Raw genomic sequence first — 56,929 nt, 5'->3', positions numbered from 1 at the left:
CGTCATGGCGAATGGAAGGCACGCGTAAGTTCATAGGGCTGGCAGTCTAGTGACGCTCCGAAAACACCGCAAGAGCAATATCAAAAAGTTTTGATATTGCTCGATAGATGGCACTTCTCCGCAAGCGGTTCACTCTACAAACCAATAGCGGAAAGGTTTCACCTGCTGAAACCGCCGTTATCCATGGGAAAAACGCCCGCAGATGACTTTCTGTCATTGCCCCAAGGCGTCCGGGTGAGGGAAAATGCTCGCCTTTTTTCCGTTCCGATTTTTCAGTCCGGTTTCACAATCCCCAGGAGATCAGCGATGCCTAGCCGTCGTGAGCGTGCCAACGCCATTCGTGCCCTCAGCATGGATGCCGTGCAAAAAGCCAACAGCGGCCATCCCGGTGCACCTATGGGTATGGCAGATATCGCCGAAGTGCTTTGGCGCGACTACCTCAAGCACAACCCGAGCAATCCATCGTTCGCCGACCGTGACCGCTTCGTGCTGTCCAACGGCCACGGCTCGATGTTGATCTACTCGCTGCTGCACCTGACCGGTTACGACCTGTCGATCGACGACCTCAAGCAGTTCCGTCAACTGCACAGCCGAACCCCGGGCCACCCGGAATTCGGCTACACCCCGGGCGTCGAGACCACCACTGGCCCACTGGGGCAGGGTCTGGCCAACGCCGTGGGTTTTGCACTGGCGGAAAAAGTCATGGGCGCGCAATTCAATCGCCCTGGCCACAACATCGTCGATCACCACACCTACGTGTTCCTGGGTGATGGCTGCATGATGGAAGGCATTTCCCACGAAGTCGCTTCCCTGGCCGGCACTTTGGGCCTGGGCAAGCTGATCGCCTTCTATGATGACAACGGCATCTCCATCGACGGTGAAGTCGAAGGCTGGTTCACCGATGACACGCCGAAGCGTTTCGAAGCCTACAACTGGCAAGTGATCCGCAACGTCGACGGTCATGACCCGGAAGAAATCAAGACCGCCATCGACACCGCGCGCAAGAGCGAGCAGCCGACCCTGATCTGCTGCAAGACCACCATCGGTTTCGGTTCGCCAAACAAGCAGGGCAAGGAAGATTGCCACGGCGCGCCACTGGGCGACGCGGAAATCGCACTGACCCGCCAGGCACTGAACTGGAACCACGGCCCGTTCGAAATCCCGGCCGACATCTACGCCGAATGGGATGCCAAGGAAGCCGGCAAAGCCGCCGAAGCCGAGTGGGATCAGCGTTTCGCTGCTTACTCCGCTGCCTTCCCGACCGAAGCCAACGAATTCATCCGTCGCATGAGCGGCGAGTTGCCGGCTGACTTCTCGGAAAAAGCCTCGGCCTACATCGCCGAAGTCGCCGAGAAGGGCGAAACCATCGCCAGCCGTAAAGCCAGCCAGAACACCCTCAACGCCTTCGGCCCGCTGTTGCCGGAAGTGCTGGGTGGTTCGGCTGACCTGGCCGGTTCCAACCTGACCCTGTGGAAAGGTTGCAAAGGTGTCAGCGCTGAAGACGCCAGCGGCAACTACATGTACTACGGCGTGCGTGAATTCGGCATGACCGCCATCATGAACGGCGTGTCCCTGCACGGCGGCCTGGTGCCTTACGGCGCGACCTTCCTGATGTTCATGGAGTACGCCCGTAACGCGGTGCGCATGTCGGCGCTGATGAAGAAGCGTGTGATCCATGTCTACACCCACGACTCCATCGGTCTGGGCGAAGACGGCCCGACGCACCAGCCGATCGAGCAACTGACCAGCCTGCGCAGCACGCCGAACCTCGACACTTGGCGTCCAGCCGATGCCGTTGAATCGGCCGTGGCCTGGAAAAACGCTTTGGAGCGCAAGGACGGCCCTTCGGCGCTGATCTTCTCGCGTCAGAACCTGCAGCACCAAACCCGTGATGCCGGCCAGATCGCCGACATCAGCCGTGGTGGTTATGTGCTGAAAGACTGCGCGGGCGAGCCCGAGCTGATTCTGATCGCGACCGGTTCGGAAGTGGGGCTGGCGGTTCAAGCCTTCGACAAACTGACCGAGCAGGGCCGCAAGGTGCGCGTGGTTTCGATGCCTTGCACCAGCCTGTTCGACGCACAGGACGCTGGTTACAAGCAAGCCGTTCTGCCGTTGCAGGTCAGCGCCCGAATCGCCATCGAAGCGGCCCACGCCGATTTCTGGTTCAAGTACGTGGGTCTGGAAGGTCGCGTGATCGGCATGACCACCTACGGCGAATCGGCTCCGGCTTCTGCGTTGTTCGAAGAGTTTGGCTTCACCCTGGAAAACATCCTGGGTCAGGCTGAAGAACTGCTGGAAGACTAAGTCGCAACGCGGTGATCTAGCGGTCACCGCAATTCCCTGTGGGAGCTGGCTTGCCAGCGATAGCGTCCGTTCAGTCAGCATTTATGCTGAAGCGGATGGCCCTATCGCTGGCAAGCCAGCTCCCACAAGGGATGTGCCGCAAATAAGCATTGTGTCTGCCTGCGCATTATCGAGAACCCCATGCCTCAACAGCGTCCTTACAAAGTTGCACTCAACGGCTACGGTCGTATCGGTCGTTGCGTCTTGCGTGCGTTGTTCGAGCGAGGGGCGAAAGCCGGGTTTGAAATTGTCGCGATCAACGATCTGGCCGACATGGCCAGCATCGAATACCTGACACGCTTCGACTCCACTCACGGGCGTTTTCCCGGCGAAGTGAAGGTCGACGGCGATTGTCTCTATATCAATGGCGATTGCGTGAAGGTGCTGCGCAGTGCCACCCCCGAAGGCATTGATTGGGCGTCGCTGGACGTCGATCTGGTGCTCGAATGCTCCGGCGCCTACAACACCCGTGAAGACGGCCAGCGGTTTCTCGACGCCGGCGCGCCGCGCGTGTTGTTCTCGCAGCCGATGGCCAGCGAGGCGGATGTTGACGCCACCATCGTCTACGGCGTCAATCAGGATTGCCTGACCGGCGACGAGCTGCTGGTGTCCAATGCCTCCTGCACCACCAATTGCGGTGTGCCGCTGTTGCGTTTGCTGGATCAGGCCGTCGGTCTGGATTACGTGTCGATCACCACGATTCACTCGGCGATGAACGACCAGCCGGTGATCGACGCCTACCACCACGAAGACCTGCGACGCACGCGTTCGGCGTTCCAGTCGGTGATTCCGGTGTCCACCGGTCTGGCACGCGGCATCGAGCGGCTGCTGCCGGAACTTGCCGGGCGAATTCAGGCCAAAGCCGTGCGGGTGCCGACGGTCAACGTGTCCTGCCTCGACATCACGATGCAGACCGCGAGCGATACCGACGCCACCGAGGTCAACCGTATCCTGCGTGAAGCCGCCACCAGTGGCCCGCTCAAAGGTTTGTTGGCCTACACCGAGCTACCCCATGCAAGCTGTGATTTCAACCATGACCCACATTCGGCCATCGTCGATGCCAGTCAGACCCGTGTTTCCGGCCCCCGGCTGGTGAACATCCTGGCCTGGTTCGACAACGAATGGGGCTTTGCCAACCGAATGCTGGACGTTGCAGACCACTATCTGCAAACAGCGACTTCAAAAAAACAGTAGGAAGTGCGACCCATGACCGTGTTGAAGATGTCCGACCTCGATCTGCAAGGTAAGCGCGTATTGATCCGCGAAGACCTCAACGTCCCAGTCAAGGACGGTGTTGTCACCAGCGATGCGCGAATCCTGGCTTCGCTGCCGACCATCAAGCTGGCCCTGGAAAAAGGCGCGGCCGTGATGGTCTGCTCGCACCTTGGCCGTCCGACCGAAGGCGAGTTTTCCGCCGAGAACAGCCTCAAGCCTGTCGCCGACTACCTGAGCAAGGCCCTGGGCCGCGACGTGCCGCTGGTGGCTGATTACCTGGGCGGCGTCGACGTCAAGGCCGGCGACATCGTGCTGTTCGAGAACGTGCGCTTCAACAAGGGCGAGAAAAAGAACGCTGACGAACTGGCCCAGCAATACGCCGCCCTGTGCGACGTGTTCGTAATGGACGCCTTTGGCACCGCGCACCGCGCCGAAGGTTCGACCCACGGCGTGGCCAAGTTCGCCAAAGTCGCCGCTGCTGGCCCCTTGCTGGCCGCTGAATTGGACGCACTGGGCAAAGCCCTCGGCGCGCCCGCGCAACCGATGGCCGCCATCGTGGCCGGTTCCAAGGTCTCGACCAAACTCGACGTACTGAACAGCCTGAGCCAGATTTGCGATCAACTGATCGTCGGCGGCGGCATCGCCAACACCTTCCTCGCCGCTGCCGGTCACCCGGTCGGCAAGTCGCTGTACGAGCCGGATCTGCTGGATACCGCGCGCGCCATCGCCGCCAAGGTCAGCGTGCCGCTGCCGGTGGACGTGGTGGTTGCCAAGGAATTTGCCGAGAGCGCCACCGCCACCGTCAAGTTGATTGCCGACGTTGCCGCCGACGACATGATTCTGGACATCGGCCCGCAAACCGCGGCCAACTTCGCCGAGCTGTTGAAGTCGTCGAAAACCATTCTGTGGAACGGCCCGGTCGGCGTGTTTGAATTCGACCAGTTCGGCAACGGCACCAAGGTGTTGGCCAGGGCCATCGCCGACAGCGCCGCATTCTCGATTGCCGGCGGTGGCGACACCCTCGCGGCCATCGACAAATATGGCGTGGCCGAGCAGATCTCCTACATTTCCACCGGTGGCGGCGCGTTCCTCGAATTCGTCGAAGGCAAAGTGCTGCCGGCCGTTGAAGTCCTTGAAAGCCGGGCCAAGGCCTGAGGCCGCCCGTTTGACCAGGCAAAGGAGTGTTCACATGGTCAAGTCGTTAGCACTGTTGCTGCTGACCGCTACGTTGGCAGCCTGCGGGAGTAATCCCAAGGCTGTCCCGGAACCGGCACCCAGCGAACAGCAAAAAGGCTGCTACCAGGCCGATTGGCAAGCTGAAACCAACCCGGTGCTGAACAAGCGCTCGGGGCCGGACGGTCTGGAGAAATACGAGACGCAAACCCCGGCCAAGGAACATGGTTGTCCTTGACGGGTCTGACTCTTTAACTCAGGGCCGGCGGCAGACGCCTTCGGCCGAGGAACACGGATGAAAGGCTTGATCGCCGTTACGGCGCTGGCAGTGTTGAGCGGATGTGCGCAGTTGAACCTGTTTCAGTCCTCCGACACCCCGGATGGCTGGACAACCTGGACGTGCGACAGCCAGGCGAAAGTGCTTTGGCGCTACGCCGATGCCAGCCAAAAGGAAGTCGATGTCCGGTTGGGCGGCGCCGATCAGGTCTATCGCCTGAAAGAAGAACCGGGCGCCTCGGGTTCGCTGTACAGCGATGACATGCTGGCGTTTCACGTCAAGGGTGAGGAAGGCCTGGTGTACTGGGTCGCCACCAATGATTTGATTGGCCGTGGCTGCAAAGCCGAGTAACACGATTGAATTGACGTCACAGATCCAATAGGTGGGAGCGGGCTTGCTCGCGAAGGTGTTGTATCAGCTTGCATTGATGTTGGATGTTAAACCGAATTCGCGAGCAAGCCCGCTCCCACAGGGTTCTTTGTCGTTCAGAAGATTTTCCAACACCGAATCATCAGACCGGGCTTCGACCCCCGATCTGCAATCACTTGAATAGCCGCCGCCGCTCCGGCAGGCTGGCACGATTAACGACCCTCAACCGGGAGAGAGACACACAATGGCACTTATCAGCATGCGCCAGATGTTGGACCACGCAGCCGAGTTCGGCTATGGCGTTCCAGCCTTCAACGTCAACAACCTTGAGCAGATGCGCGCCATCATGGAAGCCGCTGACAAGACTGACTCCCCGGTGATCGTCCAGGCTTCGGCCGGCGCTCGCAAATACGCCGGTGCACCGTTCCTGCGTCACCTGATCCTGGCGGCAATCGAAGAATTCCCGCACATCCCGGTGTGCATGCACCAGGATCACGGCACCAGCCCTGACGTCTGCCAGCGTTCGATCCAGCTGGGCTTCAGCTCGGTGATGATGGACGGTTCCCTGGGCGAAGACGGCAAGACCCCGACCGACTATGACTACAACGTGCGCGTCACCCAGCAGACCGTGGCCATGGCCCACGCCTGCGGTGTTTCGGTAGAAGGCGAACTGGGCTGCCTGGGTTCGCTGGAAACCGGCATGGCCGGTGAAGAAGACGGCATCGGCGCCGAAGGCGTTCTGGATCACAGCCAGATGCTGACCGACCCGGAAGAAGCCGCTGACTTCGTAAAACGCACTCAGGTTGATGCCTTGGCCATTGCCATCGGCACCAGCCACGGCGCTTACAAGTTCACCAAGCCGCCTACCGGCGACGTGCTGGCAATCGACCGCATCAAGGAAATCCACAAGCGCATTCCGAACACTCACCTGGTGATGCACGGTTCGTCTTCGGTTCCGCAAGAGTGGCTGGCGATCATCAACCAGTACGGCGGCGACATCAAGGAAACCTACGGCGTACCGGTTGAAGAAATCGTCGAAGGCATCAAGCATGGCGTGCGCAAGGTCAACATCGACACCGACCTGCGCCTGGCATCCACTGGCGCCATGCGTCGCCTGATGGCCACCAACCCGAGCGAATTCGACCCACGTAAATTCTTCGGCGCCACCGTCACCGCGATGCGTGACGTGTGTATCGCTCGCTACGAGGCGTTCGGCACCGCCGGTAACGCTTCGAAGATCAAGCCGATCTCGCTGGAAGCGATGTATCAGCGTTACCTGAAGGGTGAGTTGAACGCTAAGGTCAACTGAGCCTTGCGTTGAACTGTGCTGAATAAAGAAAACCCGCCGAGAGGCGGGTTTTTTTTTGAGTATTCCCCAGTTTATTTCAAGCTGGATGCTCTTAAGGGAGATTAATTTTGTTGGAACGTAATGTCATAGGTTTTGCCTACATTCGGCCCTCCGCGTGCTACGGAAACTTTTCCGTCCAGCTTATTACAATTATTATCAGAAGGTTTTAAATTGATGTTAAGCAGGCTGTCTCCGTCTGTCGCTTCGGCTTGAAGTTTAAGAGAGAAAACGGTTTTTAGAGTAAAAGTCCCGGTGACCTTGAAGTTGAGTCCGTAATAAATCATTTTAGCGTTCGTAATGATCCCATTCTGTAAATCTGAGTCAGTGATCGTAAGGGTCGCAGCATTGCTTTCACCTGCATCATAAACGCAGCCGATGTAAGTACCATTTGGGTTTCCTTGACTCATTATGTTTTCACCTTTAGATAGGATGTGCGATATCGGGATGCCGATTTTGCTCCCCATGAGCTAATCCAAAGTTAATCTATTGGTTGTCGACTGCCACCTGTTAGATATGCCAGTTTTTTATGTGTATTGGGAATAAGATTTTTTCGCTTGATAGTGCTTTTATAGACCGCTAGAAAAATAATGAATGCGATCCTTTTAAAAAACCCGCTTTTGATTTTGATTCTGCTATGAATTTTAAACAGCAAAAAACCAATCTGCGCCAACTTCAGAAGATTTTGCATCGAGTTAATTCCAAATGCATATAAAAAACTGTCAGACATGACAGTGGTCTCGATCGCGCTATTCGCTCATCCTCTGGTTTTAGCTTGATATGAGGATAAGGCACTAGAAAGAACAAGGCAGTGTGAGCGTATGTAGTTGGCGAATGGTTTATCTTGAGTTAATCAACTTGCAGGGTGAAAAAGATGAGTACTAAAGAAGTTCCTGAGACATGGGGTGTCATTAACTTAACCTTCACTCGTCCGGGGCAGGAGGAAAAGATAAGAAAAACCGTAGAAGGTTACGATCTCATACGTTACTTCGACGATTACTTTAGCTTTTCGGTAAACACAAAAGTTGACGGTAATAGCTATTATGTTGCCACAAAGGTTGTTTATGATTTAAACGTTGGCGAGACCTATATATTAACCGGTGCTGATAAACCTGTCTGGGCGCAGCTGGAATACAATAATATCGAGGTGGATAAAAATGCGGACGGCAAGTTTATTCTAACGAGAGGCGGGCGGTATCCGAAAGGAGAATTTTATTTTATTGAGGAAGAAGCCTTCGAAGTCACGGGGTACTTTGATTTTGAGAGTTTTACGAAGAAAAATCCCTGAGTATGTTATCGGTCACAGGGTGGTTGGCTAACATCATAGTCAGACACAAAAGTCCGAAAGCGACGCTAGTTAATGTGGGAGCAGCCTTCGGCAGCTCCTACAGGGGGATTCGATGGTTTATTTATCGTGGTCGATATCGAGTTTAGTGAAGGTCACTTGGCCTCCTTCACTCGTATAACCCGTGTTGTCCTGCACATACACCCCAGCCTTGAAATACAACGGCTTGTCACGCCACGTCGCGCTGATGTTTGAATCCCACTGATAACCCGCCGCACTCACGCCTAACGCACCGCCGGGGCTCAAGTGAATGAGGTAGTTGAACTCACGATCCAGCTTGACGCCGGTAGCGAGGGTAATCACGCGGCTTTCCTTGTCGTCCGGGCGCATGCGCACTTTAATCACGAGGTTGCCGGTCGCGGTTTTCTCCTTGTACTGGTACTCGAGCTTGACCATCGGCCGCTGGCTTTCGTAAGCGTGAATCTGGCCGATGACGATCTTGCCGGAGCTGGGCACCTTGTTGACTGCCAGCGTGGCGCGCAGCAAGTTGTCGGCGTCCGGGTAAAACCAGTTGCGCAGCGTGCCGTTGCTGTAGGTTTCGCGCAGTTCAGTGCGGGGGTAGATTGCATTTTCGGTTTTGGCGCCGGTGACCGGTGACCAGAAAAACAGCGTTCCCGTGTCGGAATGGAAGTACTGATCCTTGAAGCCATCCACCAGTTTTTTGGTTTCGACGGTGTACGGCGGACTGCCGACGGGGACGCTGAGGTTCCAGGTTGTGAGATCGATCATGACGTTTCTTCCACTCTGCTCATCCTGCACGCGGGTGCCAGAAGCTCTAGCCCGCGCCTTTTGGGGCGGCCTTTATAAGCGTAGCGGCGAATTTTGTTAACCTCCTTCTGGCAGATAATTGGCGTCAAAGTCCTGTCTAAATGCCATCTCGCCCGGTTTTAGCGGGCTTCAGCGGTGACCGTTAGTCGGCAAATGAACCCGTTGGTTAAATGATGGCCCGATGACAGCTTCTGCTTTTGCCAATCCCGGACTAGAGTTACAGCGCAATACCTGTGCGGTTTTCACAAGAGACCGGCCTGACGTCCCCGAAAAGAGAAGTAGCATGGAATGCGCTCAACCCCAGCCAGGTGAAGGCAGCTCGATCCTCCTGATCGTCGATGATTACCCCGAAAACCTGATCAGCATGCGGGCGCTATTGCAACGCCAGGACTGGCATGTCATCACCGCCGCTTCGGGTTTCGAGGCGCTCAACCTTTTGCTCGAACATGACGTCGATCTGGTGCTCCTGGACGTGCAAATGCCGGGCATGGACGGCTTTGAAGTGGCACGTTTGATGCGCGGCAGCCAGCGCACGCGCCTGACGCCGATCATTTTCCTCACCGCCAACGAACAATCCCAGGACGCCGTGATCAAGGGTTACGCCAGCGGCGCGGTGGATTATCTGTTTAAACCCTTCGATCCGCAGATTCTCAAGCCCAAGGTTCAGGCGTTGTTGGAGCACCAACGTAATCGCCGGGCCTTGCAGCGGCTCAGTCATGATCTGGAAGTCGCCCGGGCGTTTAATGCGTCGGTACTGGACAATGCCGCCGAGGGCATTCTGGTGGTGGGCGAGGACGGCTTGATCCGCTTCGCCAATCCGGCCATTTCGCGGTTGCTCAATGCACCGGTGCAGGAGCTGGAAGGCAGGGAGTTTCTCGACTTTTTGCAGAAACCACACATTCCGGTGTGGGCTGATTCCGAGTTTTATACCGGATATCTCCGCGGCGAAACCTTGCGTCTGCACGACGCGTTGTTGCGCACCCTGCCAGGCCAGCAGGTGCCGGTGGCGCTGTCCTGCGCGCCGCTGCCGACGGAACAGCATGCGATGGTGGTGACGATGCTGGACATGTCGGTGGTGCGCCACCTTCATCAGCAACTCGAATTCCAGGCCGTGACCGATCCGCTGACCGGGCTGCTCAACCGTCGCGGATTCTACCAGACCGTCGAAAATCTGCTGCTGCGCGGCGAGCGTACCGACAGCAGTTGGGTGTTGATGTATCTGGACCTCGACGGCTTCAAACGGGTCAACGATTCCCTCGGCCATGATGCCGGTGACCGCGTGTTGCGCTGGGTTTCCGAACAACTGAAGGCGTGCTTGCGGCCCTTCGACATACTGGCGCGAATGGGCGGCGATGAATTCACCGCGCTGCTCGATCTCGAGTTTCCCGAACAAGCGGCCAAAATTGCTGAAAAACTCATCGAGCGGGTCTCGATCTGTCAGCAGATCGAGGGCCTGGACATCGCCCTCGGCGCCAGTATTGGAATCGCCACCTATCCCGATTGCGGCAATAACCTCGATGGCTTGCTGCGCGCCTCGGACATCGCCATGTACGAGGCGAAACGGGCCGGCCGTCAGCAATATCGCTTCTATGATCACGAGATGAACGGTCGCGCCCGCTCGCGTCTGATGCTGGAGGAGAGCGTGCGCAGCGCCATTGAAAACCGCGACTTCAATCTGGTGTATCAGCCACAAGTGGCGATTAACGACGGACACATTCGCGGCTTCGAAGCGCTGCTGCGCTGGCAGCATCCAAGCGTCGGCGACGTGCCGCCGGGTCTGTTTTTACCATTGCTGGAAGAGGCGCAACTGATCAGCCGTCTCGGCAGCTGGATTTACCATCGCGGGGCCGGGCAACGTAAGGCCTGGGAGGTGCAGTTCGCTGACGATCTGGTGCTCGGCATCAGCCTGAGCAACACGCAGTTCGGCATGCCCAATCTGGTTACCGAGTTGCGTCAGGTGCTGGAGCGCAACAGGTTGCAACCCCGGCAACTGGAGGTCGAAGTCACCGAAGAAGCGCTGATGCTTAGCCCTGAAGAAACCCGCAAGCAACTGCGGTTGTTACGCAATCTCGGGGTGCGCGTGGCGCTGGACGATTTTGGCTCCGGTGCTTGCTCGCTGGCGCATTTGCGCGACCTGGAACTGGACACGCTCAAGCTCGATCGTCATTTGATCGCGCGATTGCCCGGCTCGTCCCGGGACGCGGCGTTGGTGCGTAGCGTGATCGCCCTGTGCAAGGAGTACGGCTTGCTGGTCATCGCTGAGGGCGTGGAAACGGCCGCCCAATACGAGTGGCTGCGAACCCACGGCTGCGAGTACGTGCAGGGCTTCCTTGTAGCACGGCCGATGATGGCTGAAGAGACCGGCCGTTTCGCCCAGGTCTTCGACTGGAGCGCGTTGCCCGGTTGAATTCGCTACACTGGCGACCTTTTCCTGACTTGTGCTGCCGCGCCATGACCGCGTTGAAATACCTCCAGGCCTATCCCGCGCAACTTCAGGATCAGGTGCGTCAACTGATCGCCGAAGGGCGCCTCGGCGATTACCTGAGCCAGCGTTACCCGGGCCGGCACGATGTGCAGAGCGACAAGGCGCTGTACACGTTCGCGCTGGATTTGAAGCAGGAATACCTGCGCAATGCGCCAGCGATCGACAAAGTGCTGTTCGACAACCGCCTCGACCTCACCCACCGCGCGCTCGGCCTGCACACCAAGGTCTCGCGGGTGCAGGGCGGCAAGCTCAAGGCCAAGAAGGAGATCCGCATCGCCTCGTTGTTCAAGGAAGCCGCGCCGGACTTTCTGAAAATGATCGTCGTGCACGAACTGGCGCACTTCAAGGAATCGGACCACAACAAGGCGTTCTACAAATTGTGTGAACACATGCTGCCGGGGTATCACCAGATCGAGTTTGATCTGCGGGTGTACCTGACGTGGCGCGACATGCAATAAACATCAAAAATCGAAGCCCCCTGTAGGAGCTGCCGCAGGCTGCGATCTCTTGACCTTAAAACGGAGCCGTTGAATGGACGTCAGCAAGACCAAAAGCAGTTTTTACCGTCGCCTCTATGTGGCCTACCTGATCGACAGTGGCCTGGCCAGCAGCGTACCGTCGCTGACGGAAGTCACCGGTATGCCACGGCGCACGGCGCAGGACACGATTGCGGCGCTGGCGGATCTGGATATTGTTTGCGACTTCGAGCAGGAAGAAGGCGCGCGCAATCATGCGGGGCGGTATCGAATTCGCGATTGGGGAGCGATTGATCGGGGGTGGATCGAGCGCAATCTGCGGCAGATAAAAGCGGTGCTTGCGTATCCCTGAGAGCTTTGTCGATCGTGCTGACGCCATCGCTGGCAAGCCAGCTCCCACAGGGATCTTCGGTGAACAGAAAATCTGTGAACGGCAGATAAACCTGTGGGAGCTGGCTTGCCAGCGATGAGGCCCTCAAATCCGGCGCATACCGATATGCGGAATGTCATCCTCCAGGTATTCCTCACCCGCTACGACAAATCCGTAACGGGCGTAGTACCCCTGCAAATGCGCTTGGGCTGACAGATAAATCGGCACTTCGGGCCAGTGATGCTCGGCCTGCTCCAAGGCTTGCTCCATCATCACGTGCCCCAGCCCTTTGCCGCGCTCTTCGGGTGCCGTGAGCACGCGACCGATCACCACGTCGCCGCCCTGGGATTCGGGATCCAGCAGGCGCAGATAAGCCACCAGTCGTCCATCATCCCAACCCATCAGGTGGCAGGTGTCGCCCGCCAGATCCTGTCCGTCCGGATCCTGATAAGCGCATTTCTGCTCGACGACGAACACTTCGGCTCGCAGTTTCAAAATGGCGTACAGCTGTTCTTTACCCAGATCGCTGTGATGTTTGCAGATCCACTCGATGGTCATTTTCCGATTCCTTGAACGACGTCGTCCGATACTAAGCGCACCGGTCGAAGATGTCTCGATGGCGGACGAATCTGTAACAAATGCCAAAATGCCATCATTGCGGGTGCGCAGCGTGCCGATGTTTGTGTAATCTGCGTGCAAGCCCTGTGCTTTGGCCTGGATCGGCTAACGTTTAGGGTCTGGGTTTTGCCGGTAAGGAGCCTTGGGGTTTTCGCTGAAAAAGATATCGGGCCCCCGCTCGTTAAGGACTTTCAAGCATGCCGCGATTGCATCAAGCCTTGGCATTGGTCGGGTTGCTCCTGTTGGCGCAGAACGCCACGGCGCAAAGATTGCGTCTGGTCGCCGACGCCTGGCCACCCTTTACCGATTCGACATTGGCCAATGGCGGGCTGGCCACGGATATCGTCAGCACCGCGCTGGCCCGGGCCGGTTATCTCACTGGCTTTGAGCAAGTGCCATGGGCGCGGGCGTTACTTGGTATTGGTGAAGGGCGTTATGACGTGCTGATCAACGCCTGGTACAACGATGAACGCACGCAGCTGGGGCAGTTTTCCGGTGAGTATCTGGTCAACCGCGTGCGTTTTCTCAAGCGCAAAGATGCGCCTATCGAATTCAACAACCTGCAGCAACTGCACGCCTACCCCATCGCGGTGGTGCGTGGTTATGCCTATTCGGCGGCGTTCGATGGCGACACGGCACTGCAGAAAATCCCGGTGCACAGCTTCGCCATGGCTGTGCGCATGCTCGCGGCGGATCGGGTCAAGCTGACGCTGGAGGATGAATATGTCGCGCGGTATTACCTCGCGCGCGAGCCGGCCAATGTGCGAAATGCGGTGGAGTTTTTGCCCAAGCCGCTGAGTGAGAACAGTCTGCACATTCTGGTGAGCCTGAAGCATCCGCAGCATCAACAAATCGTCGCGGGGTTTGATCGGGCGATTGCGGCGATGAAAGCGGATGGCAGTTACGAGAAGTTATTAAGGCAGCATGGGATGTAAATGCTGATCAGGGATTTGCTGTGTCGCTGATGACTTCGTCGCTGGCAAGCCAGACTCCCACAGGATCCAGCTATGCCGCGAGACCTGTGGGAGCTGGCTTGCCAGCGATGAGGCCAGTTCGGCCACTTCAAACCTCAGCGGTGTCCTTGATCAAATGCGCCGCCAGGGTTCTCAGCGGCCCCAGTTGACGACAGATCAGCGCCAGTTGCGTCTGCACCAATCGCTGTCCTTCATCGATTTCGTCCGGCATTTGTTCCAGTTCGTTGGCCAAGGCTTCTTCTTCGTCGCTCTGGATTGCGATCGGCTGTTTGCTCGCCAGTCCTTGGGCGATTTCGTCGATGCTGGTGGCCAGTTTTACCCCGGCGCCGTCGATCAGCTGTTCGCGCACATCTGCCGGCAAGCGGGTCTCACGGTGGGCGCCGAGGCCCGAGAGATAACTGAGCAGGGTGTGCGACAACACCAGGAAGCGGAAGCCTACGTCGGCTTCCTTGCGAAAGTGCCCCGGCTCCATGAGCATGTTCGCCAGCGTCGTCGACAGCGCTGCGTCGGCGTTGTGCGCGTTACGCCGGGCCAGTCGATAGGCAAGGTCGTCGCTCTTGCCGGCGGCGTATTGCTGCATGATCTGGCGCAGGTAAATGCTGTTGCAGGTCAGCGTGTTCGCCAGCACTTTGTTCAAGCGTCGGCCCTGCCAGTCTGGCAGGAACAGGAAAACCGCGAGGCCGGCGATCAGGCTGCCGAGCAGCGTATCGAAGAGTCGCGGCAGGAACAGACCATAACCGTCACCGACCTGATTGAAGCAGAACAGCACCATGATGGTGATCGCGGCAGTCGCCAGGGTGTAGCGCGTGGTGCGGTTGGTAAAGAACACCACTCCGGCGGCAATGGCAAAGCACGATTGCACCAGCGGGTTCGGGAACAGATCAAACAGCGCCCAGGCGATGGTCAGGCCGATGGCGGTGCCGAGAATCCGCTGACCGAGTTTGCGCCGGGTGGCGCCGTAATTCGGCTGGCAGACAAACAACGTGGTGAGGATGATCCAGTAGCCTTGCGACGGGTGAATCAAATGCACCATGCCATAGCCGATCACCAGTGCCAGCGGCAGGCGCAGGGCATGGCGGAACAGTAGCGATGTCGGCGTCAATTGAGTACGCAGGCGAACCCACACGTCTTTGAGGTTGCGCGGCGATCGGTCGAGCAAACTGCTGTCTGTCGCGTCCGCCAGGGCATCGGGATTACTGGCGTCGCTGAGCAAACGGTCGAGGGTGCCAAGGTTGGCCGCCAGTGCGCGCAGGGATCGCAGCAGTCCGCGCCAGGCCGGGTTGCTCTGGATGCGCAGGTGTTCGAGGGACGCATCCAGGTCGCCGAGGGCTTCGGCGAAACTGGCGTCGTAGATGAACGGTTGGCGCATCTGGATCGATTCGGCCAGCGCCCGGCAAGCCTTGCCTTGCTGGCGAAGCAGGCGCTGGCAGCGGAACAACACGTCGCTGTGGAAAAACGCTTCGGCCAGTGCGTTGTAGGGGTAATGCGAAGAGCTGGCGCGTTCGTGGATGTCTTGCGCCAGAAAATACAGCTTCAGGTAACGGCTGACTTTCGAGCCGGGGCGGCCGTTGCCGACCCGGTGCAGGATGATTTCCTTGGCGCTGTTGAGCGCCGCGACGACACGACCGTTCTGCTGCGCCAGTTCCAGGCGCCGAGCTTCGACGTCCATCTGCCGGATCGGCTCAAATAGCGACGATTTCAGCTTCAGGTAGAAACCCAATTCGCGAAACAGTCGCGCCAGGCTCTGCTGCACCGGCTGGTTGGAAAACATCGCCTGCCACAGCACCGACAGCAACCCGTACCACGCGGCACCGGCCACGAGCAGCATCGGCTCGTGCCAGAAATCCGTGACCGCGCCGCCGCGCTGGTCGACGCCAATCATGGTGTACACGGAAAGAATCAGCGTCGCCGAGGCAATCGCGCCATAACGCTCGCCGAGCGCGCCGAGCATGGTCAGGCCGAAACTGGCGAGCGCCAGGGCGATGACAAAAACGATGGGGTAGGGGAACAGCAATTCCACCGACAGCGCGGCGACGCTGAAACACACCAGCGTCACGGCGAGCGAATTGAGGCGGCCCTGCCAACTGTCGTCGGTTTCGGCCAGGGCGCTGGCAATGATCCCCAGGAACAATGGAATCAGCAGTCCCATTTCATCCTGATACCAACACAGCGCCATGCTGCCGGTCAGGGCGATGAACACCCGCACGCTGTAGCTGAATTTATCCAGCGCCCACAGGCGCCGCAAAGACTGACGAAACGAGGTCGATGACATGAAGTGCGAAGGCCTTCCGAGGCGATGCCGCTAAATTGAGCCAGTAATGGCGCCGACGCAATGGCGTCGACGTCATCTGACAGCAAAAAGTGTTCCTTACTGCTGCTCGCTCCTACAGGGATTTGAATTTTGCTTTGGATCAGGCGTATTGCGCGGCAGCGTAGCCGGAGGCCCAGGCCCATTGAAAGTTGAAGCCGCCCAGATGCCCGGTCACGTCGAGCACTTCGCCGATGAAATACAAGCCAGGGCTTTTCAGCGATTCCATGGTTTTGGACGAGACTTCGCGGGTGTCAACGCCGCCGAGGGTCACTTCAGCCGTGCGATAGCCTTCGGTGCCGGCCGGCACGACTTTCCAAGCGCCCAGCTTGTTGGCGATGTCCGCCAGTTCCGCGTGGGTGTACTGCTTCATCGGCTTGGAGACGAACCAATTGTCCGCCAACAGGTTGGCCATTTTCTTGGTGAAGATCTCGCCGAGCAGGGTTTTCAGTTCGCTGTTCGGGCGCTCGGCCAGTTGCTGTTGCAACCAGTCCGCCGCGTCGTGATCCGGCAGCAGATTGATCTCCACCGTGTCGCCCGGCTCCCAGAACGACGAGATCTGCAAAATCGCCGGGCCGCTGAGGCCGCGGTGAGTGAACAAAATGTTTTCGCGAAAGCTCTGATCGTTGCAGCTGACCAGGCAGTCCACCGAGGTGCCGGACAACTCCGCGCACAAATCCTTGAGCTGATCGGTGATGGTGAACGGCACCAGCCCGGCGCGGGTCGGCAGCAGTTCGTGACCGAACTGTCTGGCTACTTGGTAGCCGAAACCGGTGGCGCCCAGGGTTGGAATCGACAAACCGCCGGTGGCGATCACCAGCGACTGGCACTGGATCTGGCCGAGGGTGGTGTCGAGCAGGTAGCCGCTTTCAATCTTCTCGATGGTCTGGATCGAGGTGTCCAGGTGCAGGCTGACGCCGACCTGATCGCACTCGTCGAGGAGCATGCCGAGGATGTCGCTGGATTTGTTATCGCAGAACAGTTGGCCGAGTTTTTTCTCGTGGTACGGCACGCCGTGCTTGCCGACCATGCCGATGAAATCCCACTGCGTGTAACGCGCCAATGCGGATTTGCAAAAATGCGGATTCTGCGAGAGGAAATTGCCAGGTTCGGTGTACATGTTGGTGAAATTGCAGCGGCCACCGCCTGACATCAGGATTTTCTTGCCGGCTTTGTTGGCGTGGTCGAGCAACATGACCTGACGGCCACGCCCGGCGGCGGTCAGTGCGCACATCAACCCTGCGGCGCCAGCGCCAATGATCACGACTTCGGTAGAGCGCAAAACGGTGTCCTCACAATGTTCACCACAAAAAGAACTGTGGGATATACGCGACCCTTAGAGGATGCGAACGCGCAGCGAGCGGCCTTTGATTTTGCCGTCGTTCAGGCGCTGCAAGGCCTGCATGGCGACGGTACGTTCAACGGCCACAAAGGCCTGGAAATCGAAGATCGCAATCTTGCCTACCTGCGCACCCGGGATGCCGGCGTCGCCGGTCAGTGCACCGAGAATATCGCCCGGCCGCACTTTATCCTTGCGACCACCGCCGATGCACAGCGTGCTCATCGGCGGCTGCAGCGGGGCGCCGCCCTGGGATTTGAGGTTATCGACCTGATCCCAGTTCAGCGGGGCTTTCTGCAGTTGTTCGATGGCTTGGGCGCGGTGCGCCTCGGACGGTGCGACCAGGCTGATCGCGATGCCTTTTTCGCCGGCACGACCGGTACGGCCGACGCGGTGAATGTGGATTTCCGAGTCACGGGCCAATTCGACATTGATCACCATGTCCAGCGAATCGATGTCCAGGCCTCGGGCCGCGACGTCGGTCGCGACCAGTACCGAGGTGCTGCGGTTGGCGAACATCGCCAGCACCTGATCGCGGTCACGCTGTTCCAGGTCGCCATGCAGGCCGACGGCGGAAATGCCTTTGGACGTCAGGTGGTCGACGGTTTCCTGCACTTGCTGCTTGGTGAAGCAGAAGGCGACGCACGATGCGGGACGGAAATGGTGAAGGACTTTGGTCACCACGCCCATGCGCTCGTCCGGGGAAATCTCGTAGAAACGCTGTTCGATTTGCGTGTCATCGTGGAACGCTTCGGCTTTTACCGTCTGCGGATCACGCATGAACTTGGAGGCCAATTGCTTGATGCCCACCGGGTACGTCGCGGAGAAAAGCAAGGTCTGACGGCGCGCCGGGGTCTTCTCGATGATGTCTTCGATGGCGTCGTAAAAGCCCATGTCGAGCATGCGGTCGGCTTCATCGAGGATCAGCGTGTTCAGGCCATCGAGCACCAGCGAACCTTTGCGCAAGTGTTGCTGGATGCGACCCGGGGTGCCGACGATGATGTGCGCGCCGTGCTCCAGCGAAGCGATCTGCGGCCCGAAGGACACGCCGCCGCACAGGGTGAGAATCTTGATGTTGTCTTCGGCGCGGGCCAGTCGGCGGACTTCCTTGGCGACCTGGTCGGCCAGCTCACGGGTCGGGCAGATGACCAGAGCCTGGCAACCAAAGTAGCGCGGGTTGATCGGGTTCAGCAGACCGATGCCGAACGCGGCGGTCTTGCCGCTGCCGGTCTTGGCCTGCGCGATCAGATCCATCCCTTTCAGGATCACCGGCAAGCTCTGCGCCTGGATCGGCGTCATCTGGGCATAACCGAGCGATTCGAGGTTAGCCAGCATGGCGGCGGACAGCGGCAAAGTATTAAAAGCGGTGGCGATGGTGGTCACGGGACTGGCCTGCAAAACAAAATGTCGCGCAGTGTACCAGCCCGGTGGCCATTCGCCCTAAGACTCGATGTGTTCTTCCGGACGCCTGACGCGCCGTCCGTCTTCCTTTGACAGCTGCGAGAAAATCGTCGCGGCGAGCATGGCCATGATTCCGACCGTGACAAAAGTCAGCTGGAACGCGCCGAGAATGGTCTCCACGCCGTCATTGCCGACCTGGGCCGTAAAGCCGCCGAGCAACGCGCCGGCACACGCCACGCCCAGACTCAACGACAACTGCGCCACCACCGACAGCAAACTGTTGCCGCTGCTGGCGCTGGCATCGTCAAGGTCGATGAGGGTAACGGTGTTCATCGCAGTGAATTGCAGCGAGTTGATCGCGCCGAGCACCGCCAGATGCATCAGCAGCAGCCAGTACGGCGTCTGCTCGCTGACCAGACCCATGCTCGCCAGCATGATCCCCAGCGCCAGCGTGTTGGCGGTCAAAATGATCCGATAACCGAAACGCTCGATCAGCGGCCGCGCCACGGACTTGGCAACCATCGCTGCTGCGGCGAGCGGTAGCATGCTCATCCCGGCTTGCGACGGCGAATAACCCAACGCGACTTGCAGCAGCAACGGCACCAGAAACGGCAACGCACCGCTGCCCAGTCGCGCGAACAGATTGCCGAGAATGCCGACGGCAAAGGTGCGAGTCTTGAACAGCGACGGCGCGAACAGCGGATTGTCGATGTGACCGGCCCGCAGCCAATACGCCGCCAGGCACGCCATACCACCAAACAGCAGCAACATCACGCGCAAGTGCGGCAGGTGCAGTTCGCCGAGGCCTTCCATGGCGATGGTGATCAGCACCATCGCCGCGCCGAACAACAGGAAGCCGAGGCCATCGAAGCGTGTGCGCTCCGTGCCGCGCAGATCCGGGATGAACTTCCACACCGCGTAACAACCGATCAGGCCCACCGGCAGGTTGATCAAAAAGATCCAGTGCCACGTCAGGTATTCGACCATCCAGCCGCCCATGGTCGGGCCGATCAGCGGCCCAAGCAGGCCGGGAATGGTGATGAAGCCCATGATCCGCACCAGCTCGGATCGCGGGTAGGCGCGCAGCACCACGAGGCGTCCGACCGGCAGCATCAGCGCGCCGCCGAGACCCTGAATGATCCGCGCGCCGATGAGCATGCTCAGGGTGCTCGACAACGCGCAGAGCAGAGAACCGAAGCTGAACAGCAAAATCGCACCGAAGAAGATTTTCTTGGTGCCGAAGCGGTCGGCGATCCAGCCGGATGCCGGAATCAACAGGGCGACCGTGAGCATGTAGGCGATGATCACGCCCTGCATGCGCAACGGGTTTTCTGCCAGATCGCGGGCCATCGCTGGCAGCGCGGTGTTGAGGATCGTCCCGTCGAGGGACTGCATGAAGAACGCAATAGCAACGACCCACGGCAACCAGCGCGCGGTGATCGGGTCGAGAGGCGGGCGGTTGGGCATGAAACCTCGTTTTATTTAGACGATCAATCACAAATCCAATGTAGGAGCGAGCCTGCTCGCGAAGCGTTTACAGCGTCAGGGTCAGGCGGCTGACCAGCGCCCCCGGCAGCAACGCCGAGGAAGTGTTGCGCTGGCTGTACGTGCTGGCCGACAACAACATCTCCCGCTCGGCAGTCAGCGCTTCAAGCTGCGAACCCAGCAAGCTGTAGGCGCTGTCATCGAAACGCATGGTGCTGACCGGCGCCTGGATCTCGCCGTTTTCCACCCAGAACGTGGCGAAGCGTGTCATGCCGGTCAGGCGCGCCGCCGGTTGATCCGAGAAGTTCAGATACCACAAGTTGCTGATGTACAGCCCGGTGCCCAGCTGCTTGAGAATGTCGGACTGTGACAAATCCCCGGCCGCCATGTTCAGCGCACTTGGCGATTCCCCGCTGCTGGCGCCGTTGGCCGTCAGTCCGTATTCAGCGGCGCTGCGCGAGCCGACCAGTTGCGCGCCGGCCTGTCCTTCGATGATCAGGCGCAGATCGCTGCGCGGATAACCTTCGCCGGAAAACGCCGGACTCAACGAACCGCTGACCCGCTCGTCCAGCGATACCAGCGGGCTGAACGACTGATCCCCGGCGTAGAGCTTTTGCAGCGGACTGCTCTTGCTGGCAATCGACTGCGCCGAAAACCCGCCCCAGCACAGCATGCCCATGATTTCTTCCAGCGCCGCCGGTGCCAGATAGGCGCGATAGGATCCCGGCGCCAAGGTGCGCAGCGGTCGACCGAGAAACTCAAGCTGCTCGCGGGCCTGCTCGAACCGCGCGGCAAAGCCTTTGCTGCTCCAGTCATGACCGGCGTAACTGGCTTTTACCGCTTGGCCGTTGTCATGGAACAGGCTGAAATCGAAATTGAAGCTGTTGGCCTGATGCCAGCCAAAGGCCCCCGAAGAACTGGCAAAACCCCGGCTGATAGGCCCGGCGGCGTAAATGCCGACCAGATCCAGCCCTTCGGCCGCCTGGGCGATTTCCGCGACCACCTGCTCGGTGTCCGGCAGGGGATGCTCCTGGATGTTTTTGCTTTGCCAGCCATTGTGATTCAGCAGCAGGTACGGATCCTGCGGCAGCAATGGCAAGGTTTCACGCAATTGCGTCAAGCCTTCGGCGAGGCGTTGCAGATCCGTCGCCGGCTCACCGGACAAGGTGATTTGCAGGTCGGCGTGGCGCCCGTCGTTGATCAGTTTCAGTCCTACGTTGGCCTGCTGCACTTGTCCGGCCTGACGCACCTTGGCGTGATTGAAACGCACAAAGGCCGAGGATTCGGCGGCGTAGCTGAGGGTGAACTGTTCCGGCTCGCGCATCTGTTCGCGCAGCCAGTCCACCTGCGTCTTGAACGCCTCGGCCTGATTTTTTGACGTCGCCATCAAGCATCCCCCCCAAATACATCAACGTTGCTGAACACGCAGGCCGGCGAAGCGTGGCCGACGCGGATGACCTGATTCGGTTCGCCCTTGCCGCAGTTCGGTGTGCCGAGCACTTTGACGGTGTTGGCATCGCCGACGGCGCGCAGGCTCTTCCAGAAATGCGCGGAAATCGCCCGGTAGTTCGGATTTTTCACCACGCCCTTAAGTTCACCGTTTTCGATCAACTGACCCCATTCGCAGCCGAACTGGAATTTGTTGCGCGCATCGTCTATCGACCACGAACGGTTGGTGCTCATCAGAATGCCGTGTTCGATACCGCTGACCAATTGATCGAGCGACTGGTCGCCCGCTTCGATATTGAGGTTGGCCATGCGGTCGATGGGCGCACGGTTCCAGCCGCAGGCGCGGCTGTTGGCGACACCGTCGAGACCGGTGCGCAATTGCGACAGCGCGCCACCGAGCGGGCGCAACAACAAGCCCTCTCGAATCAAAAATTGTTTGCTGGCCATGCTGCCGTCGTCGTCATGGCCGTAGCTGGCGAGTTCTTCGGGAATGCCAGGATCGAACGTCACGTTGAGCAGATTCGAGCCGTATTGCAGGCTGCCGAAGTCTTTCTCTTTGACGAAACTGGTGCCGGCGTAATTGCGCTCGTCGCCGAGGATGCGATCCAGTTCCAGCGGGTGGCCGATGGATTCGTGGATCTGCAGCATCATCTGATCCGGCATCAGCAACAGGTCGCGCGGGCCTTGCGGGGTGTTCGGCGCGAGCAGCAGTTGCAGCGCCTGATCGGCGACTTGCGGGCCGGCGCCGACCAGGCCGCAACGGCTGATCACATCCGCGCCGCCCTGTTGGCCGAAGTTTTCGCGGCCAAGGCTGCGGGTCTGGCTGTCGTTGCCGTCGTAAGCGGTGACGTCGAGGCTCGGGTACACGAAGCGCTGGGCCTGGCGCAATTCGGCGCCGGCGCTGCTGAGGAAAATCTGCTCGACGTTGGTGATGCCGATGCTCACTTGCCAACTCACCAGGCGCTCATCCTTGGGCACCGAGGCGGATTCCTTGCCGAGCAGATCGTAGCAATCGCTCAGGGACGGGAAAGCCTGTTCGAAATTCGGAGAAAAATAATCAGCGCGGTCGCTGGAGAGCGTTTGATCGCTCAGATCCAGCAACGCATGAGGCTTGAGGCGCCGGGCTTGCTGTTCGGCGCGGTCGAGGGCGGCTTGCAGGCCTTGCTGCGACAGGTCGTTGGTGGCGGCGTAAGTCTCGACACCGTTGACCCGCACGGTGAGCATCGCCCCTTCGTCACGGCTGAAACTGGGCGGTTCGGCAACGTTCTTGCGCACCGACAGGTGCTGCCCGGATTCGCGCACATACCGCAGGGAAAAGAAATCAGCGCCCGTGCGCAAGGCAGCGAAGCGCCGCTTGAGCTGGGGGTGGAAATCGAACATTCGGAAACCTCCTTGTCATGGAGTAGCGGTGAGGCGATTCGGCGGGGAGGGGTGGAGCGGTGGCGCAAGGTCTAGAGTAGGCCTGCGAGGGGGGTAGGATCAAGGTTGGATCGGGTGTTGGGGGATTTACTTTGAATCTGCGAAAGCTGCGCTGAATGTGCAGGCCTCATCGCTGGCAACCCAGCGCCCACAGGTTTTTTTGGTGAACACATATTTGTGAACAATGCAAAACACTGTGGGGGCTGGCTTTCCAGCGATTAGCCGTGACGCGGTGTTACTGAGCCGCTGGCGTCACATCACGCATCGCCTTGCCTTTCACCGGCGCATCGCCCGCGACGTAGTAACGCGCGGTGCTGCGTGGCAGTGGCTGACGGCCACGGATCTTGTCGGCGATTTTCTCGGCGATCATGATCGTCGGCGCGTTCAGGTTGCCGGTGGTGATGATCGGCATGATCGACGCATCGACCACCCGCAGACCCTGCATGCCGTGCACGCGCCCTTCACCGTCAACCACCGCCATCTCGTCGGTGCCCATCTTGCACGAGCAAGACGGGTGGAACGCGGTTTCGGCGTGCTCGCGGATGAACGTGTCCAGTTGCTCGTCGGTTTGCACCTCGATACCCGGGCTGATCTCGCGACCCCGGTAAGCGTCGAGCGCAGGCTGTTGCATGATTTCCCGGGTCAGGCGGATGCCATCGCGGAATTCCTGCCAGTCCTGCTCGGTGGCCATGTAGTTGAACAGGATGCTCGGGTGCTGGCGCGGGTCTTTCGACTTGGCCTGGATGCGACCCCGGCTCGGCGAGCGCATGGAACCCATGTGCGCCTGGAAACCGTGCTCTTTCACACCGTTGCTGCCGTTGTAGTTAATCGCTACCGGCAGGAAGTGGTACTGAATGTTCGGCCACTCGAATTCCGGGCGGGAGCGAATGAAACCGCCGGCCTCGAACTGGTTGCTGGCGCCGATGCCGGTGCCGTTGAACAACCACTCGGCACCAATGGCCGGTTGATTGTGCAAGAGCAGCGACGGGTACAGCGAAACCGGCTGGGTGCAGGCGTATTGCAGGTACAGCTCAAGGTGATCCTGCAAATTCTCGCCAACGCCCGGCAAGTCGTGAACAACCGGGATATCGAGTTTGTTCAGCAGCTCGGCGGGGCCGACGCCGGAACGTTGCAGGATTTGCGGCGACGCGATGGCGCCGGAGCACAGCAAGACTTCCTTGCGCGCTTTGACTTCGACACGCTCTTCGGCGGAACCGACCAGGTAACGCACGCCGACCGCACGTTTGCCGTCAAACAGAATCTTGTCGGTCAGGGCGTGAGTGACGATGGTCAGTGTCGAGCGCTTTTTCGCAACGTCGAGGTAGCCACGGGCGGTGGAAGCACGACGACCTTTCGGCGTCACGGTGCGATCCATCGGGCCGAAGCCTTCCTGCTGGTAGCCGTTCAAGTCTTCGGTGCGCGGGTAACCGGCCTGCACGCCGGCTTCAACCATGGCGTGGAACAGCGGGTTGTTGCCGGCTTTTGGCGTGGTCACGCTGACCGGGCCTTCGCCGCCGTGATAATCGTTCGGGCCGATATCACGGGTTTCCGCTTTGCGGAAGTACGGCAGGCAGTCCAGGTACGACCAGTTTTCCAGGCCTGGCAATTTTGCCCAACCGTCGTAGTCCATCGCGTTGCCACGGATGTAGCACATGCCGTTGATCAACGAAGAACCGCCAAGGCCCTTGCCGCGACCGCATTCCATCCGGCGGTTGTTCATGTGCGGCTCAGGATCGGTTTCGTAGGCCCAGTTGTAGCGACGGCCCTGCAGCGGGAACGCCAGCGCAGCGGGCATCTGGGTACGGAAGTCGAGGCGGTAGTCCGGGCCCCCGGCTTCGAGCAGCAGAACGGTGACGCCTTCGTCTTCAGTCAGACGGGTCGCAAGTGTGTTACCTGCAGAGCCGGCCCCTATGATGATGTAGTCGTATTCTTGAGTCATAAATTCTCCTGAAGGAGCTACAAGCCGCAAGCTACGAGCTGCAAGAAAAAGCAGCGAGCTGTGGCTTTGGAATCGGGGAGGGCGGCAAACCCAGACTGCTTTTACATGCAGCTCGGAGCTTGCCGCTTGAAGCTGATCAGCTCATCAGAAAACTGAAACGTACTCACCCAGTTCGACTTGCACGGACTTGATGCGCGTGAAGTTATTGAGAGAACTGATCCCGTTCTCACGACCCACGCCCGACTGCTTGTAGCCGCCGACCGGCATTTTGGCGTCGGACTCGCCCCAGGCGTTGATCCAGCAGATACCGGCTTCCAGTTGATGAATCACGCGGTGGGCGCGGTTCAGATCTTTGGTGACGATACCGGCGGCCAGGCCGAAGTCGGTGTCGTTGGCGCGGCGGATCACTTCTTCTTCGGTTTCGTAGGAGAGGATCGCCATGACCGGGCCGAAGATTTCTTCACGGACGATGGTCATTTCGTCGGTGCAATCGGTGAACACGGTCGGTGCCACGAACGCGCCTTTGGCGAACTCGCCGTCGGTCATCCGGTCGCCGCCGCACAGCACGCGTGCGCCTTCCTCTTTACCTTTGGCGATGTAGCCCAACACGCTTTCCATGTGGGCGAAGCTGACCAGCGGGCCGAAGTTGGTGTTTTCGTCTTCCGGGTTGCCAATGCGAATGCGCGCAACGCGCTCGACGATCTTGGCTTCGAACGCGGCTTTCAGGTGGCTCGGCACGAACACGCGGGTGCCGTTGGTGCAGACCTGACCGGAGCTGTAGAAGTTGGCCATCATCGCGGTGTCGGCGGCGCGATCCAGATCGGCGTCGTCGCAGATGATCAGCGGGGATTTGCCGCCCAGTTCCATGGTCACGTCTTTAAGCGAGGATGCCGAAGCGCTGGCCATGACCTTCTTGCCGGTGTCGGTGCCGCCAGTGAACGAGATCTTCTCGATGCGCGGGTGCTCGGTCAGCCAGGTGCCGACTTCGCGGCCGCTGCCGGTGAGGACGTTGAACACACCGTTTGGCACGCCGGCTTCGGTGTAGATTTCGGCCAGTTTCAGGGTGGTCAGCGAGGTGACTTCGCTCGGTTTGAAAATCATCGCGTTACCGGCCGCCAGTGCCGGCGCGGATTTCCACAGGGCGATCTGAATCGGGTAGTTCCACGCGCCGATACCGGCGACAACGCCCAGCGGTTCGCGACGGGTGTAGACGAAAGATGTGTCACGCAGCGGGATCTGCTCGCCTTCGATGGCGGGCACCAGGCCTGCGTAGTATTCCAGCACGTCGGCGCCGGTGACGATGTCGACGTATTTGGTTTCGGAGAACGACTTGCCGGTGTCCAGGGTTTCCAGCGCGGCCAGCTCATCGTTGCGCTCGCGCAGGATGTCGACGGCACGACGCAAGATGCGTGAACGCTCCATGGCGGTCATCGCGGCCCAGATTTTCTGACCCTTTTCGGCGCTGACCACGGCGCGTTCGACGTCTTCTTTGGTCGCACGCTGAACCTGTGCGAGGACTTCACCGTTAGCCGGGTTGATGGCTTCGAAAGTGGCGTCGCTGCTGGCATCACTGTAAGTGCCATCGATGTAGAGTTTTTGCAGTTCGAAACGGGCCATAAAGTCCTCGCAAGTGCATAAGTGATTGGCTTCAGGGCCGAGCGTTTCTTCGTGCTCTAGCTCACCTGCTTGGCCAGTTGGAAATCCATGTATTCGAAAGCGATCTGTTGCGCCTGCACGGTGTCGAACGCGTCTCCTGACAGCGCTCCGCGCAACCACAATCCGTCAATGAGTGCTGCCAGGCCTCGGGCAGCGTTGCGTGCGTCTTCAAGCGGCAACACACGGCGGAACTCGCAGCTCAGGTTGGAATACAGGCGGTGATCGTTGATCCGCTGCAACCTGTGCAATGACGGCTGGTGCATGCTGGTGGCCCAGAAGGCCAGCCAGGTTTTCATTGCCGGGCCATTGACCTGGCTGGCGTCGAAGTTGCCTTCGATGATCACCTGCAGATGGGCCCGTGGGCTGTCATCTGCCAGCGCCTGACGGCGCGCGGTGACACTCTCGCTGAGGGCTGTCATCAGATACCGCATCGTGGCGGCAATCAGGCCGTTCTTGTCCTGAAAGTAATGACTGATGATGCCGTTCGAGACACCGGCCAAACGGGCGATCAGCGCAATGCTGGCGTCCCCCATTCCGACCTGATCGACCGCTTGCAATGTGGCTTCGATCAACTGTTGACGGCGGATGGGTTGCATACCGACCTTGGGCATCTTGCACATCTCCTTAGGCCTTCCGGCAGACATGAATCGGCTACCGGATTGAGGGCCAGTCTATTTTGTTTTGATTGAACGTTCAATCAACAAAGAATAAGCTCTGCGACAAATCGTCGCTGCTTGCGTGTTTTTCCTGCATGTAAATGGCGATAAACCGACACCTGAAACCGCTCGAAACCCTCGCGCCATGGCGCTCCGGGCTTCGGGCTTTTTTCGGGGTGTCTTTATATCACCCGCCGGTCGGCTGCCAACCCTCCGACTGGTCGGGTTTCCGTGTTGCCTTGTGTTCATCTCCCGCACTGCCTGGAGCATTTGTGCCATGAGTTCTGCTTCGCTGATAAAGACCCCGCCAGAGAAGGTGACGGTCAACGGTTGGGTGTTTTACACCTCTACCGCGCTGATTTTGTTGTTGACCGCCATTCTGATCGCAGCCCCCCAAGAGGCCGGCAGAGTGTTGAGTCTGGCCCAGGCCTGGTTGTCCCGCAGCTTCGGCTGGTACTACATGGTGGTGATCGCCGCCTATCTGGTATTCGTGGTCGGTCTGGCGTTTTCCTCGTACGGCAAACTCAAACTGGGCAGCAAGGACGATACCCCGGATTTCAGTTACGGTGCCTGGGCGGGGATGCTGTTCTCGTCAGGCATCGGTATTTCGCTGTTGTATTTCGGCGCCTCCGAACCCCTGGATCACTACTTCAATCCGCCGGAAGGCACAGCGGCCACCCACTTGGCGGCGCGTCAGGCAGTGCAACTGACGTTCCTGCATTGGGGTCTGCACGGCTGGGCGATCTACGCCTTGGTCGGTCTGGCCGTCGCGTACTTTGCTTACCGTCATAACCAGCCGCTGGCCCTGCGTTCGGCGCTGTATCCGCTGGTGGGCGAGCGTTGGGTCAAGGGCGCGGCCGGTCACGCGGTGGACGGCTTCGGCATGTTCGTGACGCTGCTGGGGCTGGTGACGAACCTGGGGATCGGTTCGCTGCAAGTGTCGTCGGGGCTGGAAAACCTGTTCGGCATGGAACACAGCAACACCAACCTGCTGATCGTGATCATCGTGATGAGCACCGTGGCGACCATCGCGGCCGTGTCCGGCGTGGAAAACGGCATCCGTCGTCTGTCCAACCTGAACATTGTGCTGTTCAGCGGCCTGCTGATTTTCGTGCTGCTGTTCGGCCCGACCCTGCACCTGCTCAACGGCTTCGTGCAGAACGTCGGTGATTATCTCAATGGCGTGGTGCTGAAGACGTTCGATCTGTACGTCTATGAAGGCGACGGCGACAAGTCCGACCGCTGGCTGGGCCTGTGGACGCTGTTCTACTGGGCGTGGTGGATATCCTGGGCGCCATTTGTCGGCATGTTCATCGCGCGTATTTCCCGTGGCCGCACGGTGCGTGAGCTGGTCGCTGGCGTGCTGTTGATTCCGCTGGGCTTCACCCTGGCCTGGCTGTCGATCTTCGGCAACTCGGCGCTGGATCTGGTGATGAACCATGGCGCGGTGGAGCTCGGCAAGACGGCGCTCGAGCAGCCGTCGATGGCGATCTATCAGTTGCTCGAGCATTACCCAGCGTCAAAAGTCGTGATCGGCGTGTCGATCTTCGTCGGCTTCGTCTTGTTCCTGACCCCGGCCGATTCGGGCGCGGTGATGATGGCGAATCTTTCGTGCAAGGGCGGCAACGTCGACGAAGACGCCCCTCACTGGCTGCGGATCTTCTGGTCGGCGGTGATCACGCTGGTGACCATCGGTCTGCTGTTCGCCGGTAACTTCGAAGCCATGCAAACCATGGTAGTGCTGGCCGGTTTGCCGTTTTCGGTGGTGTTGATCTGCTTCATGTTCGGCCTGCACAAGGCGATGCGCCAGGACGTGCAGATCGAACAGGAACAGGCGCAACTGGCCGAGCGCGGTCGTCGCGGATTCAGTGAACGCCTGACGCAGCTGGATCTGCAACCGAGCCAATCGGTGGTGCAGCGCTTCATGGACAAGCACGTCAGCCCGGCGCTGGAAGATGCGGCGGTGCAGATGCGTGCACAGGGACTGCAAGTGCAGACGCTTTTGGGCAAGTCCAAGCGTTGCATGGGCGTGCGCATTGAGATGGAAGAGGGCAACCCTTTTGTCTATGAAGTGAGCCTTGAGGGTTATCTGGCGACGCCGAGTGAATCGGTGGAGTCTGATGAGGCGCGTCAGCGGTTCTATCGCGCCGAGGTGTATCTGCACAACGGCAGCCAGGATTACGACCTGATGGGCTTTACCCAAGATCAAATCACGCGCGATGTGCTCGATCAGTTTGAAAGCCACCGGCAGCTGCTGGGTCGGGTGTATAGCTAAAAAAAAAGGGGCTCGATTGAGCCCCTTTTGCATGATCGTTCCCACGCCGCGATCCTCTCGCGGCGTTTTTGTGTCTGCGGTGTGTTACCCCAGGTTCTTGCCCAGCAGCGCGTGATACAACTCGCTGTCTCCAAGAATCCCCACCACTTGGTTGTTGTCATGCAACACCAGTTTGTTGCCGGTCTGATAACGAATCTGCAACGCCTCGCGCATGCCGATGTTCGAATCCACCAGGGTCGGACGACGGCCAAGGCCTTCCACCGCTTGTCCCGGCGCCCAGTTCTGCAAGTCCATCGCCGAACCGTTCTGCCGTGCGCCTTTGATGGTGTTGCCCTCGGCCAGATCCAGCCACGAGTCGTCACCCGGATCGAGGCACACTGAACCGTTGATGCGTTTGCAGTTGTCCAGCGTGCGCATCAGGCTGCGGCCGCACAGCACGTTCAGCGGGTTGGTGTGGGCGACGAAGGTACGCACATAATCGTCCGCCGGGTTGAGCACGATTTCTTCCGGCACGCTGTACTGCACGATACGGCCGTCTTTCATGATCGCGATGCGGCTACCGAGTTTCAGCGCCTCATCAAGGTCGTGGCTGACGAACACGATGGTCTTGTTCAGCTTGCGTTGCAGTTCCAGCAACTCGTCCTGCAAACCCTGACGGATCAATGGGTCGAGTGCCGAGAACGGTTCGTCCATCAACAGAATGTCGGCGTCCATCGCCAACGCGCGGGCCAGGCCGACACGCTGTTGCATGCCGCCGGACAGTTCGTCGGGCTTCTTGTTACGCCATTGGGTCAGGCCGACCAGTTCGAGTTTTTCATCGACCAGTTTGCGTCGTTCCTTCTCCGGACGGCCCTGCATTTCCAGACCGAAGCTGATGTTCTCGCGCACCGTCAGCCACGGCATCAGGGCGAACTTCTGGAACACCATGGCAATGCGTTTGGTGCGCATCATTTTCAGTTCTGCAGGCGTGCAGGACGCGATGTCGATCTGGCGGTTCTCGTGTTCGACGAACAGCTTGCCGCGGCTCACGGTGTTGAGGCCGTTGATGCAACGCAGCAGGCTCGACTTGCCGGAGCCGGAGAGGCCCATCAGCACGCAGATTTCGCCTTTGTTGATGTCCAGTGTGGCTTTTTCGACGCCGACGATCTGCCCGGTTTTTTTCAGGATCTCGTTACGGGTCATGCCCTGATCCAGCAGCTTGAGTGCCTCACGTGGATCCCGGGAGAAGATTACGTCGACGTCTTCGAAGCGAATAATGCTCATGCGTCACCCCCTACTTTGGCGTCGGGTTGTTTGCAGATGCGGTCGAGCATGATCGCCAGCAGAACGATTGCCAGGCCTGCCTCGAAGCCCAGGGCGATGTCGGCCGTGTTCAGTGCGTTGACCACCGGTTTGCCGAGTCCGTCGGCACCGACCAGTGCGGCAATCACCACCATCGACAACGACAGCATGATGCACTGGGTGATACCGGCGGCGATGCTCGGCATGGCGTGCGGCAGTTCGATCCGTGAGAGCAGTTGGCGGCGCGAGCAGCCGAAAGCTTTGCCGGCGTCCATCAGTTCTTGCGGGACATCGCGGATGCCCAGGTACGTCAGGCGGATCGGCGCGGCGATGGCGAACACCACCGTGGAGATCAGGCCCGGCACCACACCCAGCCCGAAGAGGGTCAGGGTTGGAATCAGGTAAACGAAGGTCGGTACGGTCTGCATCAGATCGAGTACCGGACGCATGAGGGTGTAGAACATCGGCTTGTGCGCGGCGACGATGCCCAACGGCACGCCGATGACCACGCAGACCAGGGTTGCGAACAGCACCTGGGCGAGGGTTTCCATGGTTTCCTGCCAGTACCCCAGATTGAGGATCAGCAGAAAGGAGGCGATGACAAAAACGGTCAGGCCCCATTTGCGTTGGATGAAGTGGGCGAGCAGGGCGATGAGGCCGATCAAGACAAAAGGGTTGAACCAGGTCAGCGCAAACGTCACGCCGTGGATCATCGTTTCCAGTGTCACAGCGATTGCGTCGAAAGTGTTGGCGCCGTGTTGCGTCAACCAGTCAACGAAGCCTGCAATGTACTGGCCTAAAGGGATTTTCTGATCAATCAGCATGGTAGTGAACGTCCGCATGCAAGGAAATAAACAGCCCGGACGGCCGAGACCGTCCGGCATAAGCGATTACTGTGCGAGCTTGGCTTTCACGGCCTCCAGGCCTGGTTTACCGTCAGTGGTGGTCACGCCAGCGAGCCAGGTATCGAGCACCTGTGGATTCTTTTTCAGCCAGGCCTTGGCGGCCGCGTCAGGCTTCATCTTGTCGTCGAGGATGTTGCCCATCAGTTCACTTTCCATGTCGACGGTGAACTCCAGGTTTTTCAGCAACTGACCGACGTTGCTGCATTCCTCGACGTAGCCCTTGCGGGTATTGGTGGCCACGGTAGCGGCACCAAAGTCGGGGCCGAAAAAGTCGTCGCCGCCGGTCAGGTATTGAATCTTGAAGCGCTTGTTCATCGGGTGCGGCGCCCAGCCGAGGAAGACCACTGCGGTGTCGCGTCTCTGGGCGCGTTCGACTTGCGACAACATGCCCGCTTCGCTGGATTCGACGACCTTGAAACCGGCGGTTTTCAGGCCGAAGGCGTCTTTGTCGATCATGCTCTGGATCAGGCGGTTGCCGTCGTTGCCAGGCTCGATGCCGTAGATCTTGCCACCGAGTTCGTCCTTGAATTTGGCGATGTCGGCAAAATCATGCAGACCCTTGTCGTACAGCGCCTGCGGCACGGCGAGGGTGTATTTGGCGCCTTTGAGGTTGGTTCGCACCGTTTCGACGGTGCCGGCATCGCGGTAGGCCTTGATGTCGTTCTCCATGGTCGGCATCCAGTTACCGAGGAACACGTCCATGTTTTTGCCGTCGGCTAAAGACTTGTAGGTCACCGGCACGGAAATCATGGTGGTCTTGGTTTTGTAGCCGAGGGCGTCGAGGACAACGGAAGTGGTCGCGGTGGTTGCGGTGATGTCGGTCCAGCCGACATCGGAGAAATTCACGGTGCTGCACTGCGCCGGTTCTGCGGCCTGGGCCATGAACGGCAAACTCAGCATGGCGGCCAACAATAACGATGGGGAACCTTTCATTGACGGACTCCTTTATGTTTTTTTTTGGCAGTGTTCCGACTGGACCACCGCACTTATAGGTTGCGGTTGGATGGCGTTCTGGAGACAGCTCTTACCGCAGCGCCGTGCAATCGAGTCGATACGATCATGTACCAGTGAAAATCTGACGCCTACAGGGGGCGTCGTAACCAGTACAGGGATGGTCGCATCCAGTGTCGGTGACGTCGCTTACAGCTTTTTTTCGCCTGAACTGGCCTTCTCAACCGCGTGAAAACGGCGAAAACCGGAGGCAAAACCGGCGCGGCGCTGGCGGACATGAGTGCGTCGGTGTCAGACGTCGTGCTCTGCCGTAAAAGCCCGATGATGCGGGCATTCCGGCGGATCGCAGCTTGAGCGTAGCAGCTCCGCCAGCGGTCGCTTTTTGCGGCCGTTCCGGCCTCTTCAGGAGTTGAGCAGTAATGGCGATCAGCGTTTTCGACTTGTTCAAAATCGGCATCGGGCCTTCCAGTTCTCACACCGTCGGGCCGATGCGCGCCGCCGCACTGTTTGTCCAGACGCTCAAGGACAAGCAGCCTTTGGAACAAGTTCGGCGCGTCGAAGTTCAGTTGTACGGCTCGTTGTCAGCCACGGGCATCGGCCATGGCAGCGACAACGCCGTGATCATGGGCCTGATGGGCGAGTGGCCGGACGCGATCGACCCGTCGCAGATCGGCCCGCGCATTCAGTCCCTGCGCGAAACCCATACGCTGCTGCTCGACGGTCGTGTGTCGGTGCCGTTCGTGTGGGCCCGGGACATGCGTCTGATCGACGAAAACCTGCCGTTCCATCCCAACGCCATGACCCTGATTGCCGAAGGCGAACACGGTGAGATTCATCGCGACACCTACTATTCGGTTGGCGGCGGTTTTGTCGTCGACGAGGCGCAGGCTTCCAGCGGCGTGGTCGATCTGGATCGTACCGAGCTGCCTTACGACTTTTCCAGCGCGGCCGAATTGTTGTCGCTGTGCAAACGGCACAACCTCAGCGTCGCGCAGTTGATGATGGCCAACGAAAAGGTCTGGCGCAGTGAAGGAGAAATCCGCACGGGCCTGATGAAGCTCTGGGCGGCCATGCAGGACTGCGTCGAGCAAGGCCTCAAGCACGAAGGCATTCTGCCCGGGGGCTTGAATGTGCGGCGGCGGGCGGCGAAGTTGCACCGCAGCCTGCAAGAGCTGAACAAACCCAACGTCATTGGCTCGACCCTCAGCGCCATGGAGTGGGTCAACCTGTTCGCCCTGGCGGTGAATGAAGAAAACGCCGCCGGCGGGCGCATGGTCACGGCACCGACCAATGGCGCGGCGGGAATCATTCCGGCGGTGTTGCACTACTTCATGAAGTTCAGCGAAGCGGTGACCGACGCCAACGTGGTCGATTATTTCCTCGGCGCAGCGGCAGTGGGGATTCTGTGCAAGAAAAACGCGTCGATCTCCGGTGCTGAAGTCGGTTGCCAGGGCGAAGTCGGATCGGCTTGCGCGATGGCGGCGGCGGGACTGGCGCAGATCCTCGGTGCATCGCCGGAGCAACTGTGCAATGCGGCCGAAATCGGCCTGGAACACAACCTCGGCCTGACCTGTGATCCGGTGGGCGGACTGGTGCAAGTGCCGTGCATCGAACGCAACGCGATTGCGGCAGTGAAGGCGATCAACGCGGCGCAGATGGCGCTGCGTGGTGATGGTCAGCACTTTATCTCGCTGGATCGGGTGATCCGCACCATGCGCGATACCGGTGCCGACATGCATGACAAATATAAAGAGACATCCCGGGGTGGGTTGGCGGTCAGCGCGGTGGAGTGCTGAGACCGAGTTGACCCCATCGCTGGCAAGCCAGCTCCCACAAGTTATTCGGCGAGCTTGATATTTGAATACGCCATCAATCCCTGTGGGAGCTGGCTTGCCAGCGAAAGCGGTTGACCAGTCAAAACTGCTCATCAAGCGAGCATCGATATCCGACCGCGCCACCTTTTAGCGCGTCGCAATCAGATAAGCGCCTTTCCCGTTCCCCAGCGACCAATCGCCGCTTCTACCGTCCGTCAGCGTGCTTGTGGTGACACTCGCCCCAATCGCCGTGTAGCCCCATTCTCACAAGTGCTACCGATTTGCTCACACCTCGCGCGGTAGTGCATTCGGCACCGCTGATGGCACTTCGAAATACCTTTCGTCACAGGTTCCGTATAGACACATCAGCAGGTCGCTTTCAGGAGTTATTGAACGATCATTCAATTTTAGGCATGGCATTTGCTCTGTCATTACAAAGCCCGTCTCCCACGCGAGATCGATGGCCATAACAAGAGCCTCCGCCTGAGGCCATCACCCGCTTTGTGTGAGGAGATACCGCGATGACGACGTTCAACTCCGGGGCCCAACCCCAGAACCGTGCGCCTCAATCCATCGGCTTTTTGCTGCTGGACAATTTCACGCTGATTTCCCTGGCTTCCGCAGTCGAACCCCTGCGCATGGCCAACCAGTTGTCCGGTCGCGAGCTGTATCGCTGGACCACCCTCACCGTTGATGGCAGCCAGGTTTGGGCCAGTGACGGCCTGCAAATCACGCCCGACGCCGCAATGCACAAGGCGCCGGCGCTCGATACCATCATTGTGTGCGGCGGTGTCGCCATTCAGCGCACCGTGACCCGTGAGCACGTGTCATGGCTGCAAAGCCAGGCGCGGCAGTCCAAACGTCTCGGCGCCGTGTGCACCGGCAGTTGGGCACTGGCGTGCGCCGGTCTGCTCGACGGCTTCGATTGCAGCGTGCATTGGGAATGTCTGGCGGCAATGCAGGAAGCCTTTCCGCGCGTGGCGATGAGCACGCGTCTGTTTACCCTCGACCGCAACCGTTTCACCAGCTCCGGTGGCACCGCGCCGCTGGACATGATGCTGCACCTGATCAGCCGCGATCACGGGCGTGAACTGTCTGCCGCGATTTCCGAGATGTTCGTCTATGAGCGCATCCGCAACGAGCAGGATCACCAGCGCGTGCCGCTCAAGCACATGCTTGGCACCAACCAGCCGAAGTTGCAGGAAATCGTCGCGTTGATGGAGGCCAACCTGGAAGAGCCGATCGACCTGGATGAACTGGCGGTGTACGTCGCGGTGTCGCGTCGACAGCTGGAGCGGTTGTTTCAGAAATACCTGCACTGCTCGCCGTCACGCTACTACCTCAAGCTGCGCCTGATCCGCGCCCGGCAACTGCTCAAGCAGACGCCGATGTCGATCATCGAAGTCGCGTCGGTGTGCGGCTTCGTGTCCACGCCGCACTTTTCCAAGTGCTACCGCGAATACTTCGGCATTCCGCCGCGTGACGAGCGTGTCGGATCCAATACCACGCAGCAGGTGGCGATGATGCCGCTGCCGCAGGCGCTGGTGCTGTCGCCGCTGTCCGGGCCGTTGTCGGCATTGAGTCAGGCGCGTAATGAGTCGACCTTCGCCAGCGTAAGGCTGTAGACCGAGTGAACGACATCGCTGGCAAGCCAGGCTCCCACAGGTTTTGTGTCTGATCACAATGTTGTGATCGACCTAAACCCTGTGGACCCTGGCTTGCCAGCGATGGCGATATTCAGGCGCTACGGGATTGTTGGTAATCCGCCAATGCGGGCAACAACTGTTTATCGATGGCCTGGCGCACGGCCGGCTGGATACTGGCGCCGCTGGTGTACATGTCCTTGACCATTTTGCGCAGTTCGAACGCCCGAGCGTCGTCCAGGCCACGCACCGCACATTCACAAGCCTGCTCCGCCGTGGAGCCGCTCGGCACTTGAAGCCCCAATGCCTTGAGCTGGCCCAACAGGTCTTCCTGATCAATCAAATCGGCGTACATCATGACGCGAATCCTTCTGTGGCAACGGAGGTCGTGGCTCGATTCTGGTAGGCGCGTCGGGGGAGGGCAAGGGCGTTTTGTCGCAGTGTCTACATTGGTTATGAACAGGTCGTTTTTGGCCAAGTGACCGGGTAGCAGAGTGGTCACACTGGCCTCAGCTGGCTTCACGGTGGTTTGGTCACCCTCGCTCGGCAGCTCCTGAAAGTACCCTCCTCAGCTCCGGTCCTGTCACGGCTTGATCGGGGTTTTTTTTGGCTTCAGTAAAAGCAAAAGATCGTCCGAACGCGGCCCGAGCCTGCGGCAGCCCCTACAGGTTGACGCGTAAACCTGTGGGAGCTGGCTTGCCAGCGATGAGCGATGAGCGATGACGCGATCTATCGGGATGGCGGCAACGCAATAACGCGACCAACGTACGCGGGCGCTGGCAAATCAACCTGCTCGGCAACGATCGCTTGCAGACGACTCAGGGTACCCGCGCTAAACGGCGCCGAACGCGGGCCGGCTATGTCGACGTGCAAGAGCATTTGTTCGTTGCCGGCCAGTTCCGGCTCTTCGCCGGCCAAGTGCAGGCTGTGGTAGAGGTGCAGGCGTTTTTGATCGTGACCGATGATGTGTGTGCGCACTTCAACGTCGGCGTCGAGCTTCACTTCGTGCAGGTAGTTGAGGTGCAGTTCCAGCGTAAACAACGAATGACCGCTGGCTTCGCGGTTGTTGCTGTCCATGCCGAGACGATCCATCAGCGCGTCGGTGGCGTAGCTGAAAATCAGCAGGTAGAAGGCGTCGCGCAGGTGGCCGTTGTAGTCGACCCAGTCGGGGATGATTTTGGTTTGGTAGGTGGTGAGGGTGGGCATGTTTCTCTCCGGGCTGCATTCCCACGCAGAGCGTGGGAATGCTCAGGTGTCGAGGTTATTCGCTGAAGCTCATCCCATGCTTCTCCTTGGTGGTTTTCACCGCCTCCAGCACCGCCAGCAAACAATCATCACGATAGCGTTCCAGCGCCGCAATGCTGTGCCGGCCGAGCTGGTCGCTGGTGCCATCCACCACATCGTCAATCAACTTTTCGGTCAGTTCCGGTGCCGGCAGGTACGTCCACGGCAACTGCAACGCCGGGCCGAATTGCGACATGAAGTGGCGCATGCCGGCGTCGCCGCCCGCCAACGTGTAAGTCAGGAACGTGCCCATGAACGACCAGCGCAAACCGGCGCCGAAACGGATCGCGTCGTCGATTTCGCCAGTGGTCGCCACGCCGTCATTGACCAGATGCAACGCCTCGCGCCACAGCGCTTCAAGCAAGCGGTCGGCAATGAATCCCGGCACTTCCTTGCGCACATGCAACGGGCGCATGCCGAGGGATTCGTAGACGTTCATCGCCGCTAGCACGGCCTCGGGCGCGGTGTTCTTGCCACCGACCACTTCCACCAGCGGCAACAGATAAACCGGGTTGAACGGATGGCCGACCACACAGCGTTCCGGGTGGATCGAGCTCTCGTAAAACTCGCTCGGCAACAGGCCCGAAGTACTGGAGCCGATCAGCGCGTCAGGCTTGGCGGCGGCGCTGATTTTGCTGTGCAGTTCGAGTTTCAGCTCAAGGCGTTCCGGGGCACTTTCCTGGATGAAATCGGCGTCGCGCACGCATTCTTCGATAGTCGTAACGAAGCGCAGGCGATCTTGCGAGGCGCCGGGTGCCAGGCCGTTTTTCTCCAGCGCGCCCCAGGCATTGGCGACGCGTTTACGCAGGGCGGCTTCGGCGCCGGGCGCCGGATCCCAGGCCACCACGTCGAGGCCGTGGGCGAGGGCGCGTGCTACCCAACCGCTGCCGATGACACCGCTGCCGAGGGCGGCGAAGGTTTTGATGTCGGTGATAAAGCGCATGGCGATGTCCTGATGAATTCGGTGATCCCGTGTAGCAGCTGCCGCAGGGGTGTGTGTTTGTTTGCTAGCCGCGTTGGGTCAGGCCCATTTTTTTACGGCCCTCGGCTGGCGTCAGCACGCGGGCGCCGAGGCGGCTGAGGATTTCCGTGGCACGCTCGACCAGTTGGCCGTTGGTCGCCAGCACGCCCTTGTCCAGCCAGATGTTGTCTTCCAGGCCGACCCGCACGTTGCCGCCGAGCAGCACGGCTTGGGCCGCCATCGGCATTTGCATGCGGCCGATGCCGAAACCGGCCCACACGGCATCCGCCGGCAGGTTGTCGACCATGGCTTTCATGGTGGTGGTGTCGGCCGGCGCGCCCCACGGGATGCCCAGGCACAGCTGGAACAGCGGGTCGTGGAGCAAGCCTTCCTTGATCATCTGCTTGGCGAACCACAAGTGACCGGTGTCGAAGATTTCCAGCTCGGCTTTCACGCCCAGCTCGGTGATGCGCTTGGCGCCGGCGCGCAGTTGCGCCGGGGTGGAGACGTAAATGGTGTCGCCGTCGCCGAAATTCAGGGTGCCGCAGTCAAGCGTGCAGATTTCCGGCAGCAGTTCTTCAACGTGGGCCAGACGGGTCAGCGGGCCGACCAGATCGGTGTTCGGGCCGAACGCCATCGGGTTCTCGCCAGCGCCGATTTCCAGGTCGCCGCCCATGCCGGCAGTGAGGTTGACGATGATGTCGACGTCGGCTTCGCGGATGCGCTCCATGACTTCGCGGTACAGCGCCACGTCACGGCTGAACTTGCCGGTCTGCGGGTCGCGGACGTGGCAATGCACGACAGTGGCGCCAGCCTTCGCGGCTTCCACGGCAGCGGCGGCGATTTGTTTCGGGGTGACCGGCACATGTGGGCTCTTGGCGGTCGTGTCGCCAGCACCGGTGAGTGCGCAGGTGATGATGACGTCATGGTTCATTTGGTTTTTCCTTACAGGCTGAATTGCAGGCGTAGTGATCCCGTTCGCAGCCCGGGTCGGGCTGCGAATCAGTGATTCGGTCGTCGGTTATTTAGTGGTCAGTTGCAGGTTTTCAGCCGCCGGTTTGCCGTCGAAGGTGGTCACGCCTTCGAGCCAGCGCGCTTTGTCCTGCGGGTGATCCTTGAGCCATTGCTTGGCGGACTCAAAGGCGTCTTTGTGGTCGAGCAGCGGTTGCATCATGCGGCTCTCGTCCTCGGCGGTGAAGGTCAGGTTGGTCAGCAGGCGACCGATATTCGGGCACTGTTCAGCGTATTTCGGCGCGGTGACCGTCCATACGGTGGCCATGCCTTCGTTCGGGCCGAGCGCGTCTTCGCTGCCGGTGAGGTAGCTCATCTGCACGTTGACGTTCATCGGGTGCGGCGCCCAGCCGAAGAACACCACGGCTTCCTTGCGGCGTACGGCGCGATCCACGGCGGCGAGCATGCCGGCCTCGCTGGACTCGACCAACTGGAACTTGCCGAGGCCGAACTGGTTCTTGCTGATCATCGCCTTGATCTGAGTGTTGGCGCCCGAGCCCGGTTCGATGCCGTAGATCTTGCCGCCCAGTTCTTTCTGGAATTTGGCGATGTCGGCGAAGGTTTTCAGGCCTTTATCGTAGAGGTACGTCGGCACGGCGAGGGTGGCGCGGGCGTCCTTGAGGCTCGGGGCTTCGAGGACTTTGACCTGATTGGCGTCGACGAACGGGGTGATCGTCTGGGTCATCAACGGGTTCCAGTAACCGAGGAACAGATCCAGACGCTGGTCGCGGATCCCGGCGAAGATGATTTGCTGGGAGGCGCTGGTTTGTTTGGTGTTGTAGCCGAGGCCATCGAGCAGCACCTGGGTCATCGCGCTGGTGGCGATGACGTCGGTCCAGTTCACCACACCCATGCGCACGTTCTGGCACGACGCGGGTTCGGCGGCCATCACGCTGGCGCTGAGCAAAGCGGTGCCGCTGAGTGCAAGCACACAGCTGCTGATCAGTCGTTTCATGTCGGTTCCTCGGCAGAATCGTTATTGTGGATTCCGGCATCTGCGCGCCGGTGATGCAACGTTACGCAGCAACGCCTTGATGAAAGCGCACTGCGGCGACCGACTCTTGCACTGCAGCGACCTGCTCCTCTTGAATGCCACCGATAAACGGCGTATCAACGATCCACGCTACCCGCTGAACGAGTGCGCCATGTCCCAGGATTTCTACTTTTTACTAATGCCGGGTTTCTCTGCCATCGGCTTCATTTCGGCCATTGAACCGCTGCGCGTGGCCAACCGTTTTCGCGGCGAACTGTATCGCTGGCACGTGCTGAGCGCTGACGGCGGGGCGGTGCTGGCGAGCAACGGCATGTCGGTCAACGCCGACGCGGCGCTGGAGCCGCTGAAGAAAGGAGCGACGCTGTTGATCGTCGCCGGGTTCGAGCCGCTGAAGTTCGCCACCCCGGCGCTGGAGCATTGGTTGCGTCGGCTGGACAACGACGGCGTGACCCTCGGCGGCATAGACACTGGCAGCGTCGTGCTCGCTGAAGCGGGCCTGCTCGATGGCCATCGGGTGACGTTGCACTGGGAGGCCATTGACGCGTTCAAGGAGTCTTATCCACAGCTCACTGTCACGCAGGAGCTGTTCGAAATCGATCGCCGGCGCATCACCTCGGCGGGCGGCACCGCATCGATCGATTTGATGCTCGATCTGATCGCCCAGGCCCACGGCCCGCAACTGGCGATTCAGGTCAGCGAACAATTCGTATTGGGGCGCATTCGTCCGTGCAAAGACCACCAACGCATGGAAGTCGCCACCCGTTACGGCATCAGCAACAAGAAGCTGGTTCATGTGATTGGCGAAATGGAACAGCACAGCGAACCGCCGCTGACCACCCTGCAACTGGCGGATTCGATCAGCGTCACCCGCCGGCAACTGGAACGGCTGTTTCGTCTGCACCTGAACGACACACCGAGCAATTTCTATCTGCGGCTGAGGCTTGAAAAGGCCAGGCAACTGCTGCGCCAGACCGACATGAGCGTGCTGGAAGTGAGCATTGCCTGCGGCTTTGAATCGCCGTCGTACTTCACCCGCAGCTATCGCGCGAAATTCGCCCGCTGCCCCCGGGAAGACCGACGCACCGCCCAGGCCTGAGCAACCGAACCGATGAATATCGCCTGATCCGCCGTCATCGCTGGAAAGCCAGCTCCCACAGGTGTTTTGGTGAACTGGATTCCTGAGACTGAACGCAAATCCCTGTGGGAGTCTGGCTTGCCAGCGATGGGGCAGTCACATTCACCCTCAATATTGATGTCGCCTGACAGCATTCGCGAGCAGGCTCGCTCCCACACTTGATCTGCGTAGTCTGAGAGATCGGTTATTTCTTCAACAGCGCCGAACACGCTGCTTTATAAGCCTCGTGCTGATACTTGTTCAGCGTCCCCGGCAGCTCGAAGTTGTGCTTCTTCGCCTGGGCATTGATTGTCTGCGGCGACAGCAGCGTCACCTCGCAGCCATCCAGCAACTGAAACACCCCTTCGATCTTGAACGTGGTCGGGCCACCGGCAAACTCGCCCTTCTTGCTGCGCTTCTTGATGGCAATGCGGTCAATAGAGTTCTCCCGCACAAACGACGCCACCTGCGCGGCGAAACGTTTGACGTTGGCCGCCTCGTCGTCATCGTCCAGAGGGATTTTTTTGGTGGCGAGAGGGACGTGGCTCAGGGTCGAACCGTCGAGAGCGGCCACGGCGATGATCGCTTCGCTGCCTTTGATTTCAATGCCGCAAATGTTCATGGAATTCCTTTGATGGGGGGCAGCTAAAAGCTTTGAGCTCAAAGCTCAAGCTGATCCGCGGTAATGCCAAACGCGGCTGCAATCTTTTCACGAGTGGCCTTGCGCGGCTTGGTGGCGGTTTCCTGCTGCGCGAACGCCGGTTGCGAAACACCCATGCGTCGGGCGACCTCTTCCTGAGTCAGGTTGAGGTGTTCGCGCCATGCGCGGATCGGCGTTGCCCCGTCAACCATTCGGCTGACCACATCGTGAGGGATCAGGTCGGGCTCGACTTTTTGCGCGACATACTGCGCATAAGGTATGACCACAAAGGCGGGTTTGCCTTCGGCGTCGTTGATGATTTGAATGTCAGTAGGTGCGTTCATCGCGTTTTTTGACCTCTTGAATACTGACCACTTTAATCGCTCCGTCCCAATCGAACATGACCCGATAGTTACCGACCCGCAGTCGATAGGCACAGTCATGCCCGATCAGTGCCTTGACGCTGCGCGAATCAGGCATGCCAGTCAGCGCCGTTACGGCATCACGAACCTGGCTTTGGTGAACGGTATGCAATTTGAGAAGTTGCTTAACGGCCTTGCGAGTCCAGTGGATGCTGTTCATGGGCAGGATATAAGTCTTTTATAAGATTGGCGAATCTTTACTTATAAAATCCCGCCGGACAAACGACAAAATTTGTCGGCGTGTTACGTGGAAAAGCCCAGGAACCAAGGCTTCTAACCCCCACGCGTAGCTGAAATTGGAATCCGTTGTAGGAAAAGGGAATTGCGCCAATGAAATCTGCAAGCGGTTCCGCTTTTCACCGGTACATACAGGATCACTCCTGCCCAATCGATTCCAAAAACTCCGACCGCTCATCACTCATTCGCGCCACGCAGTCATTTTGCGCAATGGTAAAGGCCTTGCTGCCGGACGTGGCGGGGAAGGCTTCGACGGCGCAGTCGGCGTCGCGGGTTTTCAGCCACTGTTGTTGCGCGGTTTTGATTTTGGCGGTGATGTCGGCCAGTTGCGTGGAGCTTTTGCCGTAGGCGGTTTGCATGCGCTCGTTGAGGCTTGCGTAGTTGTCTTTGAGCAGGTCTTCAGCGGTGGTGCGGCTGTAGGCCGAGCATTCCAGGGTCTGGATGTCGTTTTCGACGGCGTCGCAGGGGTTGTTCTCGTCGGATTCGTCGGCGGCGTGGACGCCGGTTGCAATCAGTGCCAAAGCCAGGAGGATCGATTTCATTGATGTCGCCGCTCTAAACTGGTGAAGTTGCATTGATGCGGCGAATTCTGGCTCATGAATGCGGGCTTGAACAGGTGGCTGGTCGCGTCGGCTGATGACCCTTTGTCGCGGATTGACGCTTTCGGCAATTCCCCTGTCGTTTTTGCACCCGGTCGCCCCTGCACCGAGGCATATGCTGGCCCCAAAGCGCCGGCAGACGATTCGGCGCATGAATCGCCAATAAGGGGACGCCTGATGAGCCCAGCCGAATTACACGCCGACAGCATCGTTATCGACGGTCTGATCATTGCCAAATGGAACCGCGAGCTGTTCGAAGACATGCGCAAGGGCGGTCTGACGGCGGCCAATTGCACCGTGTCGGTGTGGGAAGGCTTTCAGGCGACCGTGAACAACATCGCCGCCAGCCAGAAACTGATCCGCGACAACGGTGACCTGGTGATGCCGGTGCGCACCACCGCCGACATTCGCAAGGCCAAGGAACTGGGCAAGACCGGCATCCTCTTCGGCTTCCAGAATGCCCACGCGTTTGAAGACCAGATCGGCTATGTCGAGGTATTCAAGCAGCTCGGCGTCGGCATCGTGCAGATGTGCTACAACACCCAGAATCTGGTCGGTACCGGTTGCTACGAACGTGACGGCGGCCTGTCGGGTTTCGGACGCGAGATCGTTGCCGAGATGAACCGCGTCGGCGTCATGTGCGACCTGTCCCACGTCGGTTCCAAAACTTCCGAAGAGGTCATCCTCGAATCGAAAAAATCGGTCTGCTATTCCCACTGCCTGCCGTCGGGGCTCAAGGAGCACCCGCGTAACAAGTCCGATGAAGAGCTGAAATTCATCGCCGACCACGGCGGTTTTGTCGGCGTGACCATGTTCGCGCCGTTCCTCGCCAAGGGCATCGATTCGACCATCGACGATTACGCTGAAGCCATCGAATACACCATGAACATCGTCGGCGAAGACGCCATCGGCATCGGCACCGACTTCACCCAGGGTCACGGTCAGGACTTCTTCGAATACCTGACCCACGACAAGGGCTACGCCCGCCGTCTGACCAGCTTCGGCAAGATCATCAACCCGCTGGGCATCCGCACCGTCGGCGAGTTCCCGAACCTGACCGAAACCCTGCTCAAACGCGGCCACTCCGAGCGCGTGGTGCGCAAGATCATGGGCGAAAACTGGGTCAACGTCCTCAAGGACGTCTGGGGCGAATAAGCCACCGCACCTCTGAATCCTTTCCCCCGGCCGTCCGCGCCGGGGCAACAAACCGAATTTTCTGGAGTTAAGTTTCCATGGCCAAGATCGCCCCGCAATTGCCAATTGAAGTCGACAGCGAGACCGGTGTCTGGACCTCCGACGCCCTGCCGATGCTGTACGTGCCGCGCCATTTCTTCGTCAACAACCACATGGGCATCGAGGAAGTGCTGGGCGCCGACGCCTACGCCGAAATCCTCTACAAGGCCGGCTACAAATCCGCCTGGCACTGGTGCGAGAAAGAAGCTGAATGCCACGGCCTGGAAGGCGTCGCGGTGTTCGAGCACTACATGAAACGCCTGTCGCAGCGCGGCTGGGGGTTGTTCAAGATCCAGGACATCGACCTCGACAAAGGCACCGCCAGCGTCAAGCTCGAACACTCGGCATTCGTCTACGTCTACGGCAAGGTCGGGCGCAAGGTCGACTACATGTTCACCGGCTGGTTTGCCGGGGCCATGGATCAGATTCTGCAAGCGCGCGGCAGCCAGATTCGCACCGTGGCCGAGCAAGTCTACGGTGGCTCCGAAGAGGGCCACGACGACGGCCTGTTCACCGTCAAGCCGTTGTAAGTCGAGGAACCCGCCATGGCTTTCGAAGCAATGTTCCAGCCGATTCAGATCGGCAAACTGACCATCCGCAACCGTGTGCTCAGCACCGCGCACGCCGAGGTCTATGCGACTGACGGTGGCATGACCACCGACCGGTACGTCAAGTATTACGAAGAGAAAGCCAAGGGCGGGATCGGCCTGGCGATCTGCGGCGGCTCGTCCGTGGTGGCGATCGACAGCCCGCAGGAATGGTGGAGTTCGGTGAACCTGTCCACCGACCGCATCATTCCGCACTTCCAGAATCTCGCCGACGCCATGCACAAGCATGGCGCCAAGATCATGATCCAGATTACTCACATGGGCCGTCGCTCCCGTTGGGACGGTTTCAACTGGCCGACCCTGATGTCCCCGTCGGGCATCCGCGAACCGGTGCACCGCGCGACCTGCAAGACCATCGAGCCGGAAGAAATCTGGCGGGTGATCGGCAACTACGCGCAAGCGGCACGCCGCGCCAAGGCCGGTGGTCTCGACGGTGTGGAACTGTCGGCCGTGCACCAGCACATGATCGATCAGTTCTGGAGCCCGCGCGTCAACAAGCGCACCGATGAATGGGGTGGCACGTTCGAAGGCCGGATGAAGTTCGGCCTCGAAGTGCTCAAAGCCGTGCGCGCCGAGGTCGGTGATGACTTCTGCGTCGGCATGCGCCTGTGCGGTGACGAGTTCCACCCGGACGGTCTGTCCCACGAAGACATGAAGCAGATCGCCAAGTATTACGACGACACCGGCATGCTCGATTTCATCGGCGTGGTCGGCTCGGGGTGTGACACCCACAACACCCTGGCCAACGTGATACCGAACATGAGCTACCCGCCGGAACCGTTCCTGCATTTGGCCGCCGGGATCAAGGAAGTGGTCAAGGTGCCGGTGCTGCATGCGCAGAACATCAAGGATCCGAACCAGGCCACGCGCATCCTTGAGGGTGGTTACGTTGACATGGTCGGCATGACCCGCGCGCACATCGCCGACCCGCACCTGATCGCCAAGATCAAGATGGGTCAGATCGACCAGATCAAGCAGTGCGTCGGCGCCAACTATTGCATCGACCGCCAGTATCAAGGCCTCGACGTGTTGTGCATCCAGAACGCCGCGACTTCCCGTGAATACATGGGCGTGCCGCACATTATCGAGAAATCCACCGGGCCGAAACGCAAGGTGGTGGTCGTCGGTGCCGGCCCTGCCGGGATGGAAGCGGCACGGGTGGCGGCTGAACGTGGGCACGACGTGACCCTGTTCGAAAAGAAGGAATTCATCGGCGGGCAGATCACCACCGCGTCGAAAGCGCCGCAACGTGACCAGATCGCCGGCATCACACGCTGGTTCCAGCTGGAACTGGCGCGGCTGAAAGTCGATTTGCGCCTGGGCACCGCGGCGGACGCCGACACCATCATGGACTTGCGCCCGGACGTGGTCGTGCTCGCGGTTGGCGGTCATCCGTATCTGGAGCAGAACGAACACTGGGGCGCCGATGAAGGCTTGGTCGTCAGCAGTTGGGACGTGCTCGACGGCAAGGTGGCGCCGGGCAAGAACGTGCTGGTCTACGACACCATTTGCGAGTTCACCGGGATGTCGGTCGCCGACTTTCTCGCCGACAAAGGCAGCCAGGTCGAGATCGTCACCGACGACATCAAACCGGGCGTGGCCATTGGCGGTACGTCGTTCCCGACCTACTACCGCAGCATGTACCCGAAAGAAGTGATCATGACCGGCGACATGATGCTGGAGAAGGTTTACCGCGAAGGCGACAAACTGGTGGCGGTGCTGGAAAACGAATACACCGGTGCCAAAGAGGAGCGGGTGGTCGATCAAGTGGTGGTGGAAAACGGCGTGCGTCCGGACGAAGAAATCTACTACGCGCTGAAGGAAGGTTCGCGCAACAAGGGCCAGATCGACGTCGAAGCCCTGTTCGCGATCAAGCCGCAGCCATCGTTGAGCGAGGCGGGCGACGGCTATTTGCTATTCCGCATCGGCGACTGCGTGGCGCAGCGTAATACGCACGCCGCGATCTATGACGCACTCAGACTGTGTAAAGACTTCTAAAGGCTTGCACACAACCCTGTGGGAGCGAGCTTGCTCGCGAAAGCGGTGGATCAGTCGACATCGATGTTGAATGTCAGTCCGCCTTCGCGAGCAAGCTCGCTCCCACAGTGACCGAGTAAGGCAACTCGACCTGCAAGACCCTGCGGTCTTTGGGAGCAACACCTATGTTGAACACCCTTCTTCCAATCCTGTTGTTCGTTGCCCTGGGCCTCGCGGTGTTGGGTGCGTTGCGGCGGGTGGCCATGTGGCGTCGGGGTCGGGCCTCGAAGGTCGATCTGATCGGCGGCTTGTTCGCCATGCCCAAGCGCTACATGGTCGACTTGCACCATGTGGTGGGCCGCGACAAATACATCGCCAACTCCCACGTCGCGACGGCGGGCGGGGCGGTGGCCTCGATTGTGCTGGCGATTCTGGTGCACGGTTTCGGCCTGCATAACCGCATCCTCGGCTATGCGCTGCTGTTGATGTCGGCGGTGATGTTTGTCGGTGCGATCTTCATGTACCTGCGCCGGCGCAATCCGCCGTCGCGGCTGTCGAAAGGCCCGTGGATGCGCCTGCCGAAAAGCCTGCTGGCGTTCTCGGCGTCTTTCTTCCTTGTGACGCTGCCGGTGGCCGGTATTCTTCCGGAAAACTTCGGTGGTTGGGTGGTCGCGGCGATTCTCGGCGTCGGTGTGTTGTGGGGTGTGTCGGAATTGTTCTTCGGCATGACCTGGGGCGGGCCGATGAAGCACGCTTTTGCGGGCGCTTTGCACCTGGCCTGGCACCGTCGCGCCGAACGCTTTGGTGGCGGCCGTTCCACCGGTTTGAAGCCGCTGGATCTCAACGACCCGTCCGCGCCGCTGGGTGTGGAAAAACCCAAGGATTTCACCTGGAACCAGTTGCTTGGTTTTGACGCCTGCGTGCAGTGCGGCAAGTGCGAAGCGGCGTGCCCGGCCTTTGCCGCCGGCCAGCCGCTGAATCCGAAAAAGCTGATTCAGGACATGGTCGTTGGTCTCGCCGGGGGCACTGATGCCAAGTTCGCCGGCAGCCCTTATCCCGGCAAGCCTGTGGGCGAACATGGCGGCAACCCGCACCAACCGATCGTCAACGGTCTGGTCGATGCCGAAACCCTGTGGTCGTGCACCACCTGCCGCGCTTGCGTCGAGGAATGCCCGATGATGATCGAGCACGTCGATGCCATCGTCGACATGCGCCGGCACCTGACGCTGGAAAAAGGCGCGACCCCGAACAAGGGCGCCGAAGTCCTGGAAAACCTCATTGCCACCGACAACCCCGGCGGTTTTGCCCCGGGCGGACGGATGAACTGGGCAGCGGATCTGAACCTCAATCTGCTCAGTGAAAAGAAATCCACCGACGTGCTGTTCTGGGTCGGCGACGGTGCCTTCGACATGCGCAACCAGCGCACCCTGCGCGCGTTCGTCAAAGTGCTGAAAGCGGCGAACATCGACTTCGCCGTCCTCGGTCTCGAAGAGCGCGACAGTGGCGATGTGGCCCGGCGTCTGGGTGATGAAGCGACGTTCCAGTTGCTCGCCAAACGCAACATCCAGACCCTGGCCAAATACCGCTTCAACCGCATCGTCACCTGCGACCCGCACAGCTTTCATGTGCTGAAAAACGAGTACGGCGCGTTCGACGGCCATTACCTGGTGCAGCACCACAGCACTTACATGGCGGAAATCATCCAGGCTGGCGCACTGAATCTTGGCCAGCACAAAGGCAACAGCGTGACCTATCACGACCCGTGCTACCTCGGTCGCTACAACGGCGAGTACGAGGCGCCGCGTGAAGTGCTGCGCGCGCTGGGCATCGAGGTCAAAGAGATGCAGCGTTCCGGTTTCCGATCGCGCTGCTGCGGCGGCGGTGGCGGTGCGCCGATCACCGACATTCCGGGCAAGCAACGGATTCCCGACATGCGCATGGAAGACATCCGCGAGACCGGCGCCGAACTGGTGGCCGTGGGTTGTCCACAGTGTACGGCGATGCTCGAAGGCGTGGTCGAACCGCGTCCCCTCATCAAAGACATCGCCGAGTTGGTGGCCGACGCGCTGCTGGAAGACGAAGCGCCGAGCAAACCCAACGCCCCGGCCAAACGTGAAGAACCTGCGGAGGTGCACTGATGAGCGACATTATCCGCCGCGACCCGCGCGCCGAATGGATCGCCCGTAACCGCTTGCACCCGCTGCACGCGGCGATGCAACCGGCGCAACACAGCTGGATGGGGCCGAACGGCGTCATCCGCAAGAACCTGCACGGCATGGGTTTCATTGGCCCCAACGGCATCAAGCGCATCGACCGCAGCGGCGCTCAACAGGGCGGGGCGGTCAAACGCTCGGCGGCGGTTGAAGTGCAGTTGCCGTTGCATCAAGTGCCTGAACCAACGTTTTACATCAACGTGGTGCCGGACATGGTTGGCGGCCGCTTGAGCAGCCATGACCGCGACTTGCTCGGGCTGGCGCATCAACTCGCCGGTAAGGATGGTGCGGTGCTGGCGGTGGTCTTCGGCGAACACAAAGAAAATGCCTTCGCCACCGCTGGGGTTGATCGCCTGCTGGTGCTCGAAGGCGACGCGTTCAGCGGTTATGCACCGGAACAGCGGGTGCAGGGCTTGCGGGCTGTGGATAACCAGTACAGTCCGCGTCATTGGCTGCTGCCAGACAGCCGCACCGGTGGCGGCGAACTTGGTCGGCGCTTTGCCGCTGCACTGGGCGAACGTCCGGCCACGCGGGTCTGGCAGGTCAAGGATGAGCAATGCATCGGTCGTGCCGGCGCCGGGTTACAGGATCTGGCGCGGCCGGTCGGGCGCTTGATTCTGGCCTCTGCCGAATGCGCCGAGCCGGTCAGCGAAACCCGTCACGAAGCGTTGCCGGTGGAGTTATCCACAAGCGTGGCACGCAGCCTGTCGCGGATTGAAGATCTGGGCGCGGTGGCGGTGGATCCGGCGGCGATTCCGATGGCCGAAGCGGAGTTTATTTTCTCCGGCGGCAACGGCGTCAAGGATTGGGATTTGTTCCATCAGACTGCCGCTGCGTTAGGCGCCACCGAAGGCGCCTCAAGGGTAGCGGTGGACGACGGACACATGGCGCGGGATCGTCAGGTCGGCGCGTCCGGCACCTGGGTCACGGCTCGGGTGTATGTGGCGGTGGGGATTTCCGGGGCGATTCAGCACCTGCAAGGCATCGGTGCCTGCGACAAAGTCGTGGCGATCAACCTCGACCCGGGCTGCGACATGATCAAACGCGCCGACCTCTCGGTGATTGGCGAGAGCGCGGAGATTCTTCAAGCCTTGATCGCGGCGGTGGCGGCTTACCGCAACGACGCCAAGCGCGATGCGGCTTAAGGGAAAGGTCATGAACACAAAAATCATCAGTCTGGTTTCAATCGGCGCCCACCCGACCTCCGGCCGGCCGCGACGCGCCGAGCAAGATGCTCGTGCCGTAGAACTCGGTTTGCAACTGGCTGGGGATAACCTGCAAGTGCTGCACGCTGGCGACATCGCCGAACCGGCATTGCGGGCTTATCTGGGTATGGGCCTGGAACAGTTGCACGTGCTTGAACAACCCGCTGGCGCCGATGCGCTGCCGGCGCTCACGAATTATCTGCGCGAGGCCGGCGCCCAGGTGGTGCTGACCGGCAGCCAGGCGGAAACCGGCGAAGGCTCGGGGATGCTGCCGTTCCTGCTCGCCGAAGGGCTGGGCTGGCCACTGGTGGTCGGGTTGGCGCAGGTCGAGTCGATCAACGACGGTTCGGCGCTGGTGCTGCAAGCTTTACCCCGTGGACAACGGCGGCGCTTGAAGGTACGCCTGCCGTTTCTGGCGACTGTGGATAACGCCGCGCCGAAACCTCGGCAAAGCGCTTTCGGCCCGGCGCGACGCGGAATGCTGGAGGCGGAAGATATCGAAGTGGTCGATGACGAATTGCTCGCCGTTGCCACGCTGCAACCGGCCAAACCTCGGCCGAAACGCCTGAAGGTCATCAAGGCCAAGAGCGGCGCGGACCGGATGAAAGCGGCGACGGCCAAAGCCAGTGGCGGCGGTGGACAAGTGCTTAAAGGCGTGACGGCGCAGGCGGGGGCCGAGGCGATTCTCAAGTTGCTTATCGAAGAAGGCGTCGTCCGCTAACCTATAACAGATCACATCCAATAAGGTAGGTGCGAGCAGGCTCGCTCCAACAAGGAAAAATAATGTCAGTTGAATTTCGTTCAGCCCAACGCACCGACGCCCGCGACATCGCTCGCCTGTTCCAGATCTCCTCCGAAGGCGCCTCTGACTACATCTGGAGCAAGATTGCCGAGCCCGGCGAGCCGTTACTGGACGTCGGCGCCCGTCGTTACGCCCGCGACGATGTGGATTTCTCCTGGCAGAACTGCCTGATCGCCGAAGCCGAAGGCCAGGTCGTCGGCATGATGCACAGCTACGTGATGCGCAATGACCCGGACGCCGAACCCAGCACCGACCCGGTACTGGCACCTTACGCCGACATGGAAGTGCCGGACACGCTCTATATCTCCAGCCTCGCGCTGCACGAAGGCTGGCGCAATCGCGGCCTCGGTGTGCAATTTCTCCAGCACGCACAGCGCCGCGCCGACAGCCTGCAACTCAACGGCCTGAGCCTGATCGACTATGCCGCCAATACCGGCGCGCGGCGCTTCTATGAGCGTCACGGCTTCGGCATCGTCAAAACCTGTCAGGTCACGCCGCATCCGATGATTCGGGTGACGGGCGCCGCTTATCTGATGCACCGGCCTTGATTCAGTGCCGGTTACCCACAATCCCTGTTGGCGGATCTGTGGATAACGTGTTCGCCTATCGCTGAACGTCAAGCAAATCGCGCCCTGCCGCTTGGCGATCAAAAAACGATCAACCTAAGTCATGGTTTTTTCGAGCTTTTTTGCCTGAACAATGCGCCGAGTTGCCCCCAATCTCTGTTGGCGCTTCTGTGGATAAGATGTTCGCTATCCGCTGAAAGCTATGTAGAACGTGGCTTGTAGCGCTCTGATCGTTTATTGATCAAAACACGTTTTTCCCCCGTTTTTTATCCGTCAATGCAGCGCTGTTCAAGGCCTTGAAGCGCTTTTCCACAGAGGCCGCAAAGTTACCCCCGAACTCTGTTGGCCCTTCTGTGGATAAGGTGTTCGTTGTCCTCTACAGGCCTTATTAAACGCGGCTTACAAAGGGTTGATCAAAAAACACTCAGGCGGCAGCGAAAACCCTGCTTCTGGATAAGTCACGGTTTTTCTTCACGAATCAGCTAAATAATTGACGAGTCATGCACAGTTGTCCCCATTTGCTGTGGGTGGCTCTGTGGATAACTTGTTCGCGGAAGGCTGGAGCGCGCGAGAGGTATAGCGCGGAGGGGAATAGGTCATATTTCGTACAGTTATTAAAAGATCGCAGGCCCGGAGAGACTCCTTGCAGGAGCTGCCGAGGCTGCGATCTTTGGACGTCGATTTACCCTTGAACCGGAACGCCTTTCAAATATGGCGCAGGCTCTGCCCCAAGGTTGTTCAACATCCGCTCGCTGTACCAGTCAATGAAGTTCACCACCCCAAACTCATAGGTCTTCGAATACGGCCCAGGCTGATACGCCGTGGAGTTGATCCCACGCTGATTCTCCTCGGCCAATCGACGATCCTGGTCGTTGGTCGCGTCCCACACCTGGCGCATGCGATCAACGTCGTAATCCACGCCTTCAACCGCGTCCTTGTGCACGATCCACTTGGTGGTAACCATGGTTTCCTGTGCACTGATCGGCCACACGGTGAACACGATGATGTGGTCGCCCATGCAGTGGTTCCACGAATGTGGCAGGTGCAGGATGCGCATTGAACCCAGATCCGGGTTCTTGATGCGGCCCATCAGCTTGGCGCAGCCCTGTTTGCCGTCGAGTGTCATCGACACGGTGCCCTTGAGCAGCGGCATGCGCACGATGCGATTGCGCAAGCCGAAACTGGCGTGGGCGTAAGGGATCTTCTCGGCTTCCCAGGCAGCGGCGGAGGCAGCAACGTGATCCTTGAACGCCTGGTCGGCGCGCGGGTCGGTGACGTCGTCCCATTCCAGCAAGGTTTTCAGCAGTTCCGGGTGTGAAGCATTGCAGTGGTAGCACTCGCGGTTGTTTTCCAGCACCAGTTTCCAGTTGGCCTTTTCCATCAAGGTGGTGGTGATTGCCACCTTGGTGTTCTCCATGTCGTACGGTTCCATGTAATGGTTGAGCGTCGACAGGAAGTCATCGATGGCCGGCGGATTCTCCGACAGGCTGATGAAGATGTAGCCACCCGCGGTTTTCACGTTCACCGGTTTGAGGCCGTACTGCTTCATGTCGAAGTCGGCACCCATTTCGGTGCCGGCGAACAGCAGGCGGCCGTCCAGTTCGTAGGTCCACTGGTGGTAATGGCAGACCAGTTTGGCGACCTTGCCCTTGTCGCTGGTGCACAGACGCGAGCCACGGTGGCGGCAGACGTTGTGAAACGCATGCACCACGCCTTCGGCACCACGGATGACGATGATCGGGTTCTTGCCGATCTGCAGCGTCACGTAGTTGCCTTTGTTCGGGATTTCGCTGGTCATGCCAGCGATCAACCACTCTTTCTGGAAGATTTCCTGCATGTCGATATCGAACAACCGCTCATCGCTGTAGAACGGTTGCGGCAACGAAAAGGTGCGCTCGCGTTCTTGCAGCATTTGTGCGGTGGCCTTGCGTGCGGGTTCCAGCGGATCGCCCAGGCTCAGTTTTGCGGTGACGTCCATCGATTTAATCCTCAAGGCCCTCTACGTGGCCGGCGAAAGTGGCTGATACGGTTACATCGCAAGGCGCAAAGAAATCGTCTTTGTCTGAGGCGGAGTGTGGGCCTGGCGTTGTCCGGAACCTTATCCATGGGCGACATGATGCAATCTGTTCCCGACGCGCAACCCCCGGTAGTTGGGGGCTGGTCGCCATAAGCATGTCAATGTCGCGGATAGGTAAATGGTCGTCCTGCGCTATACGCAGAATCGCCACCATGAAGGCCGGCAGTCGGCCGTGGAGATGAGCATGTCCAACAGCTTCCTGAACCCGGTAACCACCCAGACCTGGGCCAATGGTCGACACATCGTCCGATGCGTCAAGGTCATCCAGGAAACCTGGGACGTGCGCACCTTCTGCTTTATGGCGGATCAGCCGATTCTGTACTTCTTCAAACCGGGGCAGTTCGTGACCCTGGAGCTGGAAATCGAAGGCCAGCCGATCATGCGCTCTTACACCATTTCCAGTTCACCTTCGGTGCCGTACAGCTTTTCGGTGACGATCAAGCGCGTACCGGGCGGCAAGGTTTCCAACTGGCTGCACGACACGCTGCATGAAGGTCAGGAATTGGCGGTACACGGCCCGGTCGGGCTGTTCAACGGCATCGACTTCCCGAGCCCGAAAGTGCTCTACCTCAGCGGCGGCGTGGGGATTACTCCGTGCATGTCGATGGCGCGCTGGTTTTACGACACCAACGCCAACGTCGACATGACGTTTATCCACAGCGCCCGCTCGCCGAAAGACATCATTTACCACCGCGAGCTGGAACACATGGCCTCGCGGATCGACAACTTCAGCTTGCACCTGATTTGTGAAAAGCATGGTCTGGGCGAGCCATGGGCCGGTTATCGCGGCTACCTCAACCACAAAATGCTCGAACTGATGGTGCCGGACTTTCTTGAGCGCGAAGTCTTCTGCTGCGGCCCGACGCCTTACATGAACGCGGTCAAGCGCCTGCTGGAAGTCGCTGGCTACGACATGAAGCGTTACCACGAAGAGTCCTTCGGCGCCACGCCACCCGAGGCCCGCGCCGATGCGGTGGAACAAGCCGAACAGGCGGCGGATGCACCGGAAGTCGATGCGGCGGATCTGCATCAGGTGGAATTCACGTCATCGGGCAAGAGCATTCGCGTCGCGCCGGGGGAAACTGTGCATGCGGCGGCGGCGAAGGTGGGGCTGTTGATTCCGAAAGCCTGTGGCATGGGCATTTGCGGAACGTGCAAAGTGCTCAAGCTTGGCGGCGAAGTGGAGATGGAGCACAACGGCGGGATTACCGAGGAAGATGAGGCCGACGGGTTTATCTTGTCGTGCTGCAGTGTGCCGAAGGGGGATGTGCGCATCGACTTTTAACCTGCTTCATGTAGGAGCTGTCGCAGGGGCGGTGTTCAGTCTACGAACAGGTCGGTCATCAGTGGCGCATTGCTGTCTTGTTCGAACCTTCCATCGCGGGCGGCCCGCAGCGCAATCTCACGGCCGATGCCACGGCGGGTGCCAGTGATGAGCAGGGTTTTGTCTTTGAACGACATGCGCAGGCTCCGTGCTTGTTGTTATGTGAGCGGAGGGCTCGCCACAACTGTGGACCACGCGGTGAGGCTGGAACGCAGAGCGTCCCGGGATGCATTCCCACGCAGAGCATGGGAACGATCAGGTTCCAGCGCATATTTTCATCGTTCCCATGCTCCGCGTGGGAATGCCTCCAGGGACGCTCCGCGTTCCAGCAATCTCAATCCCAGCGCTGAATGTCGAGCAACCCATCCATCCCCGCATAATTCCTCGCGCTCGAATACCGCCAGTGTTCCGGCAAGTCGACGTAGCCACGCTTGACCGGGTTGTTGTGGATGTAATCGAGTTTTTGGCGCATCACCGATTCGCTGAAGACCATTTCCCCATGGGCGCCTTCCTGCCACATCTGATACATCCGATCCTGTTTGTGCGCTCGTTTGTTGAAATGCAGGCGCTGCAAGGCCCGTTCGGCACCTTTGTTCCGCAGGTCATCGATGATCTGGCGCGCGGTGAATGACTTGAACTGACTCAGGCATTTGTTGAGGTCAGGCGCCTGGGCGACGAAGTGCAGATGGTTTTCCAGGATCACGTATCCGTAAAGCTTCAGATCGTGATGGGTTTGCTGGTAGCGCCAGCAATTGAGCAAATGGTCGACGATGTAGGGGCGGATAAACAGTGGCAGCCACTCCATGACCGTGCAGGTGAGAAAGTGCGGTTTGTCGGGTTCGGTGAGGGTGTAGCGGCTTCGGCCCATGGGATTCATCCTTGAATCGTGTGCTGCGACTGAGAAGGAACGCGGAGCGTCCCTGGCTGCGTTCCCACGCAGAGCGTGGGAACGATCAGGTTCGGGGAGGCGGGGGAGTGTTCGCTAGCGGACGAAACTGAGTTGGAAGTGGGAAAAGTCGGCGCGCCAATGCGATCGTTCTCCGCGGAGTCGTGGGAGCGATCGGCGTGGCGGGTGTCTGCCGCTGATCGTTCCCATGCTCTGCGTGGGAATGCAGCCCGTGACGCTCTGCGTCACAGCGGTGTTCGGTTTGGCGCTGGGGTGAGGCTGGAACGCGGAGCGTCCCTGGCTGCATTCCCACGCGGGAGCGTGGGAACGATCAGAATTCGGCGTGTACCTGATCTGCGTCACAGCGGTGTTCGGTTTGGCGCTGGGGTGAGGCTGGAACGCGGAGCGTCCCGGGATGCATTCCCACGCGGGAGCGTGGGAACGATCGGGTCGTGGGAGCGGGGGTATCAGGCGGACATGACTTTGCGGATGTCGGC

At 59.7% G+C, this 56,929-nt stretch carries 51 protein-coding genes and 1 pseudogene (2 of these 52 cut by a window edge); 23 read left to right on the top strand and 29 right to left on the bottom strand.

The features are described from left to right. Nucleotides 1-34: the 5' end (the start) of a metalloregulator ArsR/SmtB family transcription factor gene (locus GIW69_RS09995; RefSeq protein ID WP_236482169.1), read on the bottom strand. Its footprint begins 962 nt before the window's first position; only the first 34 of its 996 coding nucleotides appear in the window; it begins with the start codon at nt 32-34; its stop codon lies beyond the left edge, outside the window. A gap of 272 nt (nt 35-306) precedes the next feature. On the opposite strand from GIW69_RS09995, the gene tkt reads away from it, so the two are divergent. The 6 genes from tkt to fba all read left to right on the top strand — a co-directional run bounded on the left by tkt (nt 307) and on the right by fba (nt 6,686). Beyond that, on the top strand, nt 307-2,304 hold the full coding sequence (gene tkt / locus GIW69_RS09990) for a transketolase (RefSeq protein WP_236482167.1): 1,998 nt from the start codon (nt 307-309) through the stop codon (nt 2,302-2,304). Between the two features lie 180 nt (nt 2,305-2,484). Next, nucleotides 2,485-3,537 carry an erythrose-4-phosphate dehydrogenase gene (gene epd, locus GIW69_RS09985; RefSeq protein ID WP_236482165.1) on the top strand — a complete coding sequence of 351 codons (1,053 nt, stop codon included), beginning with the start codon at nt 2,485-2,487 and terminating at the stop codon, nt 3,535-3,537. 12 nt (nt 3,538-3,549) lie between these two features. Then, a complete protein-coding gene (locus tag GIW69_RS09980) occupies nt 3,550-4,713 on the top strand; it encodes a phosphoglycerate kinase (protein ID WP_236482164.1) in 1,164 nt (387 codons plus the stop codon). 34 nt (nt 4,714-4,747) lie between these two features. Next, nucleotides 4,748-4,969 carry a hypothetical protein gene (locus GIW69_RS09975; RefSeq protein ID WP_236482162.1) on the top strand — a complete coding sequence of 74 codons (222 nt, stop codon included), beginning with the start codon at nt 4,748-4,750 and terminating at the stop codon, nt 4,967-4,969. A 57-nt stretch (nt 4,970-5,026) separates the two neighbouring features. After that, complete coding sequence (locus GIW69_RS09970; protein ID WP_236482160.1) at nt 5,027-5,359, top strand: MliC family protein; 333 nt, start codon at nt 5,027-5,029, stop codon at nt 5,357-5,359. A gap of 262 nt (nt 5,360-5,621) precedes the next feature. Next, nucleotides 5,622-6,686: a class II fructose-bisphosphate aldolase gene (gene fba / locus GIW69_RS09965; protein ID WP_008081027.1), complete on the top strand. Its 1,065-nt coding sequence runs from the start codon at nt 5,622-5,624 to the stop codon at nt 6,684-6,686. A gap of 101 nt (nt 6,687-6,787) precedes the next feature. Here fba and GIW69_RS09960 read toward each other — a convergent pair whose 3' ends face one another. Further along, the gene (locus GIW69_RS09960) at nt 6,788-7,132 is read right to left on the bottom strand and encodes a hypothetical protein (RefSeq protein ID WP_236482158.1); all 345 of its coding nucleotides are present in this window, start codon (nt 7,130-7,132) and stop codon (nt 6,788-6,790) included. A 464-nt stretch (nt 7,133-7,596) separates the two neighbouring features. On the opposite strand from GIW69_RS09960, the gene GIW69_RS09955 reads away from it, so the two are divergent. After that, nucleotides 7,597-8,010, top strand: coding sequence for a hypothetical protein (locus tag GIW69_RS09955; RefSeq protein ID WP_236482156.1), 414 nt, complete (start codon nt 7,597-7,599; stop codon nt 8,008-8,010). 117 nt (nt 8,011-8,127) lie between these two features. Here the strand turns inward: GIW69_RS09955 and GIW69_RS09950 are convergent, their stop codons facing one another. Then, complete coding sequence (locus tag GIW69_RS09950) at nt 8,128-8,796, bottom strand: polysaccharide lyase family 7 protein (RefSeq protein ID WP_236482155.1); 669 nt, start codon at nt 8,794-8,796, stop codon at nt 8,128-8,130. A 322-nt stretch (nt 8,797-9,118) separates the two neighbouring features. Between GIW69_RS09950 and GIW69_RS09945 the strand changes: the two genes are divergently transcribed. From GIW69_RS09945 to GIW69_RS09935, 3 genes are all read left to right on the top strand, one after another. Next, entirely contained in the window at nt 9,119-11,242 is a 2,124-nt protein-coding gene (locus tag GIW69_RS09945) for an EAL domain-containing protein (RefSeq protein WP_236482153.1), read from the top strand. A 44-nt stretch (nt 11,243-11,286) separates the two neighbouring features. After that, complete coding sequence (locus tag GIW69_RS09940; RefSeq protein ID WP_236482152.1) at nt 11,287-11,778, top strand: M48 family metallopeptidase; 492 nt, start codon at nt 11,287-11,289, stop codon at nt 11,776-11,778. A gap of 73 nt (nt 11,779-11,851) precedes the next feature. After that, on the top strand, nt 11,852-12,148 hold the full coding sequence (locus tag GIW69_RS09935; protein WP_236482150.1) for a winged helix-turn-helix domain-containing protein: 297 nt from the start codon (nt 11,852-11,854) through the stop codon (nt 12,146-12,148). A 123-nt stretch (nt 12,149-12,271) separates the two neighbouring features. Here GIW69_RS09935 and GIW69_RS09930 read toward each other — a convergent pair whose 3' ends face one another. Then, nucleotides 12,272-12,724, bottom strand: a complete 453-nt coding sequence (locus tag GIW69_RS09930; RefSeq protein WP_236482148.1) for a GNAT family N-acetyltransferase — start codon at nt 12,722-12,724, stop codon at nt 12,272-12,274. A 257-nt stretch (nt 12,725-12,981) separates the two neighbouring features. On the opposite strand from GIW69_RS09930, the gene GIW69_RS09925 reads away from it, so the two are divergent. Then, on the top strand, nt 12,982-13,719 hold the full coding sequence (locus GIW69_RS09925; RefSeq protein ID WP_236482146.1) for a transporter substrate-binding domain-containing protein: 738 nt from the start codon (nt 12,982-12,984) through the stop codon (nt 13,717-13,719). 127 nt (nt 13,720-13,846) lie between these two features. Here the strand turns inward: GIW69_RS09925 and yccS are convergent, their stop codons facing one another. From yccS to betI, 9 genes are all read right to left on the bottom strand, one after another. After that, on the bottom strand, nt 13,847-16,030 hold the full coding sequence (yccS, locus tag GIW69_RS09920) for a YccS family putative transporter (RefSeq protein ID WP_236482144.1): 2,184 nt from the start codon (nt 16,028-16,030) through the stop codon (nt 13,847-13,849). A 139-nt stretch (nt 16,031-16,169) separates the two neighbouring features. Continuing rightward, nucleotides 16,170-17,348, bottom strand: a complete 1,179-nt coding sequence (locus tag GIW69_RS09915) for a BaiN/RdsA family NAD(P)/FAD-dependent oxidoreductase (protein ID WP_236482143.1) — start codon at nt 17,346-17,348, stop codon at nt 16,170-16,172. Between the two features lie 54 nt (nt 17,349-17,402). After that, the gene (gene dbpA / locus GIW69_RS09910) at nt 17,403-18,788 is read right to left on the bottom strand and encodes an ATP-dependent RNA helicase DbpA (RefSeq protein ID WP_236482141.1); all 1,386 of its coding nucleotides are present in this window, start codon (nt 18,786-18,788) and stop codon (nt 17,403-17,405) included. Nucleotides 18,789-18,845: 57 nt separating this feature from the next. Next, complete coding sequence (mdtD, locus tag GIW69_RS09905; protein ID WP_236482139.1) at nt 18,846-20,273, bottom strand: multidrug transporter subunit MdtD; 1,428 nt, start codon at nt 20,271-20,273, stop codon at nt 18,846-18,848. Between the two features lie 67 nt (nt 20,274-20,340). Beyond that, nucleotides 20,341-21,678, bottom strand: a complete 1,338-nt coding sequence (locus GIW69_RS09900) for a TldD/PmbA family protein (RefSeq protein ID WP_236482137.1) — start codon at nt 21,676-21,678, stop codon at nt 20,341-20,343. After that, a complete protein-coding gene (locus tag GIW69_RS09895) occupies nt 21,678-23,120 on the bottom strand; it encodes a TldD/PmbA family protein (protein ID WP_236482135.1) in 1,443 nt (480 codons plus the stop codon). The genes GIW69_RS09900 and GIW69_RS09895 overlap by 1 nt, the downstream gene beginning before the upstream one ends. A 274-nt stretch (nt 23,121-23,394) precedes the next feature. Further along, the gene (gene betA / locus GIW69_RS09890) at nt 23,395-25,098 is read right to left on the bottom strand and encodes a choline dehydrogenase (protein ID WP_236482133.1); all 1,704 of its coding nucleotides are present in this window, start codon (nt 25,096-25,098) and stop codon (nt 23,395-23,397) included. Nucleotides 25,099-25,242: 144 nt separating this feature from the next. Further along, nucleotides 25,243-26,715, bottom strand: coding sequence for a betaine-aldehyde dehydrogenase (gene betB, locus GIW69_RS09885; protein ID WP_236482132.1), 1,473 nt, complete (start codon nt 26,713-26,715; stop codon nt 25,243-25,245). Between the two features lie 56 nt (nt 26,716-26,771). Further along, nucleotides 26,772-27,365 carry a transcriptional regulator BetI gene (gene betI, locus GIW69_RS09880; protein ID WP_236482130.1) on the bottom strand — a complete coding sequence of 198 codons (594 nt, stop codon included), beginning with the start codon at nt 27,363-27,365 and terminating at the stop codon, nt 26,772-26,774. A gap of 379 nt (nt 27,366-27,744) precedes the next feature. Between betI and GIW69_RS09875 the strand changes: the two genes are divergently transcribed. Next, on the top strand, nt 27,745-29,685 hold the full coding sequence (locus GIW69_RS09875) for a BCCT family transporter (protein ID WP_236482194.1): 1,941 nt from the start codon (nt 27,745-27,747) through the stop codon (nt 29,683-29,685). A gap of 84 nt (nt 29,686-29,769) precedes the next feature. On the opposite strand, the gene choV is transcribed toward GIW69_RS09875, so the two are convergent. From choV to GIW69_RS09860, 3 genes are all read right to left on the bottom strand, one after another. Next, nucleotides 29,770-30,948 (bottom strand): choline ABC transporter ATP-binding protein, encoded by a 1,179-nt coding sequence (choV, locus tag GIW69_RS09870; protein WP_236482128.1) that lies wholly within the window; start codon nt 30,946-30,948, stop codon nt 29,770-29,772. After that, nucleotides 30,945-31,790 (bottom strand): choline ABC transporter permease subunit, encoded by an 846-nt coding sequence (choW, locus tag GIW69_RS09865; RefSeq protein ID WP_236482126.1) that lies wholly within the window; start codon nt 31,788-31,790, stop codon nt 30,945-30,947. Before choW ends, choV begins: the two co-directional genes overlap by 4 nt. A gap of 66 nt (nt 31,791-31,856) precedes the next feature. Next, nucleotides 31,857-32,804: a choline ABC transporter substrate-binding protein gene (locus GIW69_RS09860; protein ID WP_236482125.1), complete on the bottom strand. Its 948-nt coding sequence runs from the start codon at nt 32,802-32,804 to the stop codon at nt 31,857-31,859. 437 nt (nt 32,805-33,241) lie between these two features. On the opposite strand from GIW69_RS09860, the gene GIW69_RS09855 reads away from it, so the two are divergent. Continuing rightward, nucleotides 33,242-34,618, top strand: a complete 1,377-nt coding sequence (locus GIW69_RS09855; RefSeq protein ID WP_236482123.1) for an L-serine ammonia-lyase — start codon at nt 33,242-33,244, stop codon at nt 34,616-34,618. A gap of 539 nt (nt 34,619-35,157) precedes the next feature. Then, entirely contained in the window at nt 35,158-36,261 is a 1,104-nt protein-coding gene (gene gbdR, locus GIW69_RS09850) for a choline metabolism transcriptional regulator GbdR (RefSeq protein ID WP_236482121.1), read from the top strand. 112 nt (nt 36,262-36,373) lie between these two features. Here gbdR and GIW69_RS09845 read toward each other — a convergent pair whose 3' ends face one another. From GIW69_RS09845 to choX, 5 genes are all read right to left on the bottom strand, one after another. Continuing rightward, nucleotides 36,374-36,637: a hypothetical protein gene (locus GIW69_RS09845; RefSeq protein ID WP_236482119.1), complete on the bottom strand. Its 264-nt coding sequence runs from the start codon at nt 36,635-36,637 to the stop codon at nt 36,374-36,376. A 371-nt stretch (nt 36,638-37,008) separates the two neighbouring features. Further along, nucleotides 37,009-37,485 (bottom strand): thioesterase family protein, encoded by a 477-nt coding sequence (locus tag GIW69_RS09840; protein WP_236482117.1) that lies wholly within the window; start codon nt 37,483-37,485, stop codon nt 37,009-37,011. Between the two features lie 55 nt (nt 37,486-37,540). Further along, nucleotides 37,541-38,506 carry an L-carnitine dehydrogenase gene (locus GIW69_RS09835; protein ID WP_236482116.1) on the bottom strand — a complete coding sequence of 322 codons (966 nt, stop codon included), beginning with the start codon at nt 38,504-38,506 and terminating at the stop codon, nt 37,541-37,543. 64 nt (nt 38,507-38,570) lie between these two features. Then, the gene (cdhC, locus tag GIW69_RS09830; RefSeq protein WP_236482114.1) at nt 38,571-39,458 is read right to left on the bottom strand and encodes a 3-dehydrocarnitine:acetyl-CoA trimethylamine transferase CdhC; all 888 of its coding nucleotides are present in this window, start codon (nt 39,456-39,458) and stop codon (nt 38,571-38,573) included. A gap of 87 nt (nt 39,459-39,545) precedes the next feature. After that, entirely contained in the window at nt 39,546-40,490 is a 945-nt protein-coding gene (gene choX / locus GIW69_RS09825) for a choline ABC transporter substrate-binding protein (RefSeq protein WP_236482113.1), read from the bottom strand. A 190-nt stretch (nt 40,491-40,680) separates the two neighbouring features. Between choX and GIW69_RS09820 the strand changes: the two genes are divergently transcribed. Beyond that, nucleotides 40,681-41,625, top strand: a complete 945-nt coding sequence (locus GIW69_RS09820; protein WP_236482111.1) for a GlxA family transcriptional regulator — start codon at nt 40,681-40,683, stop codon at nt 41,623-41,625. 223 nt (nt 41,626-41,848) lie between these two features. On the opposite strand, the gene GIW69_RS09815 is transcribed toward GIW69_RS09820, so the two are convergent. The 4 genes from GIW69_RS09815 to GIW69_RS09800 all read right to left on the bottom strand — a co-directional run bounded on the left by GIW69_RS09815 (nt 41,849) and on the right by GIW69_RS09800 (nt 43,484). Next, on the bottom strand, nt 41,849-42,265 hold the full coding sequence (locus GIW69_RS09815) for a DUF3010 family protein (RefSeq protein ID WP_236482109.1): 417 nt from the start codon (nt 42,263-42,265) through the stop codon (nt 41,849-41,851). 38 nt (nt 42,266-42,303) lie between these two features. Further along, nucleotides 42,304-42,627 (bottom strand): helix-turn-helix domain-containing protein, encoded by a 324-nt coding sequence (locus GIW69_RS09810; RefSeq protein WP_236482107.1) that lies wholly within the window; start codon nt 42,625-42,627, stop codon nt 42,304-42,306. Beyond that, nucleotides 42,611-42,865, bottom strand: a complete 255-nt coding sequence (locus GIW69_RS09805; RefSeq protein ID WP_236482106.1) for a type II toxin-antitoxin system RelE family toxin — start codon at nt 42,863-42,865, stop codon at nt 42,611-42,613. Before GIW69_RS09805 ends, GIW69_RS09810 begins: the two co-directional genes overlap by 17 nt. Before the next feature lie 214 nt (nt 42,866-43,079). Further along, nucleotides 43,080-43,484: a lysozyme inhibitor LprI family protein gene (locus GIW69_RS09800; protein ID WP_236482193.1), complete on the bottom strand. Its 405-nt coding sequence runs from the start codon at nt 43,482-43,484 to the stop codon at nt 43,080-43,082. Nucleotides 43,485-43,718: 234 nt separating this feature from the next. Between GIW69_RS09800 and GIW69_RS09795 the strand changes: the two genes are divergently transcribed. The 7 genes from GIW69_RS09795 to GIW69_RS09765 all read left to right on the top strand — a co-directional run bounded on the left by GIW69_RS09795 (nt 43,719) and on the right by GIW69_RS09765 (nt 52,127). Beyond that, entirely contained in the window at nt 43,719-44,696 is a 978-nt protein-coding gene (locus GIW69_RS09795; RefSeq protein WP_236482104.1) for a dipeptidase, read from the top strand. 77 nt (nt 44,697-44,773) lie between these two features. Then, complete coding sequence (locus GIW69_RS09790; RefSeq protein WP_034116150.1) at nt 44,774-45,304, top strand: DUF5943 domain-containing protein; 531 nt, start codon at nt 44,774-44,776, stop codon at nt 45,302-45,304. Nucleotides 45,305-45,319: 15 nt separating this feature from the next. Then, nucleotides 45,320-47,380 carry a dimethylglycine demethylation protein DgcA gene (gene dgcA / locus GIW69_RS09785; RefSeq protein WP_236482102.1) on the top strand — a complete coding sequence of 687 codons (2,061 nt, stop codon included), beginning with the start codon at nt 45,320-45,322 and terminating at the stop codon, nt 47,378-47,380. Between the two features lie 164 nt (nt 47,381-47,544). Further along, on the top strand, nt 47,545-49,497 hold the full coding sequence (gene dgcB / locus GIW69_RS09780; RefSeq protein WP_236482100.1) for a dimethylglycine demethylation protein DgcB: 1,953 nt from the start codon (nt 47,545-47,547) through the stop codon (nt 49,495-49,497). Continuing rightward, on the top strand, nt 49,497-50,717 hold the full coding sequence (gene etfA, locus GIW69_RS09775; protein WP_236482098.1) for an electron transfer flavoprotein subunit alpha: 1,221 nt from the start codon (nt 49,497-49,499) through the stop codon (nt 50,715-50,717). The genes dgcB and etfA overlap by 1 nt, the downstream gene beginning before the upstream one ends. A 10-nt stretch (nt 50,718-50,727) precedes the next feature. Next, nucleotides 50,728-51,498, top strand: a complete 771-nt coding sequence (gene etfB, locus GIW69_RS09770) for an electron transfer flavoprotein subunit beta (RefSeq protein WP_236482096.1) — start codon at nt 50,728-50,730, stop codon at nt 51,496-51,498. A gap of 62 nt (nt 51,499-51,560) precedes the next feature. Further along, the gene (locus GIW69_RS09765; protein WP_236482095.1) at nt 51,561-52,127 is read left to right on the top strand and encodes a GNAT family N-acetyltransferase; all 567 of its coding nucleotides are present in this window, start codon (nt 51,561-51,563) and stop codon (nt 52,125-52,127) included. A 700-nt stretch (nt 52,128-52,827) separates the two neighbouring features. On the opposite strand, the gene gbca is transcribed toward GIW69_RS09765, so the two are convergent. Beyond that, nucleotides 52,828-54,123, bottom strand: coding sequence for a glycine betaine monooxygenase oxygenase subunit (gbca, locus tag GIW69_RS09760; protein ID WP_236482093.1), 1,296 nt, complete (start codon nt 54,121-54,123; stop codon nt 52,828-52,830). Nucleotides 54,124-54,406: 283 nt separating this feature from the next. Between gbca and gbcB the strand changes: the two genes are divergently transcribed. Next, nucleotides 54,407-55,507, top strand: coding sequence for a glycine betaine monooxygenase reductase subunit (gbcB, locus tag GIW69_RS09755; protein WP_236482191.1), 1,101 nt, complete (start codon nt 54,407-54,409; stop codon nt 55,505-55,507). Nucleotides 55,508-55,596: 89 nt separating this feature from the next. Here gbcB and GIW69_RS09750 read toward each other — a convergent pair. From GIW69_RS09750 to GIW69_RS09740, 3 genes and pseudogenes are all read right to left on the bottom strand, one after another. Further along, a pseudogene (locus GIW69_RS09750) lies at nt 55,597-55,683 on the bottom strand (SDR family oxidoreductase); the annotation flags it as partial. 197 nt (nt 55,684-55,880) lie between these two features. Beyond that, nucleotides 55,881-56,414 carry an REP-associated tyrosine transposase gene (locus GIW69_RS09745; RefSeq protein ID WP_236482092.1) on the bottom strand — a complete coding sequence of 178 codons (534 nt, stop codon included), beginning with the start codon at nt 56,412-56,414 and terminating at the stop codon, nt 55,881-55,883. Nucleotides 56,415-56,899: 485 nt separating this feature from the next. Continuing rightward, nucleotides 56,900-56,929 carry the 3' portion of a threonine aldolase family protein gene (locus tag GIW69_RS09740; protein ID WP_236482090.1) on the bottom strand. The gene runs 1,011 nt beyond the window's last position, so only the last 30 of its 1,041 coding nucleotides appear in the window; the start codon falls outside the window, past its right edge — the gene reads right to left on this strand; it ends in the stop codon at nt 56,900-56,902.

The organism is Pseudomonas syringae, assembly GCF_021605415.1.
GTDB classification, from domain to species: domain Bacteria; phylum Pseudomonadota; class Gammaproteobacteria; order Pseudomonadales; family Pseudomonadaceae; genus Aquipseudomonas; species Aquipseudomonas syringae_S.
This window is presented reverse-complemented; position numbering and strand designations above follow the sequence as displayed.

What these genes read in the sequence shown, in the direction of transcription:
- GIW69_RS09980 (WP_236482164.1), top strand. Translation starts at nt 3,550, where the DNA reads ATGACCGTGTTGAAGATGTCCGACCTCGATCTGCAAGGTAAGCGCGTA.
- GIW69_RS09840 (WP_236482117.1), bottom strand. Translation starts at nt 37,485, where the DNA reads ATGCCCACCCTCACCACCTACCAAACCAAAATCATCCCCGACTGGGTC.
- dgcB (WP_236482100.1), top strand. Translation starts at nt 47,545, where the DNA reads ATGTTGAACACCCTTCTTCCAATCCTGTTGTTCGTTGCCCTGGGCCTC.
- GIW69_RS09790 (WP_034116150.1), top strand. Translation starts at nt 44,774, where the DNA reads ATGGCCAAGATCGCCCCGCAATTGCCAATTGAAGTCGACAGCGAGACC.
- mdtD (WP_236482139.1), bottom strand. Translation starts at nt 20,273, where the DNA reads ATGCCCAACCGCCCGCCTCTCGACCCGATCACCGCGCGCTGGTTGCCG.
- GIW69_RS09745 (WP_236482092.1), bottom strand. Translation starts at nt 56,414, where the DNA reads ATGGGCCGAAGCCGCTACACCCTCACCGAACCCGACAAACCGCACTTT.
- GIW69_RS09860 (WP_236482125.1), bottom strand. Translation starts at nt 32,804, where the DNA reads ATGAAAGGTTCCCCATCGTTATTGTTGGCCGCCATGCTGAGTTTGCCG.
- yccS (WP_236482144.1), bottom strand. Translation starts at nt 16,030, where the DNA reads ATGTCATCGACCTCGTTTCGTCAGTCTTTGCGGCGCCTGTGGGCGCTG.
- GIW69_RS09940 (WP_236482152.1), top strand. Translation starts at nt 11,287, where the DNA reads ATGACCGCGTTGAAATACCTCCAGGCCTATCCCGCGCAACTTCAGGAT.
- etfB (WP_236482096.1), top strand. Translation starts at nt 50,728, where the DNA reads ATGAACACAAAAATCATCAGTCTGGTTTCAATCGGCGCCCACCCGACC.
- GIW69_RS09820 (WP_236482111.1), top strand. Translation starts at nt 40,681, where the DNA reads ATGTCCCAGGATTTCTACTTTTTACTAATGCCGGGTTTCTCTGCCATC.
- etfA (WP_236482098.1), top strand. Translation starts at nt 49,497, where the DNA reads ATGAGCGACATTATCCGCCGCGACCCGCGCGCCGAATGGATCGCCCGT.
- GIW69_RS09955 (WP_236482156.1), top strand. Translation starts at nt 7,597, where the DNA reads ATGAGTACTAAAGAAGTTCCTGAGACATGGGGTGTCATTAACTTAACC.
- GIW69_RS09950 (WP_236482155.1), bottom strand. Translation starts at nt 8,796, where the DNA reads ATGATCGATCTCACAACCTGGAACCTCAGCGTCCCCGTCGGCAGTCCG.
- gbca (WP_236482093.1), bottom strand. Translation starts at nt 54,123, where the DNA reads ATGGACGTCACCGCAAAACTGAGCCTGGGCGATCCGCTGGAACCCGCA.
- fba (WP_008081027.1), top strand. Translation starts at nt 5,622, where the DNA reads ATGGCACTTATCAGCATGCGCCAGATGTTGGACCACGCAGCCGAGTTC.
- choV (WP_236482128.1), bottom strand. Translation starts at nt 30,948, where the DNA reads ATGAGCATTATTCGCTTCGAAGACGTCGACGTAATCTTCTCCCGGGAT.
- GIW69_RS09970 (WP_236482160.1), top strand. Translation starts at nt 5,027, where the DNA reads ATGAAAGGCTTGATCGCCGTTACGGCGCTGGCAGTGTTGAGCGGATGT.
- tkt (WP_236482167.1), top strand. Translation starts at nt 307, where the DNA reads ATGCCTAGCCGTCGTGAGCGTGCCAACGCCATTCGTGCCCTCAGCATG.
- GIW69_RS09855 (WP_236482123.1), top strand. Translation starts at nt 33,242, where the DNA reads ATGGCGATCAGCGTTTTCGACTTGTTCAAAATCGGCATCGGGCCTTCC.
- gbdR (WP_236482121.1), top strand. Translation starts at nt 35,158, where the DNA reads ATGACGACGTTCAACTCCGGGGCCCAACCCCAGAACCGTGCGCCTCAA.
- betB (WP_236482132.1), bottom strand. Translation starts at nt 26,715, where the DNA reads ATGGCCCGTTTCGAACTGCAAAAACTCTACATCGATGGCACTTACAGT.
- GIW69_RS09815 (WP_236482109.1), bottom strand. Translation starts at nt 42,265, where the DNA reads ATGAACATTTGCGGCATTGAAATCAAAGGCAGCGAAGCGATCATCGCC.
- GIW69_RS09835 (WP_236482116.1), bottom strand. Translation starts at nt 38,506, where the DNA reads ATGCGCTTTATCACCGACATCAAAACCTTCGCCGCCCTCGGCAGCGGT.
- GIW69_RS09975 (WP_236482162.1), top strand. Translation starts at nt 4,748, where the DNA reads ATGGTCAAGTCGTTAGCACTGTTGCTGCTGACCGCTACGTTGGCAGCC.
- GIW69_RS09810 (WP_236482107.1), bottom strand. Translation starts at nt 42,627, where the DNA reads ATGAACGCACCTACTGACATTCAAATCATCAACGACGCCGAAGGCAAA.
- choW (WP_236482126.1), bottom strand. Translation starts at nt 31,790, where the DNA reads ATGCTGATTGATCAGAAAATCCCTTTAGGCCAGTACATTGCAGGCTTC.
- GIW69_RS09930 (WP_236482148.1), bottom strand. Translation starts at nt 12,724, where the DNA reads ATGACCATCGAGTGGATCTGCAAACATCACAGCGATCTGGGTAAAGAA.
- cdhC (WP_236482114.1), bottom strand. Translation starts at nt 39,458, where the DNA reads ATGAACCATGACGTCATCATCACCTGCGCACTCACCGGTGCTGGCGAC.
- GIW69_RS09895 (WP_236482135.1), bottom strand. Translation starts at nt 23,120, where the DNA reads ATGTTCGATTTCCACCCCCAGCTCAAGCGGCGCTTCGCTGCCTTGCGC.
- GIW69_RS09765 (WP_236482095.1), top strand. Translation starts at nt 51,561, where the DNA reads ATGTCAGTTGAATTTCGTTCAGCCCAACGCACCGACGCCCGCGACATC.
- GIW69_RS09805 (WP_236482106.1), bottom strand. Translation starts at nt 42,865, where the DNA reads ATGAACAGCATCCACTGGACTCGCAAGGCCGTTAAGCAACTTCTCAAA.
- GIW69_RS09925 (WP_236482146.1), top strand. Translation starts at nt 12,982, where the DNA reads ATGCCGCGATTGCATCAAGCCTTGGCATTGGTCGGGTTGCTCCTGTTG.
- betI (WP_236482130.1), bottom strand. Translation starts at nt 27,365, where the DNA reads ATGCCCAAGGTCGGTATGCAACCCATCCGCCGTCAACAGTTGATCGAA.
- epd (WP_236482165.1), top strand. Translation starts at nt 2,485, where the DNA reads ATGCCTCAACAGCGTCCTTACAAAGTTGCACTCAACGGCTACGGTCGT.
- GIW69_RS09845 (WP_236482119.1), bottom strand. Translation starts at nt 36,637, where the DNA reads ATGATGTACGCCGATTTGATTGATCAGGAAGACCTGTTGGGCCAGCTC.
- GIW69_RS09900 (WP_236482137.1), bottom strand. Translation starts at nt 21,678, where the DNA reads ATGGCGACGTCAAAAAATCAGGCCGAGGCGTTCAAGACGCAGGTGGAC.
- choX (WP_236482113.1), bottom strand. Translation starts at nt 40,490, where the DNA reads ATGAAACGACTGATCAGCAGCTGTGTGCTTGCACTCAGCGGCACCGCT.
- GIW69_RS09935 (WP_236482150.1), top strand. Translation starts at nt 11,852, where the DNA reads ATGGACGTCAGCAAGACCAAAAGCAGTTTTTACCGTCGCCTCTATGTG.
- GIW69_RS09960 (WP_236482158.1), bottom strand. Translation starts at nt 7,132, where the DNA reads ATGAGTCAAGGAAACCCAAATGGTACTTACATCGGCTGCGTTTATGAT.
- gbcB (WP_236482191.1), top strand. Translation starts at nt 54,407, where the DNA reads ATGTCCAACAGCTTCCTGAACCCGGTAACCACCCAGACCTGGGCCAAT.
- GIW69_RS09795 (WP_236482104.1), top strand. Translation starts at nt 43,719, where the DNA reads ATGAGCCCAGCCGAATTACACGCCGACAGCATCGTTATCGACGGTCTG.
- betA (WP_236482133.1), bottom strand. Translation starts at nt 25,098, where the DNA reads ATGACTCAAGAATACGACTACATCATCATAGGGGCCGGCTCTGCAGGT.
- GIW69_RS09945 (WP_236482153.1), top strand. Translation starts at nt 9,119, where the DNA reads ATGGAATGCGCTCAACCCCAGCCAGGTGAAGGCAGCTCGATCCTCCTG.
- dgcA (WP_236482102.1), top strand. Translation starts at nt 45,320, where the DNA reads ATGGCTTTCGAAGCAATGTTCCAGCCGATTCAGATCGGCAAACTGACC.
- GIW69_RS09800 (WP_236482193.1), bottom strand. Translation starts at nt 43,484, where the DNA reads ATGAAATCGATCCTCCTGGCTTTGGCACTGATTGCAACCGGCGTCCAC.